The following is a 51,010-nucleotide window of genomic DNA, read 5'->3' as shown; positions in this document are numbered from 1 at the left end:
ACTCGTCCCGCCGCGGCCGCGCCAGCAACTGCTCCATCGCCGCCGGCACCGTCAGCTCGCCCGCCACCAGCGCCGCCACCGCCGCGCAGATCGGCAGCTCCACCCCGGCGGCCGTGGCGCGCGCCACCAGGGCCGGCGCCGTTGCCACGCCCTCTGCCACGCTCACCTTGCCGGCCAGCGCCTGGTCAATGCTCTGCCCGCGCCCCAGCGCCAGCCCCAGCGCGGTGTTGCGGCTGGAAGGGCCCGTCGCGGTCAGCAGCAGGTCGCCCATGCCGGAAAGGCCCGCCGCCGTCTCCGCCTTGCCGCCCAGCGCCACCACCAGCCGCGCCAGCTCGGCGAGGCCCCGCGTCACCAGCGCCGCCCGCGCATTCTCGCCGAGCCCGGCGCCGATCACCGCCCCGGCGGCGATGGCGATGACGTTCTTCGCCGCACCGCCCACCTGGACGCCGACCGGATCCTCGCTGCCATAGAGCCGGAAGCCCGGCGTCCCCAGCGCTGCCGCCACCTGCTCCCGCAGCGCCGCGTCGCTGCTGGCCACCACCGCGGCGGCGGGCAGGCCGGCCGCCACCTCGGCCGCGAAATTCGGGCCGGAGAGCATGGCGGCGGGGAGGCCCGGATGGGTCTCGGCCAGCACCTCCAGCGGCAGGCGCAGCGTCGTGCGCTCCACCCCCTTGGCCGCGACCAGCGCCGGCGGCAGGGCCAGGCTCGCGACGACGCCGCGCAGATGCTGCGCCGGCACGGCCAGCACGACGAAATCCGCCCCGGCCAGCGCCGCCGCCGCCTCCGCCGTCAGCGCGATGCCCGCCGGCAGCGCCACCCCCGGCAGATGCCGCGCATTCTCCCGCGCCGCCGCCATGGCGGCCACCCGCCCGGCATCGCGGCCCCAGAGCGTGACCTCCGCCCCCGCCCGCGCCGCTTGCACGGACAGCGCCGTGCCCCAGGCCCCGGCGCCGAGCACCGCGATGCGCATCTATTCCTCCGCCACCTGCGTCATGGCCCAGCCCTGGCCCGCCTCGCCATCCCCCAGCCGCGCCAGCAGCGCGGCCAGGATGGCGCCGCCCTCCGTCTCGAAGCGGAAGGGTGGGTTGGCGACCAGCAGCCCGCAGCCATTCAGCCGCTGCGGGTCCACCGGCTCCCGCAGCCACAGCTCCGCCGCCACCAGGTCCCGCAGCCCTCGGTCCTGCAGCGCGTGGTGGAAGGCGCGCACCGGGGCGCGGTGCTTGATGGGATACCAGCAGGCCACCGGCAGGAAGCGGCAGCGCTTCGCCAGCAGCGCCAGCGCCTCGACCATGCGGTCGAACTCCCCCTCCTGCTCGAAGGGCGGGTCGATGAGGATGAGGCCGCGCTTCTCCGGGAAGGGGGTCAGGGCGCGCAGCGCCTCCCAGCCATCCCGCTTGTGTACCGCTACCTGGGCGTCGCCGCGGAAGCGGGCGCGGAGCAGCGCGTGGTCCTCCGGGTGCAGCTCGCAGGCCATCAGCCGGTCCCCTTGCCGCAGCAGGGCGCGGGTGAGGGCGGGGGAGCCGGGATAGGCGGCAGGCGCGCCGAATTCGCGGCAGAGCGCGACGTAATCGGCCAGCGGCCCGTCCCCGATGTCCAGCAACCGGCCGATGCCGCCATGCCATTCCCCGGTGCGCTGCGCCTCGGGCGCGGCCAGGTCGTAGCCGCCGATCCCCGCATGGGTGTCGAGCACCGCGAAGGGCGCCGGCTTGGCGGCGAGGGCCCGCAGCAGCCAGACCAGCAGGGCGTGCTTCAGCGCGTCCGCGAAATTCCCGGCATGGAAGGCGTGGCGGTAATTCACCCCCCCGCCGGTAGCGCCGCTGCGGGGCGCCGGCAATGGCCTCGCCGCTTCTTCCACCTGTGGTCCGAAGGTGGGCAGGCGCCGGAGGGGCCGCCGGCCCCGCCTCACGCTGCCGATCACAGCCGTGGGCCTCAGCCCCGGCTGAACGGGATCACCGCGCCATGCCGGGTCTCTTCAGCCAGGCAGAGCGCGGCGATGGAAGGCGCCACCTCCGCCGGCTGGGTCAGGCTGGCGGGGTTCTCCCCCGGCATCGCCGTGCCGCGGAGCTGGGTGGCGACCGGCCCGGGATCGAAGAGGTTCACCCGGAGCGGGGTGTTCGCCACCTCCGCCGCCCAGGACAGCGCCAGGTGCCGCTGCCCCGCCTTGCCGAAGCCGTAGAGGCCCCAATAGGCGCGCGGCTCCGCCGCCACCGTATCGGTCAGCACCACGGCACGGCCGGCGGCGGCGGCGCGCAGCGGCGGGTCGCAGGTGCGGATCAGCCGCCAGGTGGCGGAGAGGTTCACCGCCACCGCCTCCTGCCAGTCCCGCGGCATGATGTGGGCGACGGGCGTCAGCTTGGCCAGCAGCCCGGCGGCATGCACCAGGATGTCCAGCCGGCCGAAGCGATTGAGGATGGAGGGGCCGAGCAGGTCGAGCTTCTCGCCATCCTTGATGAGGTCGAGCGGAAAGAGCGTCGCCTGCCCGCCCGCGGCGCGGATCCGGTCGTCCAGCTCCTCCAGTGCGCCCTGGGTGCGGGCGGTCAGCACGCAATGCGCGCCGAGCCGGGCGAGTTCCAGCGCCGTCGCCGCGCCGATGCCGCGCGAGGCCCCCGTGACCAGCGCGACGGATCCTTCAAGCGGCTTCATGGCAGTGTCATCCGGCTTCGCCGGCCATGCGGCGCGCGCCGGGGACCGGCGCGGCGATGGCATCAGGCGGTGTCATGGGCGGTGGCTAGGGGGTCGGGTCAGCTCGCCTGCAGCAGCGAGAGCTGCCGGTCGTTGTTGTCCTGGCTGTCGGTCAGCGGAATGGCGTAGTCGCCGGTGAAGCAGGCGTCGCAGTAGCGCGGCCTGGCCGGGTCCCGCCCCGGCTTGCCCAGCGCCCGGTACAGCCCGTCGAGCGAGATATAGGCCAGGCTGTCCACGCCGATGATCTGCGCCATTTCCTCGAGGTCGTGCTTCGCCGCCAGCAGCTTGCCGCGCTCCGGCGTGTCGATGCCGTAATAGCAGCTATGGGTCGTGGGCGGGGAGGAGATGCGCATATGCACCTCCTTCGCCCCCGCAGCGCGGACCATTTCGACGATCTTCTTGCTGGTGGTGCCGCGGACGATGCTGTCGTCCACCAGGATCACCCGCTTGCCCTCCAGCATCGGCCGGTTGGCGCTGTGCTTCAGCTTCACGCCCAGGTGGCGGATCTGGTCGGTCGGCTCGATGAAGGTGCGGCCGACATAGTGGTTGCGGATGATGCCGAGCTCGAAGGGGATGCCGCTTTCGGCGGCGTAGCCCATGGCGGCGGGCACGCCGCTGTCCGGCACCGGCACCACCACATCGGCCGGCACCGCGCTCTCCCGCGCCAGCTCGGCGCCGATGCGCTTGCGCGTCTCGTACACCGGCGTGCCCTCCACCACGGAATCGGGGCGGGCGAAGTAGATGTACTCGAAGATGCAGAAGCGGTCCTGGTGCTTGCCGAAGGGCTTGATGCTGTGCACGCCCTGGTCGTCGATGACGATGATCTCGCCCGGGTCGATGTCGCGCACGAATTCGGCGCTGACGATGTCGAGGGCGCAGGTCTCGGAGGACAACACCCAGGAGACCGGCTGGCCATCCCCGCCGCCGAGCCGCCCCAGCACCAGCGGCCGCACGCCGAGCGGGTCCCGCGCCCCGATCAGCGCGCCATTGTGCAGCGCGACCAGCGAATAGGCCCCCTGCACCTGCCGCAGCGCGTCGATCAGCCGGTCCACCACGGTGGAGTAGAGGCTGATGGCGATGAGGTGGATGAACACCTCGGAATCGGTCGTGGACTGGAACAGGCAGCCGCGCTGCACGAGCGAGCGCCTGAGGCCGAGGGCGTTGGTGAGGTTGCCGTTATGCGCCACGGCGAAGCCGCCGAAGGCGAAATCGGCATAGAGCGGCTGGACGTTGCGCAGCGCGGTCTCGCCGGTGGTGGCGTAGCGGTTGTGGCCCAGCGCGGCGCGACCCTTCAGCCCTGCCATCACCTTGGGGTCGGAGAAGGTGTCGCCGACCAGCCCCTGGCCCTTATGGGCGTGGAAGATGCCGCCATCGTCGAGGGCGACGATCCCCGCCGCTTCCTGGCCCCGGTGCTGCAAGGCATGCAGGCCGAGCGCGGTGAGGGCGGCGGCGTCGGTCGCGTTCCATACGCCGAAGACGCCGCATTCCTCGTGGAATTTGTCGTCCTCGCCGGACCAGGGGTGGGTGGACATCTCGGGCATCGGGCTCCTCACGACCGGTTGCGGGCCGGCGGGCGCATATAGTCCTCGAGCGTCGGCTCGCGCTTGTCGTCCGGGACGGCGACACGAGGGCGGTATTCGGGCGGCAGATGCGCCACCAGCCAGCGCGCGCCATCGACCACGAGCGGCAGCGAACGGGCGTCGCGTACCGGCTCCGGCCAGCGCTCGGCGGCAGGGAGGAGCATGCCGCCGATGATATAGGTGAGGATCACAAGAAAGGCACCCCGGCCGAGGCCGAAAAGCAGCCCCAAGGCACGGTCCGTGCTGCCCAGGACACTATCCTGCACCCGCCGCGCGATCAGCGCAATGATCAGCTTCAGGACCAGCAGCACGACGAGGAAGATGCCGCCGGCGGCCAGCGCATCCGCCAGCCAGGGCGGGTCCACCGACCCGGCAAGGAAGGGAGCCACCTGCGGGCGGAGGATGAGGGCCAGGATGGCGGCGCCGATCCAGGCGCCCACCCCCAGAACCTCATGCACCAAGCCCCGCATGAAAGCGAGCGCCGCCGAGACGACGAGCACCGCCAACACTACGCCGTCCACCCAGGTCATCGGCCGGGGTATAGCGGCGGCGAGGGCAGCGAGTCCACGCGGCAGGCGGCGGCGCCGCCCCTCACCGCCGCCCCGTCGCCGTGGCCGTCGCCAGCCTGCCCTCCACCTGCTCCAGCGCCACGCCCAGCGCTGCCGTCATCGCTGCCGCTTCCGCGGCCGGGCCGGTGCCCGACAGCGGCGCTTCCCCGGTCACGGTGAACTGATCCAGCACCCGCCCGGCCTCGCCGGCCTCCGTCATCAGCAGGCCGGAAAGACGGGCCCGCGCCAAGCCCTCCGCCCGCACCGCCTCCAGCCCGCTCAGCTCCGCCTCCAGCACCAGATCCGCACGGAGCCGGGAGCCGGGGGCGGTGACGGCGGCGAAACGGCCGCTGGCGGTGAGCTGCCGGCGCAGCGCCTCCTCCGCCAGATCGGCCGGCGGCGCCACCCATTCCGCCCAGGGCTCCATCACCACCTGGCCATCCGCCTCCAGCACCCGCAGCCCGCGGGCCTCCAGCCCCGGCGCCGCCCGGAAGGTCCGCACCAGCAGCACCGGCGCCCGCCGCGGCGCCGGCCGCGCCGCCCCCAGCGGCGGCGAGAGGGTGAAGCGCTGCACCGGCCGGTAGGGCCGTTCCGGCAGCAGGCTGCAGCCCGGCAGCGCCAGCAGGGCGAGGAGCGCGCGCCGCCTCATCGCCGCGCCTCCGGCGCCGGCGGCGGCGCCCCCAGCAGCAATTGCGAGGGCGAGCGGCGAAGTTGCTCCGTGGTGTCCCGCAGATTGCTGGCGGCGGCGCGCAGGTCCCGCAGGATCGGCGCCAGCTCCGCCTGCACGTCGGTGGTGGTGCTGCGCGCCCCGCGCAGCGTCGCCTCCGCCGCGGTCAGCGTGCCCGGCAGCCGCGCCATCGCCCGCCGCGCCTCGGCCGAGGCGGCTTCCAGATTGGCCAGGGTCTGCTTCAGCTCCGGCGCCGCCAGCAGGGCGCGGGCATCCTGGGCCGTGCCGCGCAGCTCCGCCATGGTGCCCGGCACGTCGGCGCGCTCCGCCGTCTCCCGCAGGCTGCGCAGCAGCAGGTTGGCCTCCTGCAGCATCTGGGCCAGCTCCCCGTCCTTGAGCTGGCCCTGCAGCGCCTCCACCAGCGCCGCCAGCTTGCCGGGCAGGTCGGCGTCGCGGAACCGGGCGAGCAGCTCCTCCGCCGCGGTCTGCACCTGGGCGACGGTGGAGGGGATGGCGGGGATGTAGGGGTTGCGCGGCGTCCAGGGCACGTCACGCGGGGGAAAGCGCTCCGGATCCACGAAATCCACCTCCAGGTAATTCACGCCGGTGATGCCCTGGGAGGCCATGCGGACCCGGAGGCCCTGCTTCACCGCCTCCTCGATCGAGGGCGTCTCGCCGATCCGGCTGCTGTCCACCAGGAAGCGGACGTAGACGAGCTGGAAGGCGGCGCCGAAACTGTCCCCCTGCGGCCGCCGGTATTCCGAGGAGACGAGGCCGATCTGCGACACCCGGCCGATGGCGACGCCGCGGTAGCGGACCGGCGCCCCCACCTCCAGCCCCTGCACCGATTCCCGGATATAGGTCTCGTACAGGAAGGCGGTGCTGCCGAAACGGTTGGCGGTGAAGAACAGCACGAAGCCGATCGCCAGAGCGATCCCGGCCAGCACCAGCGCGCCGACGCGAAAGTAAAGGCCGCGGTTCACTCCTCCATCGCCTCCCGCCGGAAGAAGGCGCGCACCGTGGGATGGGTACTTTCCTCCCTGAGCTTTCTCGGGTCGCCGGTCGCGATCACGCCCTTCGCCGTCTTGTCCAGCATCAGGCAGCGGTCGCCGATGGCGAGGATCGATTGCAGCTCATGCGTCACCACGACGAAGGTCGTGCCCATCTCCCGCGCCAGCTGCTTGATCAGCCGGTCGAGCCCGGCCGAGGTGATGGGGTCGAGCCCGGCCGAGGGTTCGTCCAGGAAGAGGATCGGCGGGTCGAGCGCCATGGCCCGGGCGATGCCGGCGCGCTTGGCCATGCCGCCCGAGATCTCCGCCGGCAGGCGCCGCGCCGCGTCGCCCAGGCCAACGAGGCCGAGCTTCACCCGCGCCACCTCCCGCCGCGCCTCCTCCGGCAGGTCGCTATGTTCCTCCAGCGGCACCATGACGTTCTCCATCAGGTCCAGCGAGCCGAACAGCGCGCCGGACTGCCACATGACGCCGATTCGCCGCAGCAGGGCCCGCCGCGCCGAGCCCTCCACCGCCCCGACCTCCTGGCCGAGGATGACCACCTTCCCGGCGCTGGCCCGGTAGAGGCCGATCATGTGCTTCAGCAGCGTGGACTTGCCGCTGCCGGAGCCGCCGAGGATGACGAAGATCTCGCCGCGCCGCACCTCGAAGGAGACGTGCTCGAAGATCGTCCGCCCGCCGAAGCTGGCGGCGAGGTCCTCCACCTGGATGACGCTCTCTGCCATGCCTACCAGCCCAGCCGGTAGAAGAGGATGGCGAAGATGCCGTCCAGCACCACGATGGCAACGATGCCGGCGACGACCGCCGAGGTGGCGGCATCGCCCACCGCCCGCGGCCCGCGCCCGGCGGCCAGCCCGGCGCGGCAGCCGACGAAGCCGATGGCGCCGCCGAACACTGCCGCCTTGAGCAGCCCGCCCGCCAGATCGCCCAGCTTCACCGCGGTCTGGAGCTGGTGGATGACGGCGATGGGCGGGAAGCCGAGGCTCGCCATCACCACCCCCATGCCGATGAGGCCGGTGAGGTCCATCAGCAGGGCGAGCACCGGCATGACCAGCACGGCGGCGACCAGCCGCGGCAGCACCAGCCAGGCGAGCGGCGAGATGCCGATGATGCCGAGCGCGTCCACCTCCTCGTTCACCACCATCGTCCCAAGCTCCGCCGCATAGGCGGAGCCGGTGCGGCCGGCGAGGATGATCGCCGCCATCAGCGGCCCCAGCTCCCGCAGCAGGGAGATGCCGACGAGGTTCGGAATGAAGATCTCGGCGCCGAATTGCCGCATCGGAATGCTGGACTGGAAGGCGAGGATGATGCCGATCAGCGTCCCCAGCAGGACGGTCAGCCCGAAGGCGCGCAGCCCCGCCTCGTCCAGGTGGCGCAGCAGCTCCCCGAGGCGGAGCCGCGCCGGGCGGCGAAACAGGCCGAGGAAGGTCACCACCACCTCGCCCAGGAAGCCGATGCGGGAGAGGTAGTCCGCCCCCGTCCTCACCACCGCCCGGCCGAGGGCGGCGACCGGCGGCAGGGGGCGGGGCGGCGGCGGCGGGTTGGCCGCCTCGAGGGCGGTGCGGCAGCGTTCCAGCATCGCCTTGGCCGGGCCCTCCGCCAGCCCCTGCCATTCCGTGGGCGCCGCCTGTTCCAGCCGCAGCAGCAGCACCGCCCCGGCGGTGTCCAGGCTGGCGAGGGCTTTCGCCTCGATCACCAGCCGCTTCGCCTTGCCGAGCTGGGGGAGGAGGTGGCGCCAGGCGGCGCCGATCGCGGGCAGCTCCAGCGTCTCCGGCAGGCGCAGCCGGGCGGCGCTGCCCTCCCAGGCCAGATCCAGCTCCGTTACCTCCGCCACCCGCCTCAGCCCCGCGGCCGCAGCGCGTAGAGCAGCACCGCGGCGGCGGCGCTGACATTCAGGCTCTCCACCAGGCCGGAGCCGGGCAGCGTCACCCGCGCCTCGCAGGCGGCGAGCGTTTCCGGCCGCAGCCCCTGCTCCTCATTGCCCAGCACCAGGGCAATGGGGCGGTCGCGCGGCAGCGCCTCGGGCGGCTGGCCACCGGCGGCGACGGCGGCAACCGTCAGCACCGGGCGGCCGAGGGCGGCGGGGAGGGAGGCGAGGCCGGGCAGGCGATGCACCGCGAGATGCTCCAGCCCGCCCTCCGCGGTGCGGAAGGCGGCGTCGGACAGCTCCGCCTGGCGTGGGTCCATGGTGAGGAAGAGTGCGCGGCAGCCGAGGAAGGCGGCGCTGCGGGCGATGGCGCCGAGATTGTGCGGATTGCCGATGCCGTCCAGCACCGGGTGCAGCATGGCAGCCCGCACGCCCTCCGGCAGCGGCCCCGCCAGGGGCTCCGCCACCCGGCGGGCGGCGATGGCGCAGATGCCGCCATGGTGCTGGGTGCCGGCAATGCGTTCCAGCTCCTCGGCCGGCACTTCCCGGTAGGGGCGGCGCTTGCGGGCGAGATAGGCGCAGAGCGGCCCGGCCACGCCCCGGCGTTCCGGCACATAGAAGAGCCGCGCCACCTGATCCGCCCGGCGCAGGAACAGGGCCTGGACCGGGGCGACGCCGCAGATCCGGCTCTGCCGGTCCGGCCCTGGTCCCTCCGGCGCGGGCCGGGGGCGGGTGTGCAGGGCAAGGCGGTCTTCGATCAAGGCAGGGTCCGTCGCGATTTCGCGCCCCAATTGGCGATCCGGGGGGGCGAACGGAAGCCCTGTTCGGCCGCCAGATGGCGCGCGGCACAAAACAATACAGGGAAAACAAGGGGAAGAATCGGCCGATCCTGCTGCAAGTTCAGTCCAGTGTCTCAGCCTCGGGACCCGCATCGGGGTCCGGGGACCGATCCGGCCCCGTTGGGCGCGGGCGGCACCCCACCAACGGGCAAGGCCCTCGATCTTTCCCTGGTTCCCATGTTTTAGAGCATGTTCGGTTCACATGCGTTCACCGAAACTGCTTCGCACGCTTGTTGGCAGAACAGATTCGCGCCTGCGGGCGATGCCGCCCTGCGGCGATCTGTTCTAGAGCAGATCGCGTTCAGACGGAAGCATCTGAACGCGTGAAGATCCTCGCAAAACAACGGCCTGGAGCAGGCTGCGTGAGCGCAAGCGAACGCAGCATGCTCTAGCGCAGCCTCTCCCGCACCAGCGCCAGCGCGGCGGCGAAGGCCGCCTCTGCATCCAGCTCGGTGGTGTCCAGCACCACCGCATCCTCCGCCGGCCGCAGCGGGGCGACGGCGCGGGCGGAATCCTGGGCGTCGCGGGCCGCCATTTCGGTGGCGACGGTGGCCAGTTCCGCCGCCACGCCGCGGCCCAGCAGCTCCCGCCAGCGCCGCGCCGCCCGGGCTTCCGTGCTGGCGGTGACGAAGAGCTTCACCGGCGCCTCGGGGAAGACCACGGTGCCGATGTCCCGCCCGTCCAGCACCGCGCCATGGGTGCGGCCGAAGGCCCGCTGCCAGTCCAGCAGGGCGGCGCGCACTTCCGGAATGGCGGCGACGGCGCTGGCGGCGCGGTCCGCCTCCGGCCCGCGCAAATCGGAACGCTGGAGGTCGGCGGGGCTCAGGCTCCGGGCGGCCGCCGCGGCGGTTGCGGGGTCGCGCGGATCGCCCGCCGCATCCAGCACGCGGCGGCCGGTGGCGCGGTAGAGCAGGCCGGTATCCAGGTAGGGCAGCCCGAGCTCCGCCGCCAGGCGCCGGGCCAGGGTGCCCTTGCCCGCCGCCGCCGGGCCGTCCACGGCGATGACCGGCGCCGTCATGCCGCGGCGATCGCGGGCTCGCCCGCCAGGCTGTTCATCAGCGCGGCGAAGCCGGGGAAGCTCGTTTCGATGAAACCGGCATCGTCCACCGCCACCGGGCGCTGGCTGGCGAGCCCCATGACCAGGGCGCTCATCGCCAGCCGGTGGTCCATATGCGTCGCCACCGTGCCGCCGCCCGGCAGTTCTCCGCCGGTGCCGCCGACGATCAGGTCGTCGCCCTCGATCCGGGCCGAGAGGCCGTTGGCCGCCAGCATGGCGGCGGTGGCGGAGAGCCGGTCGCTCTCCTTCACCCGGAGCTCGGCGAGGCCGCGCATCCGCGTCTCGCCATGCGCGGCGGCGGCCAGCACGGCGAGGATCGGGTACTCGTCGATCATCGAGGGGGCACGGCCGGGCGGCACCTCCACCCCCTGCAGCGGCCCGTATTCGGCGGTGAGGTCGCCGACCGGCTCGCCGCCCTCGGTGCGGGCATTCGTCACGGTCAGCCTCGCCCCCATCTCCCGCAGCGTGGCGAAGAGCCCGGTCCGCAGCGGGTTCAGCCCGACATTGGCCACGGTGACGGCGGAGCCCGGCACCAGCAGGGCGGCGGCCAGCAGGAAGGCGGCGGAGGAGGGGTCGCCCGGCACCAGGATGGGGGCGGCCGCCAGCTCCGGCTGGCCCTCCAGCTCGATGACCCGGCCCTGGGGCGTGTCCGCCACCCTGACCGTGGCGCCGAAATGCCGCAGCATGTTCTCCGTGTGGTCGCGGGTCGGCTCCGGCTCGGTGATCCGGGTGGTGCCGCGGGCGCAGAGGCCGGCCAGCAGGCACGCCGATTTCACCTGGGCGGAGGCGACGGGCAGCCGGTACTCCAGCGGCAGCGGATCCGCCGCGCCCCGCACCGCCAGCGGCAGCCGCCCGCCCTCCCGCGTCCAGAAGCTGGCGCCGGTCGCGGCCAAAGGCTGGGTGACACGCAGCATGGGGCGGCGCCGGAGCGAGGCGTCGCCCGTCATCACCGCGAAAAGCGGGTGGCCGGCCAGCAGCCCGCAGAGCAGCCGGGCGGCGGTGCCGCTATTGCCCATGTCCAGCACATCGGCCGGCTCGGTCAGCCCGCCGACGCCGCGGCCCGCCACCCGCCAGGCGCCGGGGCCAAGCTGTTCCACCGTGGCGCCGAGCTGGCGCATGGCGGCGGCGGTGCGCAGCACATCCTCGCCTTCCAGCAGGCCGGTGATCTCGGTGGTGCCGACGGCCAGCGCCCCGAACATCAAGGCCCGATGGCTGATGGATTTGTCGCCCGGCACGCGGTGGGTGCCGGAAAGGCCGCGTGCGGGGCGGCGGGCGCGCAGCGGGCGTGGTTCGGCGGAATGGGCCATGGGGCGGCGTTTGACATGGGGGGGCGCCCCGTGGCAATGCGCCGGACCTGATTTTGGCCGCCCGCACGAAGCCGCCACGCCAACCCTTCGTGCGGGCGGTTCGCTGAAAGCGAGGCTTCACCCCATGGCCAAGCCCGAACTGGGCCTCAAGCGCGTCTGCGTCGCCTGCGGCACGAAATTCTACGACCTGACCCGTGCCCCCGCCATATGCCCGAAATGCGGCACCGAGCAGCCGGCCGAGCAGCCCCGGCTGCGCCGCGCCGCCGGCGCCCTGCCGGCCGACGACAAGCTGAAGAAGCGCGCCCTGGTGCCGGAGGCCGAGGGGGACGATGTCGAGCTCGAGGATGTCGAGGCCGATGAGGCCGTCGAGGATGCCGAGGAGTTGGAGGACGAGGCGGACGCCATCGGCGAGGAGATCGAGGTGGAGGGGGACCGCGACGAGGAGTCGTGAGCCCTTGGGGGCGCTGCCCCCAAGCCTCCGCCGGGACTTGGCCCCGGACCCCGGTCCGGGCCCCGGGCCTCGCCGGCTGAATCTGCCGAGCCGGGGCGGAGCCCCGGCCGCCTGATGCCCGCCCCCCTGCTGCACCTCACCCGCCTGATGCTGCGCGATTTCCGCAGCTGGCCCGCCCTGACGGTGCCGTTCCAGGCGCGGATCGTCGCCATCAGTGGCGAGAACGGTGCCGGCAAGACCAATCTGCTGGAAGCCATCAGCCTGCTCGGCCCCGGCCGCGGCCTGCGCGGCGCCCGGGCGGCGGAACTGAGCCGCCGCCAGGGCGAGGCCCTGCTGCCCTGGGCCGCCGCTGGCCGCTTCGAGAGCCCTTGGGGCAGCTTCGACCTCGGCACCGGCACGCCGGAGAGCGGCCGGCCGGAGCGGCGCAGCTTCCGCCTGGATGGCGCCCCGTTGCGCACCCAGGCGGAGCTGGCGGAGCGCGTCGCCGCCGTCTGGCTGACCCCGCAGATGGACCGGCTGTTCCAGGACGGCGCCGGCGACCGCCGCCGCTTCCTCGACCGCCTGGTCTGGGCGCTGGAGCCGCACCATGCGCGGGAGGTCGCCTCCTACGAGAACGCCATGGCGCAGCGGAACCGGCTGCTGGTCCAGGCGCGGCGGGAGGGGCGGGGGGCGGACTCGTCCTGGCTGGCCGGGCTGGAGGATGCCATGGCGCGCCATGGCGTGGCGCTTTCCGCCGCTCGCCGCGGCCTGGTGGCGCGGCTGAACGCCACCCTGAAAGGGGGCGTGACCGGCGGCTTCCCCGCCGCCCGGCTCGGCCTCGCCTGCCCGGTGGCCGCCGCGCTGGACGGCGCCCCGGCGCTGGCGGTGGAGGACGGGCTGCGCGCCGACTGGGCCGCGAACCGGGGGCGGGACGCCGCGGCGGGGGCGACGCTCTCCGGCCCCCACCGCGCCGACCTGCTGATGACCCATGTGCCGAAGGAGATCCCCGCCGCCCTCTGCTCCACCGGGGAGCAGAAGGCGCTGCTGGTGGCGGTGGTGCTGGCGCATGCGGCGCTGATCGAGGCCCATCGCGGCTTCGCGCCGCTGCTGCTGCTGGACGAGGTGGCGGCGCATCTGGACGAGAGGCGGCGGGAGACGCTGTTCGCCGCCCTGGCCGCCCTGCCCGCCCAGAGCTTCCTCACCGGCACGGATCCGGCGGTCTTCCGTCCGCTGCGCGGCCTGGCGGAAGGCTTCCGGGCGGCGGGCGGGGAACTTGTTCCGGATACAGATTTACCCGTGCCGGAAGCCCGCTGAATCCCTATATTCAGCTCACCTTCCCGCCGCATTCCCAAGGAGTAGGCCGCCGGCATGAGCAACGCCGCTGCGCGCGATGAATCCAGCCCCGAGAAAAACGGGGGGGATGACTACAACAGCGCCTCGATCACCGTCCTCAAGGGGCTGGAAGCCGTCCGCAAGCGGCCGGGCATGTATATCGGCGATACCGATGACGGCTCCGGCCTGCACCACATGGCCTTCGAGATCATCGACAACGCGGTGGACGAGGCCCAGGCCGGCTTCGCCGACCGGGTCGAGGTCACGCTGAACGGCGATGGCAGCGTCACGGTGCGCGACAATGGCCGCGGCATCCCCACCGACCTGCATGCCGAGGAGGGCGTCTCCGCCGCCGAGGTGGTGCTGACGCGCCTGCATGCCGGCGGCAAGTTCAACCAGAACTCCTACAAGGTCTCCGGCGGCCTGCACGGCGTCGGCGCCGCCGTCGTCAACGCGCTGTCCGAGTGGATGGAGGTGAAGATCTGGCGCAACGGCCAGGAGCACTTCATCCGCTTCGAGCATGGCGAGACGGTGCAGCCGCTGAAGGTGGTGGGGCCGTCCGACGCGCCGGGCGGCACGGAGGTGACCTTCAAGCCCTCCGGCCAGACCTTCACCAAGACCGAATACGAATTCGCCATCCTGGAGCGGCGGCTGCGGGAGCTGGCCTTCCTGAACAGCGGCCTGGCCATCGCGCTGAAGGATGACCGGCACGTCCCGGCGCAGGAGGTGTTCTTCCAGTTCCGCGGCGGCCTGACGGCCTTCGTCGAATGGCTGGACCAGGGGAAGGAGCCGCTCTTCCGCCCGCCCATCTCCCTGGTAAGCAAGGACACCGACATCGGCATCCGCGTCGAGCTGGCGATGTGGTGGAACACCTCGCCGCGCGAGGTGGCGCTGTGCTTCACCAACAACATCCCGCAGCGCGACGGCGGCACCCACCAGGCGGGCTTCCGCCAGGCGCTGACCCGCGTGGTGATGAAGTATGCCGAGGAGCTGGCGAAGAAGGAGAAGGTGGAGCTCTCCGGCGAGGACATGCGCGAGGGCCTGACCTGCGTGCTCTCCGTGAAGGTGCCGGACCCGAAATTCTCCTCCCAGACCAAGGACAAGCTGGTCTCCTCGGAGGTCCAGCCGGTGGTGCAGGTGGCGGTCGCCGACGCCCTGACCCATTGGTTCGAGACGCATCCGAAGGAAGCCAAGGTCGTCCTCGACCAGGTGGTGCTGGCGGCCGCGGCGCGGAAGGCGGCGCAGTTGGCGCGGGAGAAGGTGGGGCGGAAGAACGCCCTCGAATTCTCCACCCTGCCGGGCAAGCTGGCCGATTGCCAGGAGAAGGACCCGACCAAGTGCGAGCTCTTCCTCGTCGAGGGTGACAGCGCGGGCGGCTCCGCCAAGCAGGGGCGCAACCGCGTCTTCCAGGCGATCCTGCCGCTGAAGGGCAAGATCCTGAACGTGGAGCGCGCGCGGATGGACAAGATGCTGTCCTCCGCCGAGATCGGCACGCTGATCACCGCGCTCGGCACCGGCATCGGCCCGGGCGAGCCGGCCAAGGGTGGCTTCGACCCGACCAAGCTGCGCTACGGCCGCATCGTCATCATGACGGACGCGGATGTGGACGGCAGCCATATCCGCACCCTGCTGCTGACCTTCTTCTTCCGGCAGATGCCGCAGCTCATCGAGCAGGGGAATCTCTACATCGCCCAGCCGCCGCTCTACCGCGCCAAGCGCGGGAATGAGGAGCGCTACCTGAAGGACGACCGGGCGCTGGAGGATTACCTGCTGGAGAAGGCGCTGAACGGCGCCGCGCTGCGGCTGGCCGATGGCCGCGAGGTGGCGGGCGAGGCGCTGCGCGGCGAGGTGGAGAAGCTGCGCCAGGTCTCGGCACGGGTCCGCCGCATGGCGCAGCAGGTGCCGGTGGAGATCCTGGAGCAGGCGGCGATCGCCGGCGCCCTGACGCTGGAGCCGAGCCGCGCGCTGGCCGCCGGCCAGGCCCTGGCGGGGCGGCTGGACGCGCTGGCCCCGGCGCATGAGCGCGGCTGGATCGCCACGGCCGGCGCCGATGGGCTGACCCTGGCCCGCACCGTCCGCGGCGTGACGGAGCGCCACGCGCTGAACGCCGTCGCGCTGCGCAGCGCCGAGGCGCGCTGGCTGGATGAGCGGCGGGAAGCCCTGGCGCGCGACTATGCCGGCGGCGCCGCGCTGCTGCTGGATGGCGGCGAGCACAAGGTGGCCGGGCCGGTGGCGGCGCTGGACCGCATCCTGACGCAGGGCCGCAAGGGCCTCGCCATCCAGCGCTTCAAGGGGCTGGGCGAGATGAACCCCGACCAGCTCTGGAAGACCACGCTGGACCCGGAGGCGCGGACGCTGCTGAAGGTGAAGGTGGACGATGTGGAGGATGCCGAGCAGATCTTCTCCACCCTGATGGGCGATGTGGTGGAGCCGCGGCGGGAGTTCATCGTCAGCAATGCGCTGAAGGTGGCGAACCTCGACGTCTGAACCCGTCCTGTCGGGCGCCAGAATAAGCTGCCAAATGACGCAGTAAGTGGCGTGTCAGCCAAAGATTGGGAATCTGTCACGCTAAGATTGGGGCGCCCTGACTCAAAGGTTGGCACAGGGGTGAGCTGACCTCCCCAGGATAATTGTCCTCGGGAGGTTGGCGATTGGCTCCAAAAAGCTCCCCCGCTGGCCGATCTCTATGGACAGACCGGCAAAAGGTGAGACTCGATCGGCAAAAGATGAGATTTTCGCCGACTTCTCCAGCTCTCCAACCTAGTCGAATGCGAGGCTCGGAATTCTGAGCTCCGCACTATCGGGCAAGCCTCGGATGGCGCAGACCGAACGTACGAGGTTGGGCCCCGAGGCGGTCATACGGATATATGGCCAGCTTTCCTGCGCCATTCCCCGACTCCGACCGGCTCTTCCGCGGTCGAGTGACTCCCACCCGCTTTCGAGGAACGCGGGGAGAGCCCAACGAGGATGAGCGCTCTGCAGCACCCGCAGGTTGGCTCAGCGGAAATCCCAGCTTCCCACACTCAAAGTGGGCTCCATTCCCCCTCGTCCCAGGTCACCTTGGCTACAGGTCAAGGAGGCCAGCATGGAACACGACGCCGCCGAAACCCCAGAGCGCCAGCGTCTCCACTGCGTCCGGTTCGCCGACGCGCCCGACGCGCCCTGGGAGGCGGCCATGGCTCTGTTGGCGCAGGCGGTGACCCTGGCTGGCATTCGCCTGCCAACACCGGACGGGCGCATGAAGCGTCAGGACGCGACCAAGCTGATGGCGGCCTTGGTCAGCCTGGGCGGCCAGGTGCCAAGGGCTCCAAAGCGAGATGCGGGCGGCGCCGTACCCGTCGACGTCGGCGCCACGCTCGGATCCCGGTGACGCATGCCAGTCCCGACGAGTGACGACCTACTCCGCCCCGCCCTCATGCTCCTGGCTTACGACAACGAGGGCTCGGCAGGTGACCACCAGACCTTCCGCGGCGTCCTCGACGAGGCCTACGCCGCCGCTCGAGTGGTCTTCCCGGTCGTGCGCATCGATGTCCGCCTCTGGGTGCCAGAAATGGAGGCATCCGCAATCGGGCGCGGCGTTTCCGCCGGAAACTGGCATCGAGACGACGCCGAGCCAGGATGCGTCATCATCGACGTCGAGGGAACCTCGTGGCAGTACCCCGAGGGCGTGACCGCGATTTCGACGATGGGCACCTTCGTCGGTCTCGCTGCAAGCATCGTCGCGGCGCGATTGATGCGCGAGGAGGAGCTCGGCGCCGCGATGCTCGCCCGAGTGCTCGCTGCCACCCGGGCTATCCTTGAAGCCCGCGGGGTCGATCCAAGGACCATTCGTCAGGCGGATCGCTGCGGCAACTATTCAGCGCCGCTCCCTGTTTCCGACCGGCTTCTCCGCGATCGAGTGGCACCCACCCGCTTTCGTTGACTGCCGGGCATTTCGCTTCCCTCGCTGTCTGATGAGCCGCGCGATGGCCTCGCATGCCGAATGCCTTCGCGGTCAGCCGTTTGGTCGTAGAGAAATTCGATCCCGCAGGCGATCAGCGCCTTGGTCAGCGCCTCCACGGTGGCCACCCGGGCGTTGGTGTCGCCAACTTCGAGGCGCCTCAACGCGCTTACGCTCACGCCAGCCCGCTTGGCGAGTTCGGCCTGCGTCACGTTGGCGAGGATTCGTGCAGCGGCGAGGAGCCGCGGCGAAGGCAGCATGCTCCCGCTTTTCCGGAACTAACCCTGTCGGCGCCAATGTTGACAGCCTGCCGTCAGGCGCTTGTCCAGCGAATCCTTGGCGTATCCCTTTGAACATGCTCCAAAGCTCTTTGAAAGCGCTTTTTCCGTTGAGGTACGGCACTGTGCGTGCCATGGTCCGCCACCTCGGGCCGCGGAGTCGCGTCGGCGCCGAGCGGAAGCTGACAGCACGAGGGTGCGTGGTGCCTGATCATGATCGGTTGCTGCATGCAGTGATGGACCCCTGGTGCCTCGTGCAACTCGCCGACGGCACCGAGGCCCTGTTCGGGTTCGCCGTCGAGCACGCCGGGACCGGCGGCCTCTCGTGGGTCCTCAGCACCTCCGTTGTCTGGCTGGACGTGGAGGCCGGTCGGGCGCGAACCCTCAGCGGCAGACGCTATACGCTCGGCCGCCGCATCACCGCGATTGAGCTGCCCACCGAGGAGGCTAGGATCGCGTTCGCCTTGCTGGTGTCGCCGCATCTCGAGGACCCGGAGACAGGCCCCCCGTTCGCCGGAGACGCCGACCTCGCCGCGACCTGGGTGGCGGCGTGCAAGATGGCGCGGCACCTTAAGATGGACGCGCCGCCGCTCCACGATCCGGCAGCAATCAGGGATTTCGTGACCAGCAACATGGAGCGCTACGTGATGCTCCGGAACGGGCGAAGGCCATCCTGATGCGTGCGTGGACGAAGCGAGGCTCCGCACCGCTCGCCAGGCCGCTGCCGGTCGACAGGGCACCGAAGCATTCTGCGCTCGCAAGCAGCCAGTTCAAACCCGTGGCCACGGAAGGGGCGAGTTCATGAACTCGGATCGCAAGGCCGGTCGCGGCGGCTCCGCGACCGGTAGCAGTGTTCGTGGACGTGGATCGCCCGAATACCTGCGCCGCGTGGCGATCCTTGCAATCGGTGGCGTCGACACCCCCGGAAACACATGCCTTCCGCGCGAGATCGCCGTCGCATTTCCGGACGACCGGCAGACGCTCACATGGCTCGTGGCGCCGGAGGCTGATTGGAGACGCCTCGAAGCGGAAGGCAGTGCTTCCTACAGGCAAGCTTCCGACCTGATCGGAATGGGCCGCGGCATGCCTCCGACCCTGGTTGCGCATCAGCTCGCAGAAGCGGTCGGCGATTGCGCCGTCTACACCGGCAACTGGATGCTGGCGCAGGCGTGGACGAAGTTGTTGTTCTCCACCATTGGCAGAGCCGAGCCGCCGTTCGAGATCCGCAACCTCGACAGGCTCATCGAGGAACAGGGCGCGCTGCCCTCCGAGTGCATGGGCGCCGTGCATGTGGCCGACGGTGACGTGCGGCGCGTCGCGCGAGCCGCGACCGAGGCGGCCTGGCACGCCGCACACCTGCTGGCGGTCCGCAGGCAGGTTCAGAACCGCACCGGGCGATGGCCACCGGCACCGCGGGCCAAGGAACCGCGCAGTCGATCGGCCCGACCGTCTCCGCAGCACAAGCAGGAGCCGGGATCATGACGACGCAAGCGGAGCGCCCAGCACCGCAGGCGGCGGAAGCCACACTGAGGTGCCGCCCCGGAGGAACGTCTTATGGAACGGCGCATGTGTGCCGCCATCGCGGTTGGACTCCTTGCGGGCAGCGCGAGCCTCGAACGTGCAGCTTCGTCACTCGCCAGCGGAAATGCCTCGGGCGCCGAGCGCCTGGTCATTCTCGTCATGTGGGCAGCCGGGATCGCGACGACGGGCTTCGGCGCCGGTGGCATTGCGTTCTGTGGGCTCGGGCTGGCCGAACTCTGGTGGGGCGACCGGCGGCGCCGCAAGGAAAGGACGGACCCGTGATGACACGGGCTTCGCCAGATCCGCCGTCTGCCGCCGTCGGCCCGACCGACGTCGAGGACTCCACCGGCCCGACAGCGACTGGGATCTCCTGGTGATCCCGCGCGACGACGTGCCGGAGGATGCAGATGAGCCGGTGCGCCTCTGGCGGCTCGGCCGGGACGCTGGCCTGATAGCGGACGTCCTCGCCGCGCGGGAGATGGAGGCCCGTGAGGCTCGTGCTGTCCAGTCCACGCTCATGTACGAGGTCGCGCTGGAGGGCGTGCGCATCGACCTCGCCTGCCCAGCCTCATCGGAAGTAGCTGGAGGCAACGTTCGTGCGTGACGCACTCGAGCAGCTGCTGTTCCACCGCTACCCGGGATTCTATGTCGGACGCCACATGCCTCTGACCGAGAACTTCATGGCATATGGCTTCACACATGGGGACGGCTGGTTCGCCATCGTCGACGTTCTGAGCGGCCTGGCCATCCAGATGATGAACCGAACCGGCAAGCGGATCATCGCCTCCCAGATCAAGGAGAAGCTCGGTGGGCTCCGCTTCTACGTGCGGAGAGCCGACGAATTCGTGGGCGGCGCAAGAGCCTTGGGCGAGCGCTACAGCTACAGGGTGAGCGAGTTGTCGGGCCGTCCCGGCGTGCTGCAGGTGGGCGACGGCCATTACTGCACTCTGGCTCCGGGCGAGCGCGCTGGTTACCACCCGGTCGAGCCAAGGGACACTCCTCTGCTCGGCGTGGGCGAGCCGGGCGCGCTGGATCGGCTGCGGGCGGAGTACGGCGCCCACGTGCCCGGCGGCATCGACGTGCCGGACGGCTGGGTCGACCTGGTCCAGGAGTTCATCCACGAGGACGTGGTGTTCCCGGCCAAGCGGAACGGCCGACAGGAAATGGCCCAGTTGGCATCCGTCGGCACCGATCAGGACGGCGCGCTCGTCATCGTGTGGACCGGCGAGCCGACTCTCGAGCAGCAGGGCCGCGCCGCGTTCGCCCGAGCCATGGCGAGCCGTATCGATCCTGTGTCCGGCGCGACCGGGCCGGTGGACGACGCCGGAGTTCCGGAGTGGGCGCGGTGAGCGGAGTCGAGCGCTGGACGGGCTCGACGTCCCGCTCCGCCGTGCAGGCAAAGAGCGGAGGCGACCCTATGGGGTGATCGGGCTGTACCGATTACGGCCCATGTTCAGCCCCATTCCTCATCGGCTGCTGGGGCGACAGCCTGCTGCGGGAGGCCGAGCACCTCGCCTCCGTCGGGGCGCTCCGCCGATAATGAGGCTGGAGAGGATGCACCCGTATCGCCTGCGACGGCCGCGGCACGGCGCTTTGGCGTTGTCCGCTGCGGCGAGTTTCGCGCGACCGTGGCGCGGGATCGCGGCTGGATCCTCCGGCGGCCCGGCGGGCACGCCAGCGCAGCGCAACAAAGACAGCGATGGGGGGCGACGGGCATGCTGCGTATGAGGAGAAAGGCCGGGTGGCGGAGGCGCCTCGTGCCACGGCCACGCCGCGGCCCTGTCGTTCACTCGGACCTGCGGGCGGCGCTCCGGCGGGTCCAGCGCCGCCGGGCCGAGACCCGCGCCGCCGGGAAAGTGCCGCCAAGCCTGGAGCCACGGGCGACGGAGCTGCGGAAGCGGGGCCGGGCCGCAGGTTTGCTGGGCCGACGGCGGATGGTGACATTGCACGTCACGCTTCCCGTGGGCCTTGTCGAGCGGGTGCTCTGGCTCAGTGGCGCGCGCACCGTACAGGAGGTGGTCGAACTGGCGCTGCTCAACATGTTCCTCAACCACTTGCCCGCTAAGGTGACGAGAGAAGGCGGCGGAGGGCGCTTCTCGACGCGGGTGCGCATGCGTTGTCTTGCCAGGAGCGGCCGACCATGACGCGGCGGCCTGCATCGACCCGGTTTCCGGCCAACGGTCCGGTGCTGGATGCTGGCATTCGGGACCGGGTGCCGTGATGCCGCCCATTCTGTTCCTCGACATTGACGGCGTGCTGCTCTCCGGCCGCGCTTGGCTGCTGCCCGCCAACCAGAGCCTGCAGGTCAGGGGAGCAGGTCTGTCAACGGCGCGGTCGACGGAGCTGATCGGACGGGATGAACGCGAGGAGACGCTGCGGCGCCTCGAGATTTCGGCCGCCGCCCACGCCGCGCGCAAGCGCGAGATGGACCGTGCCCTGGACGTGCTGCTCGACCGTGGCGAGGCAGAGAGGGACAAGGCTTCATGACCCTCGAGGGCGCGATTGGTCCCATTGGTGCGGCGCACCTACGGGGATTTGCCAGTGCAGCAGCAAAGGCGTTCCCTGGCCTGGTCGAACAGGTTGTGCTCCTTCTGCCGGTGCATCCGGACCCGGACTTTCCCCATCAGGTCGCGGTCATCCTGCGGATGGAGCCGTGCACCCAGGAGGAGGAGAAAGCCGTCCTCAGGAAGGCGCACACCGCATTCGGGCGGGCGGCGCTGCCCGCGACCATGGAAGGTCACGCCATCACTGTGTACGTCGTCCCCAGCTACGCCCGGGACTGGGTTTCCCAGCACTTCCCTGACCGCGCCATTGCCGTCGAGGTTGGAAAGGAGAACGGATGAGCTCGGGCACCAAGCAGTCGTCGCATGCCGACGTGCTCAGGATCCGCTTAGTGGATTTCGAGGCGTCGTCATTGGAGCTGGGCGGCTTTCCCGTCGAGATCGGTTGGTGCGATGCGGACGGCCAGGGCGAGGCCCAGCTCATCCATCCGGCGCCGGGGTGGACCGTGTGGAGCGTCGCCAGCCGGAGAATCCACGGCATCACGTGCGGGCGTCTCCTCGTTGAGGGCGAAGAGGCCGCGACAGCTTGGTGCCAAGTGAACCCGAAAGACCCGTCCTGGGAGGTCGCCCCATGCCCGCCTACCCGGTCAATCCCGTCGTCATGGCCGAGGCTCGCCGCCTCGCCGCCGAGGACCTGGACCGCGACCTCGATCGCGTCGCCGAACTACTGGCCGAGCAGGGGCACTACGGCCCGGACGGCAGGCCCTATCCCGCGCGGACGGTGGCCAACCTGCTGGACGAGGAGCTGAGACGTAGGCGCGACGACAGGTGGCGGGAGCGCAACCGCCCCGCGATGGACGACTTCAATTGCTGGCTCGAACGTGAAGGGCACAAGTTCCTGGCCGGTGGCGATCCGGAGGGATCCCGAAGCCGCACGGACGGCGTTCCCACGGCAGAGCCGAAGCGGCCCGACTAGGCTGCCTCAGCGAGCGGACGCCTGGCCCAGTGCTGGCCGACACGGGCACCGGAGAACAAGATGGCTGCGCCAGCGCCGCTCTCCGGGCGACAGCAGGGCAGCTGATCGGTTTCCTCCGGGATCCGCCTGCTGCTCATGTGATGCGGAGCTGGCAGGGAATGGATGAGGGCGATGTTCCGGAGCTGGTGACCGGTGGTTGGCAGATTCCGGCCGCTAGTGGCGGTGGCCGCGGCCGCCATGGCCACCAAAATGCCGGTGGCCACCGAAGTGGTGCCACCCGAAGTGATGGTGGCGATGGCCCCAGCCGCCACCGAAGAACCCGAACGACACCGCGGGGCCACCCCAGTAGGGACCGTAATACGACGGGGCACCCCAGTAGTACGGGGCACCGTAGTAGGTTCTCGGGCCGTAGAGGTAGGGCGTGCCCGCCGCGGTCGTCGGCATCTTGTTGCCGCTCGCGGCCATGCACTGGACATAGGCCGTATCGTACCGCTGCTGCAGGCTGCCCGCCGACGCCCGGGCGTTCCCGGCGCCGACAGCCGAGCCCGCCAGCAGGCCACCTCCCGCGCCGATCGCGGCGCCTGCCCCGGCGTTGCCACCCGCCGCGCCGAGCAGGGCGCCCGCACCCGCGCCGAGCGCTGTGCCCACCGCGGCGCTGCCGACGGCGCTCTGGTTCGCCGCCTGCTGGGGCGAGCCGCCGCCGATCTGCTGCTGCGCATGGCCCCGGCAGGCGGCGTCCTCACGCTGGAACTGGGCGAGGTCCTTCCCCTCCGGCGGGACCATCCAGACGTTTGGCCCCGTCGGCGGCGCGACGGCGCAGGCGCCGAGGGCGAGCACCCCGGCGAGTGCGGCGGAAGACCTGAAGCCCCGCATGGCGGCGTTTCTCCTGCCCGCTTCGCAGCTGTCCTTCGCCGGGCGGACTTGTGGGAAAAACGTCCTCGCCGACTGCCGGTTCGGCACGGCACGGCGCCGCCGCCCGAGGCCCCGGGCTTCCTCTCGTCGCGGCACCCGAGCGGACAACGACGTCATCCTAGCAGCCCTTCTAGCCGGAACCGCGCCGGACTATCCGGACGATGCTGAAGGCTTGGTCCTCCGCCTCGCCAGGCTGGTTTTCGCTGCCATCACGGCTTGCGCCTTTCTCGGCGGTGCGGCGGCTGCGCCCGCTCGATCACGGCCGCGGTGCGCGACGTGGATCCCGGGGTCGACGTTCAGGTGGACCTCGACCGGCGCGAGGTCGCGGTGGAAGGGACGGCGCGCGAGGGGGGGCGAGGGCGAGAGGCTGGCGGCCTGATGCGCCCGGCGCGCGAGTCCGGACCAGGATGAGAGGGCCACCGGCGGCGGGCCGTCCGCCAAGCCTTGCCTTCCGCGCGAGTGGGCAGGAACGCGATTACGTCAGCGGGGTTGAAGGTGCTCATTCCCATACTTGCCGGGGGCCCGTGGCACATTCCGATGACAGTGTGACAGACCCCGCCTCCAGCCCGGCAGGGCGGGATGAACGAGCCGAGGCACGCATTGCGGAGCTTGAAGCGGAAGTCGCCGTCTTGCGCAGGGCGCTCGCGCAGGCGGGCGTCTCGGCCGCGGAAGTGGCCGGACTGGACGCCGACGAACTCGCCCGCGAGCGAGCCGATCGTGCAGCAGACAGAGGGGTGGCGCAGTCGGCAGCGGTCGAGGCCGAGGCGCGGCACGGGCGGGAGATGGCAGCGGGCCGGGCGGACCTCGCGGCATCGCAGGCCGCCAACAAGGCTCTGCGTCGGGCGAATGCTGCTTTGGCCGAGAGTCGCGCGGCACTGCGCGCGCATGAGGAGCGGCTGCACCTTATCCTCGACAGCACCGCCGACTACGCCATCTTCACCACCGACCTCGACCGGCGCATCACCTCGTGGAACGCTGGCGCGGAACGGGTGCTGGGTTGGACCGAGAAGGAAATCTTGGGCCGCCCGGCCGACATCATTTTCACGCCCGAGGACCGTGCCGCCGGGGTGCCACAGCGGGAGGCGGCGACGGCCCTCGCGGAGGGGCGGGCTGAGAACGAGCGCTGGCACCTGCGCCAGGATGGTACGCGGTTTTGGGCCAGCGGGCAGTCGATGCCGCTGCGCGACCCGGCGGCGGGTTCAGAGGCGCCGCCCCTCGGACTCCTGGCGATCATGCGGGACCAGACGGACCGGAAACGTGCGGAGGAGCGGCGGGCGGTGCTGACGAACGAGTTGAATCACCGCGTCAAGAACACGCTTGCAGTGGTGCAGTCGCTCACGCGCCTGGGCACACGTGGCGCGTCGCCTGACCTCTCGTCCTTCGCGGCGGCATTCCAGAGACGCATCTTCGCGCTGGCGCGCGCGCATGACCTGCTCACGCACGAGGACTGGACCGGTGCGCCGCTCGACGGGGTGGTGCGGGCAGGTCTCACGCCCCTGGTGGTGGACGGCGGGCGAGTGGACCTGTCCGGCTGTGACGCGGAGGAGGTGTTCCTGCCAGCCGGTGCGGCGCTCACCCTGGCCATGGCCGTGCACGAACTTGCCACCAATGCCCTCCGGCATGGTGCGCTGTCCGTGCCCTCTGGACATGTCCGAGTGGCGTGCCGCGCCGCAAATGCCGAAAATGGTGGGACTGCCCGCGACACGGTGGAGTGGGTGGAGCGCGGCGGTCCGCCGATCGTCGGTCCGCCCGCCCGACGGGGATTCGGGCTGCGGCTGCTTGAGCGCGGGTTGGCGATGCAGTCGGGTATGGGCGCAGACCTTCGCTTTGAGCCCGAGGGCCTGCGCTGCACGCTGTACCTGCCGTCGTCCCGCCTCGCCCGCCCAGGTCGCAGGGCCGACGGCGCCTGACCGCCAGCACCGCCGTGGCCTCGACACGCGATCGCTACCGCTGCCTTAGTGACCGCGCCGCAGTCCGCACCGACGGCACGTCGGCGGCCCCGGCGCTGCGGCGCAGCGCTCGGCGGCCGGGTAAGGCGATGGCCTAGACCGTCCGCCCTGGCGCCGAGCGCAGTACCAGCTTTCCCCCGGCTCGCTCGATCAGCCACCGCGCTACGCCCAGCCCGACGCCGCCGTCCTCAGCCCCGGACGGGACACCCACGCCGTCGTCCTCGGCCAACACCTCGACTCCCCCTTGGCCGTCAGACGCGACGCGCACAGCGATGTGGCCGCCACCTGTCGCGGCGAAGGCATGCTCCCGCACCGGGGCAGAGCGCTGCGAGGTAGTCGCGCAGGCTCGTGCCATCACCCGAGAGACCGGCCCCGAGCAGGTGATCGTAGAGAGACGCCAGGGCGAATACCGCTGCAGGCGCAACGGAAACGCGCAAGGACCAACGACTGAACGGGTGAGGGAAAAAGGCTATTCGGAGGTTTGTTTGCTCTCTATCTCGTCGAGCACAGCTTCCGGGGCCACGTCTTTCTTGACCTCCGCGATTTCGGGGTCGGCGTTCGCCCGAACCCCGTCGCGCTCCGCCATCGCCGTGACAAGCTCCACAAGCTTGGTCAGTTCATGCTCCGTGAGCAGGCTAATGTGCAGGTCGAGGTCGGCCCGCTGGTCGGCCGCCGCCGCCATGCGGTTCTGGCTGATCAGCACGAAAGTGGAGAGGAAGATCGCCTCTACCGAGGCCACCATCGCCAGGATGACAAAGGAGGGGTCGAACTTGGGCACGCCGGGCACAACGCCAAGGTTGGCCACGATCCAGCTGCCATAGAGCGCAAGGTGGACGTAGACGAAGCCCATGCTGCCGGTGAAGCGGGTGATCGCCTCGGCGACCCGCGCCTCCATAGGTGCAGCGGCGGCCTCCTGTCTACGGCGCTCCTCTAACGCCTCGATGTTCCGTCTGAGTGCGCTGCTCAGGTCTTCGGGTCTTGGCGGTGGGACGGTCGGCGTCGCTTTGTCCATAGAGCTTGGTCCCCGCCGTCGGAAGGCGTGTTCGCTGCCGGTGGGATGCTCCGCCCTACGGCAGGCAGATAATGGGCCGTCGTGGGGTTGGTTCCTGCTGGCGAGGAAAGTAGCCATCCAGAGGTCGGCTCCGGCCCCGACCGGTCCCCCTACGAGGGCTCTCCCCACCCTGGTGGTTTAGTTCCGGCCGATCACCAGCGATCCGCTCCCGCTAGAACTCGCCTTTACCAGCGGCCGTTCTTGCAGCCGGGAAGCCATGCCCCGAGGAGGTTACGCCGCAGGCCATGAAAGGCGATCCACATTCGGCTGCGGTACAGACGCACCTCTCCGGTGCTTGGGCGGCGATAATGAGTCTCCGAGCCGCCCGCGACAGTGCGGGAAGGAGTACGGCTCCATGTATGTGCTGATCCGAAAGACCGGGCTAGCGGGCTCCGTGACGCAGGCGGCGCAGCGCGCGCAGGACCATATCGTGCCGCTCGTCCAAGGATGCCCAGGGTTCAGAGGATACTGCGCCTTCGTCACCGAGAGGGGAGATGCTGCGTACTCGGTCAGCATCTTCGACGACCGGGACACTGCCATGGACGCCCACCAGCGAGTTCGCGGATGGATTGAGGCCAACATGCGCGACCTCATGCCTGAGGAGCCGGAGGTCGTGGCTGGGGAGACCGTCTTCGAGTCCATCGCGCATCCGCAGGAGCAGCGGAAGGATCGCCAGCAGGCGCTCTTTGTCGTGATCCGCACCTATCGCGGTCTACCCGGGCAAACCGAGACTATGCATTCCGTGGTGAGCCAGCACACGTTGCCCGCCATCATAAACGCGTCGGGATTCCGCGGCTTCTACGCCTTTCGGGATGAGGGCAATCCAGATCGGGCAGTCTCGGTCACCCTGTTCGACAGCCGCGAGGAAGCCATTCGCACGCATGAGGAGGTGGTGCGCCTCATGCGCGAGCACTTGGGCGAATTGGCCTACCGGCCGCCGCGGGTAACGATGGGTGAGACAGTCGTGCTGGCGACTGTATAGCCATTGACGATGGCGGTTCTGGCGGCCGCCCATTCCGTGGCTCAAGGCTGAGCCGCCCGCTGCGCCACATGCACGGATACCCGGCATGCTATTTTGCACGTGGTCGTCAGCCGCGCCTGTCTAGCAGGCAGTCACCAGATCGTCTGGTCCTTGTCCACCACAGTGTCGAGCCGCTTTGCCAGACAAGTGTGGCCCGCAGCGCGCGCGTGGGCAGCGGCGCGGCGGCCCTGGTGGTCGCACTTTGCAGCGTCGGCGCCGCACGCCAGCAATACTTCCACGACCTCCTCGTGGCCACCTGCTGCCGCCGCCATCAGCGGCGTGATTCCGCCTGGCGCGTCGGAGGCGCCATCTTCCTCTGGATTGCCAACGCACGGCAGCAGTGCTCGAATTTTCTCCACGTCCCCGGCCCGCGCCGCGACGAGCAGCCGGGATGCCAAGTCGGTGTCCATGCGCACTGACCTCCTCCCGCCGCGAGGACTGAAAGCGTTCGCTCCGGCGGCGGCGCACCTGACTCTAGCCGAGCCAGCTAGTTTGCAAGCAGCCAAAAGCAGCGGGGCTTTGAGCCATCGCTCATGCCGCTGTCGCTTGTCTCTCCTAAACTGCGGCCACTGAGCTTGCGGCCGCTGTTCGGAGTTTCGGTCGAGATGGCAAACCACTGAGAAATCGTGGACGGCCGCAGGCGGTCGAACAAGGTGGTCGGCTTCCGACGGGGCGCTTGGGAAGACGAAGCGCTGGCGCTTGCGTCGGGCGGCATCGTGCAAACAGTGCTTCGCGCGGCAAATCGCGCCGGGAAAGCAGCGTCTTGCGCTGCCTGGTGCAGGCCGTCCGGGGCGGGACATTGAGGGCGAGCTCGCCTGTCCGCGTTGACCGTTGCACTGTCGGGGGCGCAGCGTTGGCGGCCGGGATCGGCCATGGACTCCCCTCCCAGCCGGGACCGGTAGAGGATGGGAGGAGTGCCGTGCATGTCACCGTCCGCAAGTACGCCGACAAGGCCCCCCTGATCGACGGGCTGGTGCCGTCGGTCCGTGATGGTTTCGTGCCGCTGCTCCGTCGCACGCCCGGCTTCAAGGGCTATGTCGCTTTCGGCAGCGAGGATGGTCACGTCGTCTCGGTCACCATCTTCCACGACGCGAAGTCGGCCATGCGGGCCGACGATCGGGTCCGCGAGGGGGTGGTATCCAGCCTCAGAGACCTGCTGCCGAACCCGCCGGAGGTGATGACCGGGGAGGCACTGCTGCACGAGGTGTCGAAGGTCCAGCGCGACAGCGGCCCCGGGATGTTCGCCACCGTCCGCCTGTTCGAAGGCATTGGGCCGAGGGAGGAGGTTCTGCCCTTGGCGCGAGAGCACGTGTTCCTGACGATCAAAGGCGCGCCCGGCTTCCGGGGCTACTACGCCTTCCTCGACGAGGCTGACAGCAGCCGGGGTGTCTCGGCCTCGCTGTTCGACACCCGCGAGCACGCGATGGAGGCGAACGCATGGGTGGTGTCAGTCATGCGCGAGCGGAACATCGCCCCGAACCCACCGAGAGTCATGGCGGGGCAGGTAGCCATCGTCGCGGCTGCCGAGGACTAGACGTAATCGGTCAGCGCTGATGGATGTCGCCCGCCGTCACCAGCGCTGAGGGCATCCTTGGGGGTGGCAGACGGGATGATCGGCCCGAAACGCTGAGCACCCAGCCATAGGGTGAGTACTTGATGAAAGCGAGGTGGCCATCACCCCGCCTGCGCCAACTCTCGTAGACGGCTACCAACTCGCCGTCCGTGTCGCGCTCCTCGTGCTCCCAGATCAACGGCGCGGCCTGAGGGACGGACCGGACCAGCCGCAGCGAATGCCCATCAACTAGAGCGAGCCCTCTTAGCCGTGCCAGGATGAGAGTGGGCAGTGCCCCAACAACCGGTCCGCTCCCACCTACTGGCCGTGGGCCGTCCAGGGCGGCCGGTAGGCCGCCTCCAGCCAGCTGAGCCAGGGGTTCCAGGCGGCCTGCGCCAGCCCCATCCAGAACAGGAGCGGATGGGTGGCCTCGCCCAGGTGCCGGGAGTTCCGGAGGGGCGACACCGCACGGAGGGCGACCATCACCTCCTCTCCGCCACCTCGCACACCGCGGTGAAGGACCGCAATGTCAAGGCCAGGCAGGCGGGCGATGACCTTCGTCTCGTCTCGATCGCCGTCCATGGCGCGAGTTTCCCACGACTGACTGGTCTGCAGCCTAGCACGGCAACCGCTGACAAGGATGCGCCGTGTCGCACAGTTGCAACGGGAACGTGGCCGAAGCGCCACGGGTCGTCGGCCCCGGGCCGCTGCATTCGTTCACACTGCGACGGCGGGTGCGTGGCCCGCGGCGGCCCCGGATCGACACTATCTTGCAGGTGCCGCGCGGGAGCTATCTGTTCGAGCTGCGCGCATCGGCCTGGCTGCACACCCGCCCGCCGGAGCCGCACGACCGCTGCCTCGCGCCGGTCAGCGCGGATGGGCTGCGCTTCGCCCTGCAGCTCCGCTTCCTTGGGTGGAGCCCCGGCGAGCCTGGTCCGCAAGTTGGCAACCCAGGCGTGGCGGCTACGGGGCACGCAGGCCGACGGGCGCCGAGGGGTCAGGATCTGCCTGCGCCAAGGTGAGGAGCTGCCGCGGGCTGACCGGCGGTGGCACCAGCAGCTTCTGATGCGTAAGCAAATGCGGGAATGGCAGCAGGACACGGCCAGCCGAAGACATCAGGCGGACTGGGAGGCGTGCGGTGACGAGAGTAAGCAGCAGTCGAGAACCGCGGCTTTCGACCGATGTTGAAAAAGTCGGTCGCAAGCGTCGGACGGGCAATTGGGCGCAAGTTCCATTCGTAGGAGCATGCTTGCGCGATGCGGGCGCGAATTGCCTTATTTGAGGATGCTCCCGAGCCGAAGCTCTCCTCAATGATTGTCTTTATCGATTTCGAGGCCAGCAGCCTGGGCAAGCACGGGTTCCCGATCGAGGTCGGCTGGGCCGCCGAGGACGGCGCCGAGGAGGTTCACCTGATCGTACCCGCGCCGGGCTGGGCGGAATGGAGCCCCGAGGCCGAGAGTATCCACCGCATCGCCCTCGACACCTTGATGCGGGAGGGTACACCCCACGATGTGGTTGCCCAGCGCATGGTAGACATCCTGACCGGCCATGAGCTCTACGCCTCGGCGCCGTCCTGGGACGGCCAGTGGCTCAGCAAGCTGCTGCGCGCTGCCGGGCTCCCGCGGCACGCGCTCCGCCTGCGGGGCTCGTATGAGATACAACGGGAGGCCGCGCTCGCCGCGCTCGAGCGCGGTGGCGTGCCAGTCGGTGTTCGGCGCGACCTGCTCGACGGCATCCTCGAACCCGCCCGACAGGCCGCCAAGGCGGAGGTGCCCGCGCACCGGGCGCTTGAGGACGCGCGTCGGGAGCTGAGGCTGTGGCGGGATGTGGTCTGCCAAGCCGAGAACGTCGCGACGAGATGGGCTAAGCGCTAGGCTGGCTTGCCGCGAAGGCGAGCACCCGGGCTAGCCCGGACCGGCCCGCGACCGGACAGGAAAATGGGATCGGTCCCAGACGCTCAGACCGCCTTCGGGTCGGCGAGCGCGATGGCGAAGCGCGACCGCCAGGGCCGCCGCGCCGCCGCCCACGCGCGCGCTGCGGGCCGCGCTTGTCTGGCAAAGCGGCTCGACACCATGATGGACAAGGACGAGGCAATCTGGTGACCACGTGCTCGTCTCATTACTAAAATGCGATCGGCATGGGCTCGAACAGCGTCCGGACACCATGCCCGGCGGTTTTCTGCATCGCCCGGGAGCTGCAAGAGCGGCGCAAGGGCAAGCCGAACGCCATCGAGGAACCCTTCGTGGTCGGGGCCGTGATTGGACTCGGTTTCTGCCTGGATTTGGTCTTCTCGACCGGCATCGCGGCGGTCAAGGCTGCCCATGCAGACTTACATAGGACGGCGGTTCCTTTTCGCCGATCAGGTGGATGCGACGAAGTTCCGCCTGACCTGGGGCTAGCGTCTGGGAACCGCCGACACAACCCAGCCAACGAAGGGTGGCTCGCCGCAGTCGCGGCACCACAGGTTCCGCCGCAGCCCAATCAGGTGAAGCCGAGCATCCCACCCTACCAGCACGGCCAATTCCGCTCGGCCATATGTTCGGACTCGGCAATCGCACCGTAGCTGCACGGCCTCGTCTGAGGCGAGGTCGCCGACCGTGTAGGAGAGGGTCCGATCCATGGCGGGACAAAAATAGAACACCAAATCATCGGCGCCTAGTGGCCATGCTGTCAGTCCCGACGATCCGTGCGCCACGGCGTAGTTGATGGGTCTAGCCGAAACCGGCGACGCACAACGAATGCGTGTGCCGTTTCGCGTGTGGTTCCCGCGTGCTTTGTCCGAAAATAGCCGCCAAGATTACCGCATTCGTTAGTTCATTAGCCGCTCGAAATGGCGCCATCGCCATTCCGACGGTAGTCGGCGAGTTCTCGGCGCCGCAACGTGCAGTTTGCAATGCCTGTATGCCGATAGCGCTCTCAGCAGCCCAATCCGACGCGTGAATGTCGGTTCAAAGCAAGCCAGGGAGGCCCGTTCATGCATCGAGGCACTATGGCCGCGTCCATGCTGCTGCTCGCGGGGACAACCTTGGCGCAGCAATCGCCCCAGCCGGGATGATGGGAAGGAGGCGAGCATGCCGCGCGTGTCGTTCTACACCTTTGCGGTCGGCAAAGGCGCCTTGGATTCTGAGGTGATGAGCGGTTTCGTGGCAATGATCCCCTCCGTCTTTGGGGAGGCTGAGGGCTCGGGCGGCTTCCTCGGCCGCGCCGTCCTGCCCGACCGCACGCGACCGCCCTTTGGCCAGGACTTCGGCCCTTGGGGCGTCTTCGGTGTGCCACGCTTCTACGACGGCGGGACCGAGCCGGGGCAGGTTACCGTCGCCAGCACCCTCTCTCTTTGGCGCGACATCGAGGCCGTTCGTTGCTTCGCCTACGGTGGACTCCACAAGGCCGCTCTGGCCAAGCGCGGAGAGTGGTTCCGCAGGCCCGAATGGCCGACCTACGTGATGTGGTGGGTGGCCGACGAAGAGACGCCGACCTGGGCTGAGGCGTCCCGGAAGTTGGAGGCGTTGCACGACCTCGGACCTACCCTCTCGGCCTTCAACTTCAAGATTCCCTTCGACCCCCAGGGGCGCCAGTTGCGCCACGCGTCAGCGGCGGCAGGTCGCGTCCACGGCATCTAGGGAACTGTCAGGCTCGATCGGACCACTAGGGAGGAACCAAGGTGGCCATGAACGGCATTAAGGTGAAAGCCCGTACTGCAATCATCACCGGCAGTTCACGTGGAATCGGCCGTGGAATTGCGCTCAAGCTGGCAGAATGTGGTGTCGGCCAGATTGCGGTCCACTACTTGAGGAACAAGCAAGCCGCCGAAGAGACCGCCCGACTGCTGCGCGAACGCGGCACCGAGCCGGTGCTGGTCCAGGCCGACGTGACGCGGCCCGAGGACATCCGGCGCATGTTCGCCGAAGCGAAGGCGGGGTTGGGCTCTTTGGACATCTTCGTCGCCAACGCCCGGCCAGACGTACAGCACTTCTACCAGCCGGTGCTCGACTTAACCGCCGAGCACTGGCGCGCAGCAATCGACTCCCAGGCCACTGCCTTACTCCACAGTGCCCGCGAGGCGGTGGGAATGATGGGCCGGGGCGGCCGGATCGTCGCGGTCACCTACGCACCCGGCGCAAAGATGGGAAGCTGGCGGTCCTGGGCGGCCATGGGACCGGCCAAGGCGGCAATGGAGGCGCTGCTGCGCTACCTCGCCTGGGACCTTGCTGGACGCGGTATCACCGCTAACGCGGTCAGCCCCGGCGCGACGGACGACAGCGTGTTCTCCACCCTGCCGCCCGAGGTGCTGGACGCATTGCGCGGCTGGGCCGGGGCTGGGTGGGTGCCCATGGGACGGCTCACGACCCCAGCCGATGTGGGTGACGCCGTAGCGCTGCTGTGCTCGGAGCAGGCTGGGTTCATTACCGGTCAGACGCTCCACGTGGACGGCGGAGCGTCGCTCGCCTCGGCCGACTTCCCGATGGAGTTCCAGAGGGGCGCGTGAGTGCGGCGGGCAGGAGGCCGTTCCGACGCGGAGACGGCCACGCACGGTGCGGTGCGCCGCATCGCCGACGACCGAACGCCCAGCTACCCTGCCGGGTCAGCCTGACCGACGCCCGGCCCGGCGACGAACTGTTGCTGGTCAACCACGAGCACCACCCGGTCGACTCGCCGTACGGAATGCGCTTCGCCGTCTACGTGCGAAGGGGTGAGGAGCGGTTCGACGCGGTCGACCGGGTGCCCGAGCAGCTGCGTCTGCGCACCCTGGCCGTGCGCGCCTTCGACACGGACGCCATGATGGTCGGCTGGGAGCTGATCGAGGGTGGCCAACTCGAGGCAGCGATTGAGCACCTGCTCGCCGACCCGCGGGCCGCCTATCTGCACGTCCACTTCGCCGCGCCCGGATGCTACGCGACCCGCGTGGACCGAACCTGAAGCGGCGTGCCTCGCTGCTGGCGCGGGAACGAGGCGGCCATGTGCGCGATGGCCAGGGCGGCCCGATGTTGCCTCCGTCCCAGGTCCCAGCGCCCGGACGGGCCGATTGGTGACTTGGCGCCTCTGGTGGTCGGGCATGGAGGGCATGTGTCACTTCGGTCGAGCCCGCAACATTAGCCACTGCTCGCGGGGCAACTTGCTCGGAACTCTCCATCCGGAGCCAATATGCCCCTCGACATCACCCCACAGTCACCATCGCCGACCGGAGCCCCCCCGCGCCTCCTCGGTCGTCTCGCCAGCCGAGGCTGGAAGGCCAAGCTCTACGCACCGGAATCGGATGTCGCCGCGCTGCGTCCGGATGACCTGGCTGCGGCCGAGCGCGCCTTCCGTGCGGCGGTCGCAGTGCCCGGTCCCACCATCCTCGGCTTCGCCTTGCTTCGACGGGCGCCCGGGGCGGCTGGCCTGGTCCTCGCGGTGCACTGGTGGGAAGGTGCGGTGCTTCGCCGCGACGCACTGCGGTTGGGGGGGCGATGGTAGCCCGCCGCGGCGCTCGCCGGACGAGGCCATGGGCCGGGTCGGAAGCGTGGACGAGCTCATTCTGATGGCCCGCGAAGCCGCTGCCTGGCGCCGGTTCGTGCTCGACGCGGCCAGGCCCTCGCCCGACGCCTACCTGGCGGAATGCTGCACGTGAGCCCCGGGCGGGATGCCAACTTCTTCGGCTGGCGCGTGGTCAACGTGTGATCGCAGAAATGCCAGAGGACCTCCTCAGCCCGGATTGGAGACGCGCCTCACATCTCCCGAGGTGAGAAACACCAGGAAGCCCTCGGGAGCGCCCGTGGCCCGGAGATACTTCCCGAGCTGACCGCAGTATTCGGCGATGGCGCCCTCGCTTGGCTCCACGTCGCTCTTCCAGTCCACCACAGATGAGGTCTTCCCGTCCTCCTCGACAGCGGCCGCGTCGGCCACGCCCAGGGTGGCCACCTCTTCGCTGTCCACCATGGTTGTCGATGCTACGGGCCACTCCGGCCGTAGCTTCGTCCGGATGGCGGCGATTTCCGGCCTGCCCAGACCACGCCGGACCGCCCGGGCGAGTTCCTCCGGCACCGGCCGCTTCTCGTCTTTCAGACCGAGCTGGTCGGATAGCTCCATACCGCGCGCGGCTAGCGCCTCGGGTGTCTCCGCGATTTCCCCGGTTAGAACCTCCTCAAGCAGCTTGTGCAGGATGAGGCCCCGCTCCAGGCCGCCCTTCACAGGCAGCAGCTCCCGCCCCTCCAGGTCCTCGCTGACCAGCAGCATCGCGTCAGGTGCCTCCGCGCCTTCCGCAAGGTGGGGCGTGTCGCGCCGGATGCGCGGCAGCGCCGCCATGATGATGTCGGCTTCGCGCAGGAAGGTGGCGCGGTCCTGGCGGTTCTCCGTGTCCTCGGAGGTCTGAATATTGGCCGCGCGCTCGGCGGACACGAATTCGGGCAGGTCGTCGAGCCGGAACGAGACCAGCCTGCACCAAGACTCCGAGGTGAGCTTGCCATTGTCGAAGCGCGGCATCAGGAGCAGATCGCGCGCCCGGGTGGCGGCCACATACCACAGCCGCTGGCGTTCGAATCTCTGCTCCTGGCGCTCCCGCGCCAACGCATCGCGGCAGCCCTCCGGCTGGCAGCCGAAGGCCGCCATGTGCAGGATGTTGGCGGTCCGGTCATAGGCGACCCTCACCATATCCATCGCCTTTCCGGCAGTGTTCACCGGGATGACGACGCCCCACTCCAACCCCTTGGCCGAGTGCATGGTGACCAGGCTGATGGAGAACTCGCCCGCATCCGGGCGGCCATCCTGCGCCTTCCTGGCCTCCTCCCACTGCGTCCGCATCGCGTCGGAGAAGGCCCGCAGCCCGCGGACGTCGTAGGGGCGCGCCATTTCCAGGAAGAGGTCGAGGTTCGCCAGTGCCCGCTCTGCCACGCGGTCGCCGCGCTGACGCAGGATGGACCGGACGTTCAGGTACTCGACCGCCTCGCAAAGCATGATGTGCGGGGTCACCGAACGCCTCTTTTTGGCGAGGCTGTTCAGCTTCCCGAGGATCTCCTTCAACAGCGGATTGGAAATCTTCTCCAGGTTGGGGCCGGATCCGAGGTCGACGCTGAGCTGCGGCGGGTCCTGGCCTGGTTCGGTCTGCTCGGCGACCGCATCAAGCAGCTGCTGGTCGGTCAGTCCCACCAGCGGACCGCGCAGCAGCGCACCCAGCGCCAGGCGGTCCCGGTGGTCGGCCAACGTCCGGGTCAGGGCGATGAGATCCTGGATCTCCTGACGCCGAAAAAAGCCCTTGCCCGCCTGAGTGGCGACCGACAGTCCCTTCTCCTCCAGCGCCCGCTCGTAGCGCCAGAGATCGGTGCCCGCCGGAGCCAGCAACGCGATGTCGGACGCCTTGCAGGGCCGGAGACCACCCTTGCGGTCGCGGACCTGCACATTACCGACGACGAGAGAGCAGAGCTCGGCCACCCGGTCGGCCTCGAGGTCGCGGATGCCGTCCGCCTTCAGCCCCTCGAGATCGAAGGGCAGCGCGGAAACCGCCGGGAAGCCCAGCGTGTCGGCGACGTCGGTCTCCAGCCTTGCGAACTCAGCCTGCCCCTCGACCGAGAAACACGCCTCAAACTGTTCGTTCACCCAGTTCAAGATTTCCGCCCGGGAGCGAAAGTTCCTGAAGATTGGGAGGACGCAGTCCTTGTCGTGATCCCGCATGAGATTGCGGGCCTGGAGGTAGGCCGCGAGGTCGGCGCCGCGGAAGCGGTAGATGGCCTGCTTGGGGTCGCCGACAAGGAACAGCGCGCCTGGGCGCGGTACCCACTGCGTCCACTCCGCGCCGGGGTTGCCCGCGGGCGGGTCGGAGCAGAGCCGCCAGAAGATTTCGAGTTGTTCCGGATCGGTGTCCTGGAACTCGTCCACCAGCACCACCGGATGCCGCTGGCCGAGGGCGCGCCGCACCTCGTCGTTCCCGGCGAGCAGGAGGCGCGCCTTCTCCAGCAGGTCGCCGAAGTCGAGCACCGCGGCCTTCTGCTTGGCCTCGGAGTAGCTGGCGATGATGGTGCGCGCCTCGGAGGCCAGCAAGTGCAGCAGGCGGCCAGCGGCCGCGGCGCGGAGGGCAGTGTGGGCGCCCCGGCACGCCTCATAGAGTTCCTGCGCGCGCCCGTGCAGGCGCTCGGCCTCCGCCTGCATGGCCTTGCCGCCGCCGCAGGCGGCGAGCCACGCCTTCTTGCTCGACAGGTTTTTGCCGAAGGCCGTGCCCTTCTCGATGGCGCAGCACTCCGGCACGGCCAGCCGGATCATCCAGGGAAGGGTCAGCGCCTCGCTGGCGGCAGCGGGTGGCGCGCCCGCCAGGGTGGCCTCAAGCTGGTCGGCGAACAGGGCGGCGTCCGGCGAGCAGTTGCCTGGGCATTCGGCGACCAGGAAGCCGCGGAAGGCCGCGGCAGCGTCGAGCAGCGCCTGCATCTCGGCGCCGACCGGGTCGCGCCGGGCCACCCCGGCCGAGCGGTGCTCCAGCAGCTTTTCCGTCAGGTCGCGCAGCAGCGCGTCGGTCGCCTTCTGGTCGGCCAGGTAGAGCGTAGCGAAGAGGTCGCCCGGCTTGTCGTCGCCGGACAGGCGCTCGCGCAGCCAGGACATGTAGACGTCCTCGAACAGCAGATCCGTGTCCGCCTGGTCGAGCATGGCGGCGCCGGGGTCGATCCTCGCCTCGACCGGGTAGGGCGTCAGCAGCGTCCGGCAGAAGCCGTGGATGGTCAGGCAGCAGAGGCTGTCGAGCGCGGCCCGCGCCTCCGCCAGCCGGGCCAGCTGCTCCTCGCTGGGCTTCCCGCCGGGAAAAGCGGGCAGCAGGTCGAGCGGCATGGTTTCGGTCAGCAAGGCATCGACGAAGCCGACGATGCGCTCGCGCAGCTCGCTAGCCGAGAACTCGGTGAACGAGATGGCGGCGATGTCGCCCGGGGCGCGGCCGGAGGCGAGCAGCATGACTACGCGCCCGGCCAGGACGGAGGTCTTGCCCGAGCCAGCCCCGGCCTCGACAAGGAGGGTTCGGTCGAGCGCGGTGAGCGCCGTCGTGCGCGCCAGCTGGTCCCGGATTGCGAGGGGAACTGCGTCGAGCGGCATCAGGCACGCTCCCAGAGGCTGATAACGGTTTCAGGCAGGAGCTTGCGCGCGGAGTCCTTCTTCGGTCCGAGCATGGTCCCGGGAACGACGGGCAGTGCAAAGGCGTAGTCGTCGTCCTCGCCGCCGCTCTTCCAGGTCGCGCCCGCGGCGACGCCGGGCAGCGCCCGGCCCTGGCGCAGCGCCTCGGCCGCGTCGGCGAGGGCCTTGCTCAGGATGTCCAGCGTGCCGGATGGGTCGGGAAGCACGTCGTAGTGGCCCGCGGCGTCGCCGGACTTCGCAGGGAAGAGCAGCGCGCTCTCGATCTCCGGGTCGCCTCCGAGCAGGGCCCGCACCGCATATGCGTAGAGGCAGCGCTGAAGCTCGCGGCCACCGTTGAGGACGTATTCGCCCCCGTGCCGTCCGGTCTTGTAGTCCACCACCCGGGCGGCGGTGCCGTCGGCAGAGATGTCCACGCGGTCGATGCGCCCGGCGATGGTGAGCCCGGCCTTGGGCACGGTGACGGGCAACGCCGGATCCCAGGGCAGGTCCCTTGCAGTATCCAGGTTCTTCCCGCCGCCGAAGGGCACCTCGGTGAATGAGCGCTGGCCGGACTGATCTTTCAGCTCGCCGAGCGGATAGCGTAGCGCATTCACCACCATGGTCTCGGCCTGGCGCAGCTCGGCACGCCAGAGCATGTCCGGCGGCACGGGCTGCTCGGTCTGCCACTCCAGGCCGACCGCCCTGGTCCTCTCCGCGACCACCTCGGCGATGCGGTCCGGCGTCGCGCTCGCCATGCCGCCATCGGCCTCCAGCGCGAGGACGGACTGATCCAGGATGCGGTGGACGACGGAGCCGAAGGCTCGCCTATCGAGTTCAACGCTCTCCACGTCAATTTCCGGCGCCGACATGCCGAGCGCGTAGGCCCACATGAACGCGATGGGATTGCGCAGCAGCAGGGCCAGGGAGGTGGCAGACTGCGGCTTCCTGAGCGCGTGCTCGATGACGCCATGGTTCGCCGCGACCAGCCCGTCGTGGGCGGTGATGTCCCGGTTGCGCCAGTCATCCCAGCAGCCTTTGGCGGACTGAGCGACGGGCAAGCCGGAGAAGTCTCCCGGCCGCGCCATCAGGCGGTCCGGCTCGCTCATGGCATGCTCGGGGATGCGGGTGCGCTGCAGGTAGGTCACCTCGGCCCCGTTCAGCAGCGGGCTTCGGCCGAGCAGGCGGCCGCCCGCCTCGCGGCGGCTGAAGGAACGGGCGACGGCGACTGTGGTCGAGATCTCGATGGCCTTGAAGCTGCGGCGATCGGCCTTCGGCGTGGAGACCTCCTCCAGGACGAATCCGCCAAGGACGCGTTGCGGCAGCAGTGGGTCCTCGCGGGCCGGGCGCGGCCATGCCTGGGCGTTCAGGCCGAGCAGCCAGACATAGGGGCGGGGACAGGAGGCCAGTGCCGAGGCGGGCATCCACGCGATGGCCGCCTCTGGGTCGGGGTCGTCCGCCTCCTTCACCCGTAGCGTGCCAAGCTCGCGCTCGATGGCCGAACCCGGCGCTTGAGCCAGGGCGCGGCGCCACAGCTCCCGGGCAGCGCCGTTGAGGAGATCCTCCCCGGCCTGGGCGGCAACGTCAGAGCCCTGCTCCAGCAGCTCGATGACCGGGCTCAGGATGTCGGCGACCTCGCGCGCCTCCTCCTTTGCCAGGGCCTGCTTCCACCGCTCCGCGGTGGTCAAGGTCGCCGAGGAGGACAGCTTCGTGGTCCAGTCCTTTGGCAGCTTCGCGAGCTTCGTGCCCTTCCCGGCGCGCGTGGCGAGCCGCCGGACGCGTTCCTGGGATAGGCCGCGGAGCAGCACGTCAGCCAGCGCCGCGGCCGTCTGCCCCTCGGCGGTATGCAGGGCGTTGCGGCCGTGGCCGAAGTGGACGGGGAGGTTCGCCTCCGTCCCCAGAAAGAAGATGAAGTCGTCGTAGGGGGCGGTGGAGGCCGCGGCGATGGCGATCTCCTGTGGCTTCACCCCCTGCTCGGCCATCAGCCTTCGCGCCCAGCGCAGGGCCTCGACCACCTCGTGCCGCGGCGTCGCGCAACTGAACGTGGTCAGCTTCGGGTTCCAGGCCTTGCCGCGGCGGATCTCGACGCCGGAGCCGTCTAGCCATGCGGGTGTCTCGAACGGCTCGCAGTCCCACACGACATTCGTGACTCTGGCCAGGGCCAGCACCAGCCTGCGCCAGCAGCGGTCGAGGTCCGGCAGGCCGCGGAACTCGACCTCGCCCAGCACCGCAGGAGCGTGCTGCAGGCGCTCCATGGCCTTCGCGGCGAGGTCGGCCGGGCGGAGCTGGCAGGGCTTCGCCTCGGCCAGACGCTGCAGCACGGCGGCCTCGACGCGGGCCATCTCGCCGAGACGGGGATGCGCGCCCGGTGCGGCCGCGGCCGCGCCGAGGTCGAGACCCGCTGCCCAGGCACGGCGCAGCGACAGAACGACGGTCTTGGGTACGCCCGGCAGGTCGCGAATGGCAGACAGGTCGCCCATCTCGGTCGGGGAAAGCACCTTGAGCGCCTGGGCGGCCGCTTCCGCCAGTGCACCCGGCTCCACCGCCGTCAGGAAACCGCCCGCGAGTCGGGCTGCCATCCCCTCGATGGGCGTTACCCTGGCCCCATGCCCCACCCTCGACTGCGCCAGTCTCAGCCGCACGGAATCAAGCTGGGGACGCCCGGATATGATGATGGTCCGCCGCGCCAAGGTCCCTCCGCTGCCCGTCCCTGAACAACGGGCGAGGTTCGAAGACGGAACCTTCCTGCTGAGACCCCTGCTTGTCCAGAAAAGTAATAGAATGCATTATTCTATTCTGCTGTTTGTGTCTTGTTCTCTGGAGTATTAAGCAACTACCGGAGGTACATATTCGGTCTGGCTAGCAACGAATTGGTGCTCGCGTGGGAACGGGGGGCAGACGCGTCGCGCTTGGCATCATCGACGCCCACTGCGCGGGCTCGATCTCCGCGCGCTGAAGGTGGAACTTGAGGAGATGCACCGCCCCGGTCTCAAAGGCGGCGCCTCCGCGCGCTGGCCCGCAGCTCAGCGCGGCTGACAGCTTGCGGTACCGCAGCACCGTGACCGCCTTCTCTGGCGCTGCGGCCTGGAAGACAAGCCGAAGGGCTTCCAGGTCATGCCACGTCGCTGGGTGGTCGAGAGGGCTTTCACCTAAGCTTGGCGCTGAGCGGCGGGAATGGATGAGCGAGGGCCGACCTCGGCATCATGACGGCCGAAGCCAAGCGCCAGCGAGCGGCAGCAATGCGACGGGGTGCCACGCAGCTCACGGAGTTCTGGTAGGCAGTTATGATTGGCGCGGCGCCAAGCAAGCGGAAGAGAAAGCGGCCCTGAGGTGTTGTGTGATGTGCTGGTGTGGACGGCCTCTCATCCCAACGGCTTCATGACGCGTCTGCGTCAGCCAGATGAGAGGAGAGGCCAGTGAACATCCCAGTCCGCATTGGCGTGGACACCTCCAAGTCGGTGTTCCAGCTCCACGGCGTTGATGAGAATGAGGTCGTGGTCGTACGGCGCCAGTTCCGGCGAACCGAGATGATCCGCTATTTTGAACGGCTTCCGCCGGTCCTTGTCGCCATTGAGTCCTGCGGGAGCTCTCATCATTGGGCTCGCCTGCTGCAGTCGTTCGGCCACGTGGTGAAGCTGATCCCGCCGCAGTACGTGAAGGCCTACGTGAAGCGCGGTAAGAACGATGCTGCTGACGCCGAGGCGCTGTGCGAGGCGGTCACCCGGCCAAACATGCGGTTCGTCCCGGTCAAGTCAAAGGAGCGCCAAGCGGCCTGCATGTTGATGACCGTGCGAGAGCGCCTGGTCAGTGTGAAGTCGCAGCTATCGAACGCCTTCAGGAGCTATGCGGCGGAGTTCGGCATCATCGGCCCCGCCGGACGGCAGAACGTCAATGCACTCATCAAGCGGGTCCTCGAGGATGACACCCTCCCCGAGATGGCGCGCGATCTCTTCCGGTTCCAGGCACGGGAGTATGCCGCGGTCGAAGCGCGCCTCGACGAGATCGAAACCAAGTTGATGAAGTGGCACCGCGAGGATGATGTCAGCCGCCGGATTGCGACGATACCCGGTGTCGGACCTATCGGGTCGGCCATGCTCAGCATGAAGGCGCCACCGCCAGAGACGTTCAGATCGGGCCGCGACTTCGCTGCATGGCTCGGGCTTACACCCAAAGACAATTCAACCGGCGGGCGGCAGAGGCTCGGGGGCATTACCAAGGCGGGGGATTCACTACTTCGATCGACGCTGATCGTCGGTGCGACCGCGCTGCTGAGGCACATCCGGAAGGGCCGTCACACGCCCACGCCCTGGCTTGCCGAGCTTCTGGAGCGGAAGCCGCCGAAGCTGGTGGCGGTAGCGCTGGCCAACAAGTTCGCCCGCATCGCGTGGCGCCTGATGATATCGGGCGGCGTTTACAACAGGCCGCCATCTGCCATGCCGAACTGATCTGAGATCGAGCCAACGGGCCCGGGAGGCTGCCCGGCGGCTTGCCACCGAACTTGCACGGCGCAGTAGATGGTATGACCGATCGGTCGATACGCACGACTTCCCGAAGGTTACACTGGCACCACCAATGTCGCCCATGTGCTTGGAGCGGGCGTAGCGAACACCATCTCGGCCAGCGAGCTTTGCTCGCGCAAACAGGCCGGACATCTGAGAGCAAGCGATCGGGTCAGAAAGTCTGCTACGTTCGACGCAAGGGGGGGCCGTCCACATCTGCAACCTCTACAGCCTGACCAGCAACCAGCGGGCGATCCGCGACCTGACGCGGGCGATGCGGGACGGCACCGGCAACCTGCCGCCTCTGCCCGGCATCTACCCCGACACCATGGCGCCCGTTGTCCGGCAGGCCAAAGATGGCGAGCGGGAGCTCACCATGATGCGCTGGGGCATGCCGGGTCCGGCGCAGTACGGCGGCGCGCCGGTCACCAACATCCGCAACACCCGCAGCCCGCACTGGCGCCGTTGGCTCGATCCGGCGCACCGCTGCCTGGTGCCGGTCACGTCCTTCTGCGAGTGGGAGGACACCAAGCCCAGGAAGACGCCGGTCTGGTTCGCCCTCTCGGAGGAGCGCGCCCTGTTTGCCTTCGCCGGGATCTGGACCCGCTGGGAGGGTGTCCGCGGCACGAAGGCCAACCCGGTGGAAGGCGAGCACGAGCTCTACGGCTTCCTGACCTGCGACCCGAATGGCGTCGTCGGCCCCATCCACCCCAAGGCCATGCCGGTGCTGCTGACCACGCCAGACGAGATGGACACCTGGATGGCGGCGCCCTGGGAGATTGCCCGGGAGCTCCAGCGTCCGCTGCCGGACGGCGACATGCTCATCGTCTCCAGGGGCAATCGAACGGACCCAGCGTGACGGCTGGGACGGCGTCAATCGCAACGGCTCGATACACGGCCGCTCTAGGCATAGCCCGCCGACCTGTCCAAGCAGCCCGCCCTCCGCGCCGTCTCCCGTCCCTCGCCGGAGTTCATGGTCCGCGCCTACTGGGCCATGAGGATCAAGATGGCGCTCAGCCGGTTCGCCATCCCTCTGCCCAGTGTCGAGGCACAGTTCTGGTGCGCCGACTTGAGGATCACGGTCGACGAATATCTGGCAGGATTTGGGCACGTAGCCATTGGCGCTCGCCAAATGCCTCCTGATCGGAGTTGCTGGATTGCTTTTTCAGGCGACCTGCTCAACGACGAGGGTGAATCAAGCAGCATGAAGAAGTCAGACCTCTGCCCACCGTCACCTTCCAGCAACGCCACGGCGGCTGACTTGCCCAAATTTCCTCACCAGGCTGAGATGCCTTTGGTGGGCATCTTCTGGATCATCCGCAACGGCAGCGGGCTGGCGATAATCTCCGATCTGGTTGAACTGAACGCTGCCGAGCCCTACGGCGAATTTCTCACATACGGCGGCCACTATGATTACTGGGCAGCCTTGGCCGCGCTCGGTGCAGCGGAGCTTCGTCGCCGCGGCGTACCCTTGGCGCCACTCTGGTCCGAGTATGAGGAATGGCCGCGTGGGCGCGTCGTGTTCGACGTGCCGCGGAAGACGCCTGTCCTGTATGCAGACCGCAAGCTCCACAGAGCTGAGAGCCTCAGCCTCATCCAGCACCGCTTCAATCTGCCCGATGGTGCCTTTGATCTACGGACAGACTCGCACTACAATAGCATACGATGACGGCGCACGATCCGCGCAGTGGACTAGGCGTTTGGTCCCGGGATGAGGTGACGCGGGTTGAGGGTGAACGCGTCGGTCTTGCGGGGCCATGACACTGTGGCGATGCGCCTTCCCATGCATCGCAAGATGCCTACACGGTGCGGACGCGATCCACTAGGGACTTTCGGCCTTGCCGCCGAGCAAGGTGTGTCGCGCGACCAAGCCGAGAGTCGAGCCTTGGACGATGATGGAGAAGAGCACCACCGCATAAGTCGCGGTAAGGAGCGTTGACTTCTCCGGGACGCCCGGCAGCGACAGCGCGAGGGCCACAGAGATGCCCCCGTGGACCCCGGACCAGGTCAGGAAGGGTATGTTTCGCGCGGACAGTCGCCCGGACCAGGGAAACAGGAGCAGCGGAGCGGAGACAGCGACAAGGCGGGCACCGAGGACAATCGGCACCGCGGCCGCCGCGACCGCCAGCGCGGTGGGCTCGAAGCGCAGCACGAGCACCTCGAGACCGATCAGCAGGAAGAGCACCGAATTCAGGACTTCGTCTATCAGCGTCCATAAGGCGGAGACGTAGGACTGCGTGCGGTCGCTCATGGCGTAGCGCACGCCCCTGTCGCCGATGATCATGCCCGCCGCGACGACCGAGAGCGGGCCGCTCGTGCCGACCCTTTCCGCCAGGGCATAGGTGCCCGTCACGAGCGCCAGAGTGATCAGCACCTCCACCGGGAAGTCGTCGATGGCGCGCATGGCACGGTAGGCCACAAAGCCCGTGCACGCGCCCAGAGCCAGTCCACCGCCTGCTTCCCACACCAGATGGTGGGCGACCGAGCCGACACTGGCGTCGCTACCCGATCCCGCAGCGTAGCCGAGCAGCAGGGTGAACAGGACCAGTCCCACGCCGTCGTTGAACAGCGCTTCGCCCTGCACCTCGATCTCGAGGTCAGGCGGCACCTTGACGTTCTTGAGCGTTGCCAGCACGGCGACCGGGTCGGTAGGGCTGATCAGGGCGCCGAAGACCAGCGCCCAGGACAGCGATAGCGGCTGCCCGATGGCGTGCATGACGGCCCAGAAGGCCACGCCGACCACCGTGGTCGAGATGGCGGTGCCAACCAGCGCGAGGGTGACCACCGGCCACGCGCGGTTCCGCAAGGCACCAAGGTCGAGCCCCAGGGCGCCCGCAAACAACAGAAAGGCCAGCATGCCGTCCATCACGATGCCGGTGAAGTCGACCTGCCGCAGGGCTCCGGTGAGATCCTCGTAGATGTGCTGATCCGGCACTGCGAGGTCGAGCAGGACCAGCAGCAGGGAGGCGGCCAGCCCCATCACCAGCAGTCCGATTGAGTGCGGAAGCTGCACGATGTGGTGGTTGAGCCAGCCAAAGAGAGCCGAAAGCGTGAGCAGCAGTGCGGCAATGTCGAGGATGGAGGCCACTGCTTGTTCCTCTTCAAACGTGGGCGTCGCCGATCGCGCAGGTGCTCACTCAATTGAGCACTGACAGAGCGCCCTGGTTAACGCCCGCCGAGCCGAATTGGCACGGCACTTCCCGGCTGGCTCAGGAGAAGAATGAGTCCGCTTCTGGGCGTGACGGACGGCGCGACTAACGTCCGGAAAGGGCGCGAAGCCGCCGATTCCATGTGTCCCAGATACATGGCCGCCTTGCCTCCTGAACCGGACCTTGCCGGGCCGGAGTTGAAGGTCCGAGCAGGTTCCGTCTGTGGCGACAAGTCGGGCCTTGCGGGCAACGGGTGCTCCGTCCGGCCAAGGCGGCGCAGGACGACGAGTTCGGCGAGCGTGACCACCGCAAGATGGCCGAAGCCCAGTCCCCAGCCGAGCAGGCCGTCCGCCCGCGAGGTCGAGGAACCAGCCGACCCCGAGCGGGCCGAGGAACCCGCCCGCGTAGCCAGCCATGCTGTGCAGCGCGATGGTGGCGCCACGCAGCTGCTTGTTGTCGGCGGCCTGCACGGTCCCGGCGGTCAGCGCCGAGCTGTCGAGGTAGATGGCGGCGTTCCAGAGCACGACGGCAGAGGCCGCCAGCACGACAGAGACGCCACTGGGACACCCATGCGCCGGATGAGGTCGGCCAGAGAAGGGCGGGCTGGAGATCTGGGGGCACGCGACCCAGAGCCTCGCACAATTCAAGCTCCGGGTGGGCGAGGCGGGCGACGTCTATGCCGTCGCCGTGGACGAGCTGACCTACGGCCGACTTTCCAACGTGCTGCAGGGCTGAGGGAGGGCACCATGGCCTACAAGCGCAACATCGACCGCCTGCCCATCCCGCCCCGGGACGCCAACGTCCATAACGGCACCTGCCACTTCTGCATTGTCGGCTGTGGCTACCATGCCGTCTCCTGGCCGATGGATCGCCAGGGCGGGCCGCGCCCGGAGCAGAACCTGTTCGGCGAGAACCTCGGCCAGCAGCAGGGCGCCGATGCTCCGGCGTAGTTCGCGGTGTCTCCAGAGAGGAGCAGCCGCGTCCCGGTCGGCAGCCGCACTCCCGTCAAGCCGTGACCACCGGGTAGCGTCCGGTCGGTTCCCGGCGTCTTCGCCTCGGTCACGGCATAAGGCTGGTTGTCCCGCCGCCTCGGGTTACCCGCGTCGCGTCCGGACTCCGCGCCCGACGCGAGCGGCAGGCGGATGCGGCGCACGTGGCGCGACATGCCCAGGTCTCGGCGATGGCCCGGGCTGGCGGTGCCAACGTTATGCTGATCCAGAGGTCGCGCCGCCGCGGTCGCCCCGGAGGAAGCATTGCTCGAAATCGCCGTCGTCCTCGTCCTCGTCGTCCTGAACGGCGTCTTCTCCCTCTCCGAGCTGGCCGTCATCTCGGCCAGACGCCCGCGGCTGCGCGCCATGGCGGACGCCGGTCGCCCCGGGGCCGCCGCCGCCCTCGCCCTCGCCGAGGACCCGGGGCGCTTCCTCTCGACGGTCCAGATCGGCATCACCCTGGTCGGCGTCCTCGCGGGTGCCTTCTCCGGCTCGGCCCTGGGCGGGCGGCTCGCGGCCTGGCTGGTGGGCCTTGGCGTGCCGCAGTCCGTCGCCGAGCCGGTCGGCTTCGGCGGCGTGGTGGCGCTGGTGACCTACCTCTCCATCGTCATAGGCGAACTCGTCCCCAAGCGCCTCGGCCTGCGCAACCCCGAGGGCCTGGCCTGCCGCATGGCGCCGTTGATGACGGTTGTGTCGCGGGTCGCGGCGCCGGTGGTCTGGCTGCTCGACGGCTCCAGCAACCTGATCTTCGGCCTGCTCGGGCTCGGCGAGGAGCCGGAGGAGAAGGTCACGGACGAGGACCTGCGGGCGCTCGTCGCCGAGGCCGAGCGGCACGGCACCATCGAGACGGCGGAGCGGCGGATGATCGCGGGCGTTCTGCGCCTCGGCGACCGCCCGGTGCGAGGCGTCATGGTGCCGCGAGGCGAGGTGGACTGGCTCGACGCCACCGCTGGCGAGGAGGAGGTCCGCGAGACGCTGCTCCGCACGACGCATTCCCGTCTGCCGGTCGGCGACGGTTCGCCGGACGCCATGCTCGGCGTCGTCGCGGCGCGCGAGTTGCTCGCCGCACTGGTTCGGGGCGAGCCGCTCGACCTGAGGGCCAGGACCCTGACCGCCCCGGTCGTGCCCGACACCGCCGAGGCGCTGGACGTGCTGGAGATCCTGCAGGGGGCCGAGGTGCCGATGGCCTTGATCCACGACGAGTACGGACACTTCGAAGGCGTGGTCACGCCTGCCGATCTCGGCCATGTCATCGTCGGCGCCTTCCGGTCAGACATGGAGGCCGGGGAGGAACCGGCGGCGGTGCGCCGCGAGGACGGCTCCTGGCTGCTGGCGGGATGGATGGCCGCCGACGAGATGGCCGAGCGGCTCCGGATCGCCCTGCCCGCCGAGCGCGGCTACCAGACGGTCGCCGGGTTCGTCCTCCAGGCGATGGGGCAGCTGCCTCGCCCCGGCGAGGCGGTCGAGGCGCAGGGCTGGCGCTTCGAGGTTGTCGACCTTGACGGCCGCCGCATCGACAAGGTGCTTGCCGCGCCGGTCCGGGCCCACGCGGTCCGGGCGGCCCGCCGTCCAGGTGCCGGTCCGGACCCGCGGGGCGAGGTGGCGTCGTCCTCCTGACCAGGCGTCCGCGGCGCCGCCACTGGCCGCGCTGGAGGCAGCGGCTCAACGGCTAGCCGCCGCACGGGCGCCGGGCGGCCAGCACCGCCTGCAGCGCGCGGCTGCATGAGGAGCGTCAGCCGCCGCTCCTCGGCCAACCACAGGCGCCCCGGACGGCGCGGCGACGCAGCCGCGCCCGAGGGCGAGCCGCGGATCCAGCGAGATGGCTGCTGCGTCGGCGGCTGTCGCCAGGGTGTGGGTCTGGCCACCGTCCCGCGAAAGGCGCTGGGCAGCGCGTGGGCCTTCAGCGGCGCCTCAACCCGAGCGTCCGGCGGATCGCAGCCGCTCCTCGGCCAACCGCGCGATCTCCGCGGGCGCCTGGTCCGGGATGGCGAACACGCAGCTGACGTTGATCTCGCAGAGCACGTAGGTGTCCTCGCCATCCGCCGTGGGCGGCCCGTAGAGGAAGTCGGCGTCCCAGATGATGGGCAACTCCTCCCTCCTGATGCCGAGCGTCTCCATCATGCGGGGCGTCCACTCCTCTTCCATCAGCGCCCGCAGGCGCTGGAACTGCGTGGCCGAGGCGGGGTGCATGATGCGCGGGCCGGGCTGCGCCTCTGGGGAGTCCGGCCCCTCGGGCGGTGGCGGGATCAGCGCTCTGATGAGCTGGTGGCCGAACCCGACGACCCTGTCCGCGCCGACGTAGCAGCGGATCATGCCGTCCGGCAGCCGCGCCTGGAACGGCTGGTCGACCACGCAGCCGTCCACCGCGAAGTACTCATCGCAGCGCGCCAGGAAGTCTTCAAGCGGGACGTCCTCCGGCACGCTGCCCCGGCGCGCCTCCAGCACGCGGACCATGCCGTCGCGCTCGGGAAGGAGTTCGACCTTCCAGGTGCCCTGGCCGCCGTCGCCCCGGTTCCGCTTGAGCACGCGCGGGCCCTCCGCCTGGAGGCTGCGCGGGAACTCCGCCCGGAGTGCCTCGGCGGAGCGGTAGAGGTGGGTGTCCGTGCCCCATCCGAGGTGCTTGGTCCGCTGGAGCACCTCCTTGGCGCCCATCTTCAAGATGACGTCCGGATGGGCGCTGACCCACACGCCTCGCTGCGCGACGTCGCGGAGCATCGCGTCGAGCCTGTGCCTGTTTCGGCCGTCGTCCTGCGGGTTGACCCAGACGAGGACGCCGCCCACGCCCAGAAGCTGTGCCCGCACTTCGTCCTCCGCTTCCTCGGAGTAGACCGCGGGCTCGGCGCGAATGCGGCGCGCGGCCAGCTCCTCGAAGATCCGGTGATACCTGTTGTTCGCCGGGGTAGCGTTGGCGCGCGCCTCGCGGTCTCCACGCCACAGCAGTGCCAGCCTGCCGACCGTCTCCGTCATCGGGATCCTCCTCGGTCAAGGGACCAAGTCCAACCACTTCGTGAGAGCCGGGCGGCCGGAGCAGGGCGAGGCCCCAGGCCAGCCACGACACCGCCCCGTCCTCACCCTCGCGTCCGGCGGAAGACCTCGTAGAGGTCGTCGAGCACGGCGGCGCCGCGCTCAAGGCGCCGCTGATCGTCCTTGTTGGCTGCGGCGATGCCGTCCATGACGCGGGCGATGCCGCTCGCCTCCTCGCGGCTGAACTTCGCGTCCTTGAGGTCGATGTCGTGCACGATCTCGCCGATGGCGGCGAGCGCGGGGTCGTTCAGACCCGCGCGCGACAGCAGCACCTCGAAAGTGCAGCGGTCACCCTCGTGCGTGAATTCGCCCTCGTACATGTCGAAGCGCACCTCGCCGGGTTCCGGCTCGTAGCCCTTGGCAGGCACAAACTTGAACTGCGCCTCCGGGTCGATGAACCGTCGGATCAGCCATGCCGAGGCGATCCGATCCACATAGACGCCGCGCCGTGTTACCCAGACCTGGCCCTTGAGCGCGTCCATCGCGGCTGGGCCCGATGGCCGCTCCTGGCGATCTTCCTCCATGGCCTCATCCTCCTGCGTCCGGGCCTCCAGGCCCGAGAGCAACCCTTCGACCTGCTCGCGCCCATCCGCCCCGAAGAAGTCGATAGCCGCGATCCGGGCCACCTCCGTGCGGAGCCGTCCGACTTTCGCTTTGGCCTCGGCTCGGCTCATCGGGGCATCTGCGGCGTCCAACGCCGCAGTGAGGGCCCGGGCCTCCTTCGAGACGGCGTCGTAGTCTTCACCGCGGGCGGCGTTGAACAGGCCGCGGACATCCTCGTCGGAGAGGCCGTCCACCAGCCGCGCCTCCCAGATCATCCCCTCGCCGCCGAGCTCGCCGATCTCCTTGAGCAGCCACTCGAAATCCTCCTGGGCCTGCTCGCCCGCAGGCAGCACGTAGGCGGCGTTCCTCACCGCCACGGCGCCAAGCGCCTGCAGCCGCCGCCAGACCTTCACCCGGGGGTAGCCGGGCTTGGGCGGGAGCTGGTGCACCAGCAGCAGCCAGCGGGCGTGCTCAGCCCGCACGAGGGTTTCGGGGTCGCTCATAGGCGCACCATAGCACTTGGCGAAACACCGGTAAGATACACTTGTATCCTCCATACGGCGGGCGTAGGAGTCCCGTATCTCTTGGGACGAGGCACCCCATGGCTCACGAAGTCCTCCCGCTGCCCTTCAAGCCACATCGGCTAGAGGGCCTATCCGACCGGCTGCTGGTCAGCCATTACGAGAACAACTATGGCGGCGCGGTCCGGCGCCTGAACGCCATCGAGGG

General features: G+C 69.7%; 48 protein-coding genes. 26 read left to right on the top strand and 22 right to left on the bottom strand.

The window, feature by feature from the left end:
• The 12 genes from NJ376_RS06835 to aroA all read right to left on the bottom strand — a co-directional run.
• The coding region (locus tag NJ376_RS06835) for an NAD(P)H-dependent glycerol-3-phosphate dehydrogenase (protein ID WP_252952501.1) at window positions 1-970 on the bottom strand (970 nt) is incomplete at its 3' end.
• The gene (locus NJ376_RS06830; protein WP_252952504.1) at window positions 971-1,798 is read right to left on the bottom strand and encodes a 23S rRNA (adenine(2030)-N(6))-methyltransferase RlmJ; all 828 of its coding nucleotides are present in this window, start codon (window positions 1,796-1,798) and stop codon (window positions 971-973) included.
• Between the two features lie 131 nt (window positions 1,799-1,929).
• A complete protein-coding gene (locus NJ376_RS06825) occupies window positions 1,930-2,643 on the bottom strand; it encodes an SDR family NAD(P)-dependent oxidoreductase (protein ID WP_252952500.1) in 714 nt (237 codons plus the stop codon).
• Window positions 2,644-2,741: 98 nt separating this feature from the next.
• Window positions 2,742-4,223: an amidophosphoribosyltransferase gene (gene purF, locus NJ376_RS06820; protein ID WP_370288018.1), complete on the bottom strand. Its 1,482-nt coding sequence runs from the start codon at window positions 4,221-4,223 to the stop codon at window positions 2,742-2,744.
• Window positions 4,224-4,231: 8 nt separating this feature from the next.
• Window positions 4,232-4,792, bottom strand: coding sequence for a CvpA family protein (locus NJ376_RS06815; RefSeq protein WP_252952499.1), 561 nt, complete (start codon window positions 4,790-4,792; stop codon window positions 4,232-4,234).
• A gap of 61 nt (window positions 4,793-4,853) precedes the next feature.
• On the bottom strand, window positions 4,854-5,459 hold the full coding sequence (locus tag NJ376_RS06810) for an ABC-type transport auxiliary lipoprotein family protein (RefSeq protein WP_252952498.1): 606 nt from the start codon (window positions 5,457-5,459) through the stop codon (window positions 4,854-4,856).
• A complete protein-coding gene (locus tag NJ376_RS06805) occupies window positions 5,456-6,460 on the bottom strand; it encodes an MlaD family protein (protein WP_252952497.1) in 1,005 nt (334 codons plus the stop codon). Before NJ376_RS06805 ends, NJ376_RS06810 begins: the two co-directional genes overlap by 4 nt.
• Window positions 6,457-7,212, bottom strand: coding sequence for an ABC transporter ATP-binding protein (locus NJ376_RS06800; protein WP_252952496.1), 756 nt, complete (start codon window positions 7,210-7,212; stop codon window positions 6,457-6,459). The genes NJ376_RS06805 and NJ376_RS06800 overlap by 4 nt, the downstream gene beginning before the upstream one ends.
• Window positions 7,213-7,214: 2 nt before the next feature.
• Window positions 7,215-8,321, bottom strand: a complete 1,107-nt coding sequence (locus NJ376_RS06795; protein ID WP_252952495.1) for an ABC transporter permease — start codon at window positions 8,319-8,321, stop codon at window positions 7,215-7,217.
• 5 nt (window positions 8,322-8,326) lie between these two features.
• Window positions 8,327-9,115, bottom strand: a complete 789-nt coding sequence (locus NJ376_RS06790; RefSeq protein ID WP_252952494.1) for a TrmH family RNA methyltransferase — start codon at window positions 9,113-9,115, stop codon at window positions 8,327-8,329.
• A gap of 466 nt (window positions 9,116-9,581) precedes the next feature.
• Window positions 9,582-10,211 (bottom strand): (d)CMP kinase, encoded by a 630-nt coding sequence (cmk, locus tag NJ376_RS06785; RefSeq protein ID WP_252952493.1) that lies wholly within the window; start codon window positions 10,209-10,211, stop codon window positions 9,582-9,584.
• Window positions 10,208-11,557, bottom strand: a complete 1,350-nt coding sequence (gene aroA, locus NJ376_RS06780) for a 3-phosphoshikimate 1-carboxyvinyltransferase (RefSeq protein WP_252952492.1) — start codon at window positions 11,555-11,557, stop codon at window positions 10,208-10,210. Before aroA ends, cmk begins: the two co-directional genes overlap by 4 nt.
• A 124-nt stretch (window positions 11,558-11,681) precedes the next feature.
• Between aroA and NJ376_RS06775 the strand changes: the two genes are divergently transcribed.
• The 5 genes from NJ376_RS06775 (at window position 11,682) to NJ376_RS06755 (ending at window position 17,241) form a co-directional block, all read left to right on the top strand.
• On the top strand, window positions 11,682-12,008 hold the full coding sequence (locus NJ376_RS06775; RefSeq protein WP_252952491.1) for a TIGR02300 family protein: 327 nt from the start codon (window positions 11,682-11,684) through the stop codon (window positions 12,006-12,008).
• Window positions 12,009-12,122: 114 nt separating this feature from the next.
• Entirely contained in the window at window positions 12,123-13,301 is a 1,179-nt protein-coding gene (recF, locus tag NJ376_RS06770; RefSeq protein WP_252952490.1) for a DNA replication/repair protein RecF, read from the top strand.
• Window positions 13,302-13,355: 54 nt separating this feature from the next.
• Window positions 13,356-15,806 (top strand): DNA topoisomerase (ATP-hydrolyzing) subunit B, encoded by a 2,451-nt coding sequence (gyrB, locus tag NJ376_RS06765; protein WP_252952489.1) that lies wholly within the window; start codon window positions 13,356-13,358, stop codon window positions 15,804-15,806.
• 598 nt (window positions 15,807-16,404) lie between these two features.
• Window positions 16,405-16,689, top strand: coding sequence for a hypothetical protein (locus tag NJ376_RS06760; protein ID WP_252952488.1), 285 nt, complete (start codon window positions 16,405-16,407; stop codon window positions 16,687-16,689).
• A gap of 3 nt (window positions 16,690-16,692) precedes the next feature.
• Window positions 16,693-17,241 (top strand): hypothetical protein, encoded by a 549-nt coding sequence (locus NJ376_RS06755; protein WP_252952487.1) that lies wholly within the window; start codon window positions 16,693-16,695, stop codon window positions 17,239-17,241.
• Here NJ376_RS06755 and NJ376_RS29195 read toward each other — a convergent pair.
• Entirely contained in the window at window positions 17,172-17,519 is a 348-nt protein-coding gene (locus NJ376_RS29195) for a helix-turn-helix domain-containing protein (protein ID WP_370288013.1), read from the bottom strand. The two genes, NJ376_RS06755 and NJ376_RS29195, sit on opposite strands and share 70 nt — an antisense overlap.
• Before the next feature lie 254 nt (window positions 17,520-17,773).
• Between NJ376_RS29195 and NJ376_RS06750 the strand changes: the two genes are divergently transcribed.
• The 8 genes from NJ376_RS06750 to NJ376_RS06715 all read left to right on the top strand — a co-directional run bounded on the left by NJ376_RS06750 (window position 17,774) and on the right by NJ376_RS06715 (window position 22,535).
• Complete coding sequence (locus tag NJ376_RS06750) at window positions 17,774-18,214, top strand: hypothetical protein (RefSeq protein ID WP_252952486.1); 441 nt, start codon at window positions 17,774-17,776, stop codon at window positions 18,212-18,214.
• 124 nt (window positions 18,215-18,338) lie between these two features.
• Complete coding sequence (locus tag NJ376_RS06745) at window positions 18,339-19,019, top strand: hypothetical protein (RefSeq protein ID WP_252952485.1); 681 nt, start codon at window positions 18,339-18,341, stop codon at window positions 19,017-19,019.
• Window positions 19,020-19,091: 72 nt separating this feature from the next.
• Window positions 19,092-19,340 (top strand): hypothetical protein, encoded by a 249-nt coding sequence (locus NJ376_RS06740; RefSeq protein ID WP_252952484.1) that lies wholly within the window; start codon window positions 19,092-19,094, stop codon window positions 19,338-19,340.
• A gap of 91 nt (window positions 19,341-19,431) precedes the next feature.
• The gene (locus tag NJ376_RS06735; RefSeq protein WP_252952483.1) at window positions 19,432-19,662 is read left to right on the top strand and encodes a hypothetical protein; all 231 of its coding nucleotides are present in this window, start codon (window positions 19,432-19,434) and stop codon (window positions 19,660-19,662) included.
• A complete protein-coding gene (locus NJ376_RS06730; protein WP_252952482.1) occupies window positions 19,655-20,407 on the top strand; it encodes a hypothetical protein in 753 nt (250 codons plus the stop codon). Before NJ376_RS06735 ends, NJ376_RS06730 begins: the two co-directional genes overlap by 8 nt.
• An 871-nt stretch (window positions 20,408-21,278) precedes the next feature.
• Entirely contained in the window at window positions 21,279-21,545 is a 267-nt protein-coding gene (locus NJ376_RS06725; RefSeq protein ID WP_252952481.1) for a hypothetical protein, read from the top strand.
• Entirely contained in the window at window positions 21,542-21,901 is a 360-nt protein-coding gene (locus tag NJ376_RS06720) for a hypothetical protein (protein WP_252952480.1), read from the top strand. Before NJ376_RS06725 ends, NJ376_RS06720 begins: the two co-directional genes overlap by 4 nt.
• Window positions 21,902-22,190: 289 nt before the next feature.
• The gene (locus tag NJ376_RS06715) at window positions 22,191-22,535 is read left to right on the top strand and encodes a type II toxin-antitoxin system CcdA family antitoxin (RefSeq protein ID WP_252952479.1); all 345 of its coding nucleotides are present in this window, start codon (window positions 22,191-22,193) and stop codon (window positions 22,533-22,535) included.
• A gap of 213 nt (window positions 22,536-22,748) precedes the next feature.
• Here NJ376_RS06715 and NJ376_RS06710 read toward each other — a convergent pair whose 3' ends face one another.
• Window positions 22,749-23,408: a glycine zipper family protein gene (locus tag NJ376_RS06710; protein ID WP_252952478.1), complete on the bottom strand. Its 660-nt coding sequence runs from the start codon at window positions 23,406-23,408 to the stop codon at window positions 22,749-22,751.
• Window positions 23,409-24,076: 668 nt separating this feature from the next.
• Between NJ376_RS06710 and NJ376_RS06705 the strand changes: the two genes are divergently transcribed.
• The gene (locus NJ376_RS06705; RefSeq protein ID WP_252952477.1) at window positions 24,077-25,357 is read left to right on the top strand and encodes a sensor histidine kinase; all 1,281 of its coding nucleotides are present in this window, start codon (window positions 24,077-24,079) and stop codon (window positions 25,355-25,357) included.
• Window positions 25,358-25,865: 508 nt separating this feature from the next.
• On the opposite strand, the gene NJ376_RS06700 is transcribed toward NJ376_RS06705, so the two are convergent.
• Window positions 25,866-26,291 (bottom strand): DUF1003 domain-containing protein, encoded by a 426-nt coding sequence (locus tag NJ376_RS06700; protein WP_252952476.1) that lies wholly within the window; start codon window positions 26,289-26,291, stop codon window positions 25,866-25,868.
• A gap of 511 nt (window positions 26,292-26,802) precedes the next feature.
• On the opposite strand from NJ376_RS06700, the gene NJ376_RS06695 reads away from it, so the two are divergent.
• A complete protein-coding gene (locus NJ376_RS06695; protein ID WP_252952475.1) occupies window positions 26,803-27,429 on the top strand; it encodes an antibiotic biosynthesis monooxygenase in 627 nt (208 codons plus the stop codon).
• 131 nt (window positions 27,430-27,560) lie between these two features.
• Here NJ376_RS06695 and NJ376_RS06690 read toward each other — a convergent pair whose 3' ends face one another.
• Window positions 27,561-27,878 carry an ankyrin repeat domain-containing protein gene (locus tag NJ376_RS06690; protein WP_252952474.1) on the bottom strand — a complete coding sequence of 106 codons (318 nt, stop codon included), beginning with the start codon at window positions 27,876-27,878 and terminating at the stop codon, window positions 27,561-27,563.
• A gap of 509 nt (window positions 27,879-28,387) precedes the next feature.
• On the opposite strand from NJ376_RS06690, the gene NJ376_RS06685 reads away from it, so the two are divergent.
• Complete coding sequence (locus NJ376_RS06685; protein WP_252952473.1) at window positions 28,388-29,002, top strand: hypothetical protein; 615 nt, start codon at window positions 28,388-28,390, stop codon at window positions 29,000-29,002.
• A gap of 336 nt (window positions 29,003-29,338) precedes the next feature.
• Here the strand turns inward: NJ376_RS06685 and NJ376_RS06680 are convergent, their stop codons facing one another.
• Window positions 29,339-29,602, bottom strand: coding sequence for a hypothetical protein (locus NJ376_RS06680; protein ID WP_252952472.1), 264 nt, complete (start codon window positions 29,600-29,602; stop codon window positions 29,339-29,341).
• Between the two features lie 674 nt (window positions 29,603-30,276).
• Between NJ376_RS06680 and NJ376_RS06675 the strand changes: the two genes are divergently transcribed.
• The 5 genes from NJ376_RS06675 (at window position 30,277) to NJ376_RS06655 (ending at window position 34,474) form a co-directional block, all read left to right on the top strand.
• A complete protein-coding gene (locus NJ376_RS06675) occupies window positions 30,277-30,894 on the top strand; it encodes a 3'-5' exonuclease family protein (protein ID WP_252952471.1) in 618 nt (205 codons plus the stop codon).
• Window positions 30,895-32,091: 1,197 nt separating this feature from the next.
• Window positions 32,092-32,640: a DUF3291 domain-containing protein gene (locus NJ376_RS06670; protein ID WP_252952470.1), complete on the top strand. Its 549-nt coding sequence runs from the start codon at window positions 32,092-32,094 to the stop codon at window positions 32,638-32,640.
• Window positions 32,641-32,687: 47 nt separating this feature from the next.
• On the top strand, window positions 32,688-33,506 hold the full coding sequence (locus NJ376_RS06665; protein ID WP_252952469.1) for an SDR family oxidoreductase: 819 nt from the start codon (window positions 32,688-32,690) through the stop codon (window positions 33,504-33,506).
• Window positions 33,401-33,937 (top strand): DUF1203 domain-containing protein, encoded by a 537-nt coding sequence (locus tag NJ376_RS29190; RefSeq protein WP_370288011.1) that lies wholly within the window; start codon window positions 33,401-33,403, stop codon window positions 33,935-33,937. Before NJ376_RS06665 ends, NJ376_RS29190 begins: the two co-directional genes overlap by 106 nt.
• 225 nt (window positions 33,938-34,162) lie before the next feature.
• The gene (locus tag NJ376_RS06655; protein ID WP_252952467.1) at window positions 34,163-34,474 is read left to right on the top strand and encodes a hypothetical protein; all 312 of its coding nucleotides are present in this window, start codon (window positions 34,163-34,165) and stop codon (window positions 34,472-34,474) included.
• A 228-nt stretch (window positions 34,475-34,702) separates the two neighbouring features.
• Here NJ376_RS06655 and NJ376_RS06650 read toward each other — a convergent pair whose 3' ends face one another.
• Entirely contained in the window at window positions 34,703-38,062 is a 3,360-nt protein-coding gene (locus NJ376_RS06650) for a UvrD-helicase domain-containing protein (protein ID WP_252952466.1), read from the bottom strand.
• The gene (locus NJ376_RS06645; protein WP_252952465.1) at window positions 38,062-40,656 is read right to left on the bottom strand and encodes a PD-(D/E)XK nuclease family protein; all 2,595 of its coding nucleotides are present in this window, start codon (window positions 40,654-40,656) and stop codon (window positions 38,062-38,064) included. Before NJ376_RS06645 ends, NJ376_RS06650 begins: the two co-directional genes overlap by 1 nt.
• Before the next feature lie 837 nt (window positions 40,657-41,493).
• Here NJ376_RS06645 and NJ376_RS06640 point away from each other — a divergent pair.
• The 3 genes from NJ376_RS06640 (at window position 41,494) to NJ376_RS06630 (ending at window position 44,245) form a co-directional block, all read left to right on the top strand.
• A complete protein-coding gene (locus NJ376_RS06640) occupies window positions 41,494-42,522 on the top strand; it encodes an IS110 family RNA-guided transposase (RefSeq protein ID WP_252952464.1) in 1,029 nt (342 codons plus the stop codon).
• Window positions 42,523-42,790: 268 nt separating this feature from the next.
• Window positions 42,791-43,435, top strand: a complete 645-nt coding sequence (locus NJ376_RS06635) for an SOS response-associated peptidase (RefSeq protein WP_252952502.1) — start codon at window positions 42,791-42,793, stop codon at window positions 43,433-43,435.
• Between the two features lie 147 nt (window positions 43,436-43,582).
• A complete protein-coding gene (locus NJ376_RS06630; RefSeq protein WP_252952463.1) occupies window positions 43,583-44,245 on the top strand; it encodes a hypothetical protein in 663 nt (220 codons plus the stop codon).
• 153 nt (window positions 44,246-44,398) lie between these two features.
• Here NJ376_RS06630 and NJ376_RS06625 read toward each other — a convergent pair whose 3' ends face one another.
• Window positions 44,399-45,664, bottom strand: a complete 1,266-nt coding sequence (locus tag NJ376_RS06625; RefSeq protein WP_252952462.1) for a cation:proton antiporter — start codon at window positions 45,662-45,664, stop codon at window positions 44,399-44,401.
• An 807-nt stretch (window positions 45,665-46,471) separates the two neighbouring features.
• Between NJ376_RS06625 and NJ376_RS06620 the strand changes: the two genes are divergently transcribed.
• Complete coding sequence (locus tag NJ376_RS06620; RefSeq protein ID WP_252952461.1) at window positions 46,472-46,675, top strand: hypothetical protein; 204 nt, start codon at window positions 46,472-46,474, stop codon at window positions 46,673-46,675.
• Window positions 46,676-46,978: 303 nt separating this feature from the next.
• Window positions 46,979-48,331, top strand: a complete 1,353-nt coding sequence (locus tag NJ376_RS06615; RefSeq protein WP_252952460.1) for a hemolysin family protein — start codon at window positions 46,979-46,981, stop codon at window positions 48,329-48,331.
• 294 nt (window positions 48,332-48,625) lie between these two features.
• Here NJ376_RS06615 and NJ376_RS06610 read toward each other — a convergent pair whose 3' ends face one another.
• Window positions 48,626-49,681 (bottom strand): Cj0069 family protein, encoded by a 1,056-nt coding sequence (locus NJ376_RS06610; RefSeq protein ID WP_252952459.1) that lies wholly within the window; start codon window positions 49,679-49,681, stop codon window positions 48,626-48,628.
• A gap of 101 nt (window positions 49,682-49,782) precedes the next feature.
• Window positions 49,783-50,784, bottom strand: a complete 1,002-nt coding sequence (locus tag NJ376_RS06605; protein WP_252952458.1) for a chromate resistance protein ChrB domain-containing protein — start codon at window positions 50,782-50,784, stop codon at window positions 49,783-49,785.
• Window positions 50,785-51,010: the final 226 nt, after the last annotated feature.

The organism is Siccirubricoccus soli, from assembly GCF_024178315.1.
Taxonomy (GTDB): Bacteria; Pseudomonadota; Alphaproteobacteria; order Acetobacterales; family Acetobacteraceae; genus Siccirubricoccus; species Siccirubricoccus soli.
Note: the sequence above shows the minus strand (reverse complement) of the source record. Positions and strands in the feature narration are given on the sequence as shown.

Excerpts from the sequence above, each read along its gene's own strand:
- NJ376_RS06825 (WP_252952500.1), bottom strand. The coding sequence starts at position 2,643 with ATGAAGCCGCTTGAAGGATCCGTCGCGCTGGTCACGGGGGCCTCGCGC.
- purF (WP_370288018.1), bottom strand. The coding sequence starts at position 4,223 with ATGCCCGAGATGTCCACCCACCCCTGGTCCGGCGAGGACGACAAATTC.
- NJ376_RS06815 (WP_252952499.1), bottom strand. The coding sequence starts at position 4,792 with ATGACCTGGGTGGACGGCGTAGTGTTGGCGGTGCTCGTCGTCTCGGCG.
- NJ376_RS06810 (WP_252952498.1), bottom strand. The coding sequence starts at position 5,459 with ATGAGGCGGCGCGCGCTCCTCGCCCTGCTGGCGCTGCCGGGCTGCAGC.
- NJ376_RS06800 (WP_252952496.1), bottom strand. The coding sequence starts at position 7,212 with ATGGCAGAGAGCGTCATCCAGGTGGAGGACCTCGCCGCCAGCTTCGGC.
- cmk (WP_252952493.1), bottom strand. The coding sequence starts at position 10,211 with ATGACGGCGCCGGTCATCGCCGTGGACGGCCCGGCGGCGGCGGGCAAG.
- aroA (WP_252952492.1), bottom strand. The coding sequence starts at position 11,557 with ATGGCCCATTCCGCCGAACCACGCCCGCTGCGCGCCCGCCGCCCCGCA.
- NJ376_RS06775 (WP_252952491.1), top strand. The coding sequence starts at position 11,682 with ATGGCCAAGCCCGAACTGGGCCTCAAGCGCGTCTGCGTCGCCTGCGGC.
- recF (WP_252952490.1), top strand. The coding sequence starts at position 12,123 with ATGCCCGCCCCCCTGCTGCACCTCACCCGCCTGATGCTGCGCGATTTC.
- gyrB (WP_252952489.1), top strand. The coding sequence starts at position 13,356 with ATGAGCAACGCCGCTGCGCGCGATGAATCCAGCCCCGAGAAAAACGGG.
- NJ376_RS06760 (WP_252952488.1), top strand. The coding sequence starts at position 16,405 with ATGGAACACGACGCCGCCGAAACCCCAGAGCGCCAGCGTCTCCACTGC.
- NJ376_RS06755 (WP_252952487.1), top strand. The coding sequence starts at position 16,693 with ATGCCAGTCCCGACGAGTGACGACCTACTCCGCCCCGCCCTCATGCTC.
- NJ376_RS29195 (WP_370288013.1), bottom strand. The coding sequence starts at position 17,519 with ATGCTGCCTTCGCCGCGGCTCCTCGCCGCTGCACGAATCCTCGCCAAC.
- NJ376_RS06750 (WP_252952486.1), top strand. The coding sequence starts at position 17,774 with ATGGACCCCTGGTGCCTCGTGCAACTCGCCGACGGCACCGAGGCCCTG.
- NJ376_RS06745 (WP_252952485.1), top strand. The coding sequence starts at position 18,339 with ATGAACTCGGATCGCAAGGCCGGTCGCGGCGGCTCCGCGACCGGTAGC.
- NJ376_RS06740 (WP_252952484.1), top strand. The coding sequence starts at position 19,092 with ATGGAACGGCGCATGTGTGCCGCCATCGCGGTTGGACTCCTTGCGGGC.
- NJ376_RS06725 (WP_252952481.1), top strand. The coding sequence starts at position 21,279 with ATGCCGCCCATTCTGTTCCTCGACATTGACGGCGTGCTGCTCTCCGGC.
- NJ376_RS06720 (WP_252952480.1), top strand. The coding sequence starts at position 21,542 with ATGACCCTCGAGGGCGCGATTGGTCCCATTGGTGCGGCGCACCTACGG.
- NJ376_RS06715 (WP_252952479.1), top strand. The coding sequence starts at position 22,191 with ATGCCCGCCTACCCGGTCAATCCCGTCGTCATGGCCGAGGCTCGCCGC.
- NJ376_RS06710 (WP_252952478.1), bottom strand. The coding sequence starts at position 23,408 with ATGCGGGGCTTCAGGTCTTCCGCCGCACTCGCCGGGGTGCTCGCCCTC.
- NJ376_RS06700 (WP_252952476.1), bottom strand. The coding sequence starts at position 26,291 with ATGGAGGCGCGGGTCGCCGAGGCGATCACCCGCTTCACCGGCAGCATG.
- NJ376_RS06695 (WP_252952475.1), top strand. The coding sequence starts at position 26,803 with ATGTATGTGCTGATCCGAAAGACCGGGCTAGCGGGCTCCGTGACGCAG.
- NJ376_RS06690 (WP_252952474.1), bottom strand. The coding sequence starts at position 27,878 with ATGGACACCGACTTGGCATCCCGGCTGCTCGTCGCGGCGCGGGCCGGG.
- NJ376_RS06680 (WP_252952472.1), bottom strand. The coding sequence starts at position 29,602 with ATGGACGGCGATCGAGACGAGACGAAGGTCATCGCCCGCCTGCCTGGC.
- NJ376_RS06675 (WP_252952471.1), top strand. The coding sequence starts at position 30,277 with ATGCGGGCGCGAATTGCCTTATTTGAGGATGCTCCCGAGCCGAAGCTC.
- NJ376_RS06670 (WP_252952470.1), top strand. The coding sequence starts at position 32,092 with ATGCCGCGCGTGTCGTTCTACACCTTTGCGGTCGGCAAAGGCGCCTTG.
- NJ376_RS06665 (WP_252952469.1), top strand. The coding sequence starts at position 32,688 with ATGAACGGCATTAAGGTGAAAGCCCGTACTGCAATCATCACCGGCAGT.
- NJ376_RS06655 (WP_252952467.1), top strand. The coding sequence starts at position 34,163 with ATGCCCCTCGACATCACCCCACAGTCACCATCGCCGACCGGAGCCCCC.
- NJ376_RS06650 (WP_252952466.1), bottom strand. The coding sequence starts at position 38,062 with ATGCCGCTCGACGCAGTTCCCCTCGCAATCCGGGACCAGCTGGCGCGC.
- NJ376_RS06645 (WP_252952465.1), bottom strand. The coding sequence starts at position 40,656 with ATGGCAGCCCGACTCGCGGGCGGTTTCCTGACGGCGGTGGAGCCGGGT.
- NJ376_RS06630 (WP_252952463.1), top strand. The coding sequence starts at position 43,583 with ATGGCGCTCAGCCGGTTCGCCATCCCTCTGCCCAGTGTCGAGGCACAG.
- NJ376_RS06620 (WP_252952461.1), top strand. The coding sequence starts at position 46,472 with ATGGCCTACAAGCGCAACATCGACCGCCTGCCCATCCCGCCCCGGGAC.
- NJ376_RS06610 (WP_252952459.1), bottom strand. The coding sequence starts at position 49,681 with ATGACGGAGACGGTCGGCAGGCTGGCACTGCTGTGGCGTGGAGACCGC.
- NJ376_RS06605 (WP_252952458.1), bottom strand. The coding sequence starts at position 50,784 with ATGAGCGACCCCGAAACCCTCGTGCGGGCTGAGCACGCCCGCTGGCTG.